A 57,671-nucleotide genomic window follows, 5' to 3' on the forward strand; every position below is an offset into this window, starting at 1 on the left:
TGGTCGCTAATGCTAAAAAACTCGGCGTTTCTGAGCCTTGGGTAAGCCAGGAGATGCCTGCGCGCCCGCCTATGCTTCCTACATATGGATTTGTAACGCCTTGGAACTTTGACAAAGAAACTGTTAAAACATTGCGTCCCGGCCCGCCGCCAACGATCGGAAGTGCTGAATACCAGGAAAATATCAATGAGCTTTTGCAAATCGCCAAAAAGCAAACCCGTGAACAGGCGCGCATTGCCAGCTTCTGGTCAGATGGTGTAGGAAGTTACACGCCTCCTGGTCACTGGCACAGAAGAGCAGCTGACCTTTGCCATAAAAATGCGTACAGCGAGGTGCGCACAGCCCGAACGCTGGCGCTTTTGGGCACTACATTGCAGGATGCGGGCATCTGCTGCTGGGACGTGAAATATTTCTATTACTACCCACGCCCAAACCAGATGAACAGCAAAATCAAAACCTCTGTGGGCTTACCTAACTTTCCGTCTTACACATCCGGACACTCCACCTTCTCGGGCGCCGCGGCTGAATTGCTGGCCTACATTTTCCCGGAAGAAAAGAAGAAAATCGACGAAATGGCACAAGAAGCCTCCGTATCCAGAATGTACGGATTGATCCATTACCGCTTCGACTGCGAAGCAGGTCTGGCATCGGGCCACAAAATCGGCGAATACGCCGTCGCCAGAGCAAAAGCGGACGGGGCGAAGTAAAAAGATAGTTTGTGTACTAAAAAACGTCCTGGCCTTCCTTGTAGCCGGGACGTTTTTTTTGGTATTAGTCCGATTAAAACAATGCGCGCCGTTTAATAGTAATTCCCATATTTATAAGTAGTATTTGAAGTATTTTATCTGTATAATTAAATGTTACTCAACTGTTTAAACAAATTCTATTATGAAACCAATTCTACTCATTTCAGCCCGATTTTGCCTTTTTATTTTTGCCCTCTCAACACAAGCGCTCGCAGGGACGTGCCGCTTTACAGAACTGCGTTTGAACTCACAATCTGCTGTCAACAATTTTGACGCATCATGCACGAGTGTGATTGGAAACATTTCTATCGCAGGCGCGGATATTACTGATCTGGCACCCTTAGCGGGCGTTGAAACGATCGATGGTACGCTTACGATCCAAAACAATACGATTTTGCCGAATTTGAAACAATTGGCAAACCTAACAAGCACCAGGAATTTGCTGATCTATAACAATGATCTTCTTACCGATTTGTCTGGTTTAGAGGGATTAACATCGAATTCAGGTTCTATTCACATTCGTTTTCACAAAAATCTAACAAGTCTGACCGGGTTAAATAACCTGGCTACCGCTAGAATCTTTTACATTACGGATAATGCGCTGTTAGAAAATCTCGATGGGCTAGCCAGTCTGACTACCATCACGGATGTCTTGATGATAAGCCTCAACAAGAGTCTTGTCAATCTGGAAGGCCTTAACAATTTAAGCAATGTGAGCCGCATACTTATTGGTGAAAATGATCTTTTGAAAGATTTAACAGGACTATCGAGTTTAACTTCCGTTTCCTACCAAATGCACGTGAGTTCTAACAAAAGTCTGACAAGTCTGGCTGGTTTACCCGCCAGCATATCTATGAGTGAGCTTTATATTAGTGATAATAATCTATTGACTGATCTGACTGGATTGCAAAGTATTGGTTACGTATATTGGCTGGTTATCAGCGACAGCAAAGGTCTTGGCAGTCTTAACGGATTAAACAATCTGAATTCTGCAACAAATTTTATTATCAGGAACAACCCATTGTTAACCGACTTGGCAGGTCTCGATAACCTTACAGATATTGGCTGGATCCAGATTACCGGCAATGCAGAGTTGAAAAGCCTTGATGGTTTGGGCGCTGGTGAACAGAGCAATGATGAAACCGGGAGAATTTCGGCTTCGCTTGCTATCGGAGGATTGGCAATCACTAACAATCCAAAATTAACGATGTGTGCTATTGAGCCGGTCTGTATTTTTATCAGGCAAAGTACTGCCAGCATTAGTGGTAATGGCATTGGTTGTGAAAGCCAGGCAGCCGTTCAAAGCTCTTGCGGGTCCCTTCCGGTAACACTTGCCCATTTTACTGCAACCGATGAAAATCAACAAGCCATCCTAAAATGGACAACAACAGACGAAAGTAATAGCTCCGCTTTTGAAATTGAACGTAGTCTCGATGCCAAAGCCTGGTTGAAAATAGGTGAACATGCTGCAAAAGGTGAAAGTACCCAGCTTGTCAATTACCAGTGGGCGGACATTCACCCGCTCGATGGCCTTAATTACTATCGCTTGAAAATGGTTGACCGCGATGGCACCTATTCATACAGCCAGAAGCATATGCTCCGATTCGAGCTGAATCAGGCTTCAACATTCGTTTACCCAAACCCTGTTTCTGACTTCCTGTTTGCAAAGAATGCCAGTAATATCACTTGGCTTAGCATTACTGATTTACGTGGAAGAATTATTTTCGAAACTAAAAAGGTGCCCAATGAAGGGTTATCAATAGAAAAAATAGCTACCGGACTATATCATGTACAAATTACCATGCAGGGAGGGGAAGTGAAGACGGAAAGCATTGCCATCTATTAAATTTTTGTCCCCAGCTATAAATAAATAAACGCCCGTAGCCGACTGAGGTTAGCTACGGGCGTTTAATGTTATTCTAATAATATCGTAATATTTATTGCTCTTTAGAAAAAGGAGCTTTCGCTTACCTACCCCAGATTCCCGATATCAAAAGGAAGCTTGCGGAGGCGTTTGCCAGTGGCGGCAAAGACTGCGTTGCCCAGGGCCGGGGCGATGGGTGGCAGGCCGGGCTCTCCTACTCCGCCTGGTGCTGCGCCGCTGTCTATAATGTGAATGTCGATGGCCGGCATCTCGTTGAGGCGCAGGATGTTGTATTGGTGGAAATTGTTTTGATCGCTGATACCATTGGTGAATGTGATGCCGTCTTTGATGGCGGCCGTAATGCCCATGACAATGTTGCCTTCGGTTTGCGCTTTCACGTTATCCGGGTTTACATAATGCCCGCAGTCGATGACAGAGACGACTTTATCAATCTTTACTCCCTGGTCTTTCTTGGAAACTGTGATGCAACATGCCGAAATGCTGCTGAACGAGCTGAATATGGCAAGCCCTTTTCCCGAACCGTCAGGCAATTTTTCTTCCCAATTTGCTTTTTCGGCCAATGTTTGAAGCACTTTCTTAAACCGGTCATCAGTAAGAATGTCCATTCTGGCTTGTAAAGGATCTTTTTTTGCCAGATGGGCGAGCTCATCCACAAAGCATTCTTGCCCCCATCCGAAGTTTGACGCATAAACCGAACGCCACCACACCACCGGGATGTCGGTTTTAACATGCGTCCAGCTTACCTTAGAAGCGCCGTCGAAACGATATTTATTATTTTCTGTAGCCAGCTCGCCGCTTAGCCAGGGATCTGCGTCGGTTTCTTTCAATCCACCAAAAACCTGACCGGAAATGGATTCACCAATGGCATGATGGTGAAAACCCGTGATTTTACCATTTTCTACAAAACCCTGCATATGACTGAGCATTCCCGGCCGGTAAGGGCCTTGCGAAATATCATCTTCCCGCGTCCAGACCACCTTAACGGGTTTCTTGACCACTTTTGAAATGTGGCAGGCTTCCAGCACAAAGTCGTGATATGCTTTCCGGCCGAATGCACCTCCCAGCAGCGTAACATTGATTTTTACCTGCTCAGGTTTTACTTTCATATAGCCGCAAACATCTCGCAATGCCCAGTCGGGCCCTTGCACGGGCGCCCAAATTTCCACTGTTCCGTCGTCCTTGACATGCGCTATTGCATTTTCAGGCTCTATGGGTGCATGTGCTAAAAACGGCGTTTCATAGTTCGCTTCGAGCCTTTCCTGGGCAGAAGCGTATTTTGCAGTAAAATCGCCTTTCTCCTCAGCGTTAATGCCCTCTTTTTTGGCCGCTTCATAGGTGGCTGCGAAATAATTGGCTGTGCTTAAAGATTTTTCCAGATCACCATTATCCCATTTTACAACCAACGCCTTTTTGCCTTTCAGAGCCGCCCAGTAATTGGTGGCCACCACAGCTACGGCTTCGGAAGTGCGGTGCGGCATGGTCCTTTCGGTTTTGATAACCTGCAAAACGCCCTTGATCTTTTTTGCTTCCGTATCATCGATGGAAGCCACTTTACCGTGGATCATGGGGGAATGTAGAATGCTTGCATACACCATTCCCGGCACATCCACGTCGATGCCATACACCGCCTTGCCATTTACGCGCTCGGGCACATCGAGTCTTTTATTGTATTTACCAATGATCTTGAAATCGCTGGCATCTTTAAGCTTGGGATTTTTAGGAATTTCCAGCTTCGAGGCTTCATCGGCCAGCTCACCATAAGTCAGGCTTTTGCCTGTTGCCTTGTGGACGATCTTGGCATCTTCGGCGTGGCATTCCGAAACAGGCACATTCCACCTTTTGGCGGCAGTGGTTGTAAGCATTTCCCTGGCTGCGGCCCCGGCTTTTCGGATCGGAAACCATAGTTCGCGCACCGAACTGCTGCCTCCCGAAGTCTGGCTGCCATACTTGCCCATTCCGTCACTTTGCACGATGAGCACTTTTTCCAGGCTTACTTCCAGCTCTTCGGCCAGAAGCGACGGCACGGCCTGCGTTGAGCCCTGGCCCATATCAGGCCTTGGGTTAACAAGGGTAATGTTGCCGTTGGTGTCAATGATAATGAAGGGATTGATTTCCAGGCGGAGCACAGCAGGCGTAATCTTTTTTAAAGATGCGTCCCTGGTAAAACCCGAAATGCCTAATGCAAGCCCGAAAGTGGTGATGCCCGAAGCTTTCAGGAAATCGCGTCGTGATGTTTGTATATTTTTCAATGTCTTTAAAGCTAATTTTGACTGAATGTTGCCTGTTAACGCTTTCCAATGCCGTTTTCCGAGACTTTCATCTCCTCGGCAGCCCGGTGAATGGCTTTCCTGATGCGATCATATGTGCCGCACCGGCATAGGTTTCCGCTCATAGCCGCATCAATGTCGGCATCAGTTGGATTGGGTTTGGATTTGAGAAGCGCCGCGGCAGACATGATCTGGCCCGACTGACAGTAACCACATTGCGGGACCTGCTCTTCGATCCAGGCTTTTTGAAGCACATTCATCTTGCCATCTCCGATGCCTTCGATGGTGGTGATCTTATCATTTTTACCCACGCCCGAAACCGGCAGCTGGCAGGAGCGCGTAGGCTCTCCGTTCAGATGCACCGTGCAGGCTCCGCACAGGGCCATTCCACAGCCGAACTTGGTGCCTTTTAACCCGGCAAAATCGCGGACAACCCATAGCAGAGGCATATCGGGCTCGACATCAACTTTTACCTTCTTTCCATTCAGTGATAGATTGTATATCGCCATAGTAAAATATTATTAACATTAATCGCAAAAATGACCATCTAAATTACGAAAAAGGAAATTTTTTCAAATTTATATTTCGCAAAACCAGCGTTTTACGTGATAAGCGGACAAATGACTTTCGTCGGGACAAAAAACAACGTTAATTTTACCCAATCTCATTCCCAGACCCTATTTATGATTACAAACGACGCAGTTGTTCTTGGTTTACTAATGCTGATTTTAGCTGCTATTTTTTATACAGCTTCCGATGGTAACGCCGCCTGGAAACGCTTTTATGCAGTAGTCCCTCCGCTGTTGCTTTGCTATTTTATTCCCGGCCTGCTGAATTCGTTTGGCATTGTCAATGGTCAGACCTCGCAGCTTTATCCGGTTATTTCCAAATATTTTCTTCCCGCTTGCCTTGTCTTTTTTACTATCGGCATGGACTGGCGCTCATTGAGCCGGTTAGGGCCAAAAGCGTTGATTGCTATGCTGGTAGGAACGCTGGGGATCATGGTGGGCGGGCCATTTGCTTTGTGGATCGTGGGGCTGATCAGTCCGCAGACTGTTGCCGGCGAAGGCGCCGATGCGGTTTGGCGCGGGCTTGCCACCATTGCCGGAAGCTGGATCGGCGGCGGGGCTAACCAGACTGCATTAAAGGAAGTTTTTCAGCCCAGCGACGCGCTGTTTTCACAAATGGTGGCCGTGGATGTGCTTGTTGCAGAGCTATGGATGGCATTTTTGATTTACGGCGCAGGAAATGCCACACGGATCGACCGCTGGCTCGGCGCTGACAGCCGGCCCATTGAGATGATAAAGCAACATCTTGATATACAAAACAAAACCAACGAGAACACGCCTGCCATGCGGGATTATATTTTCCTGGGAGCAGCAGGCTTCGGTGCCACGGGAGCAGCCCACTTTCTGGCAGACATTATCACGCCCTATCTGTCCAGAAACTATCCTTTTTTAGATAAATACAGCCTTACCTCGCCCTTTTTCTGGGTGGTAACCATTGCCACATTCATTGGCATCGCGCTGTCGCTGACGCCTGTCCGAAAACTGGAACATGTGGGCGCCTCCAAGCTCGGTTCGGTGTTCCTATATGTGCTGGTGGCCACGATCGGAATGCAGATGGATCTGGGTGCGGTGGCAGGGAATCCCGGACTTTTTGCTATTGGCCTGATCTGGATATTGACGCATGCGATAATTTTGGTGCTGGTTTGCAAATGGCTTAAAATCCCTTTCTTTTTTCTGGCGGTGGGAAGTCAGGCGAACGTGGGCGGTTCTGCTTCGGCGTCTGTGGTGGCTGCTGCCTTTCACCCCTCACTGGCAACCGTCGGGGTTTTGCTTGCAATTCTGGGCTATGCAATCGGCACTTATGGGGGTTATCTTACGGCGCTGGTTATGCAATGGATCAGTGAGGGCTGACCTACAAATCCAGCACTAGACCATCATAGGCCAGATGCACATGAGCAGGCAGCTCATTTTCAATGTCGGCATGCTTTCCCAGTTTATGGCTCATATGCACCAGATAGGCCTTTGGAACTTGCAGTTTTTCAATCAGTTCCAAAGATTGGGATAATGTAAAATGAGAAAGATGCGGCTCTTTTTGCAGCGTATCCAAAACCAGGACCTTTGATCCAATGATCTTTTGCTGCTCTTTTTCAGCAATAAAATTGGCATCGGTAATGTAAGTAAAATCGCCAACCCGGTAGCCGTAAACCGGCAACTTGTGGTGCATGGCCTCAATAGGCGTAAATTTTACACCCTGCACATCAAATGGCTCATTATCAATGTTATGAAGCTCAAAGTGCGGCACGCCCGGATATCTTTTTTCAGAAAAAGCGTAAGCGAACTCGTTTTGGATCTGCATTAAAACAGATTCTCTTCCGTAAAGCGGAATATCACGCTGACTGCGGTGGTTGAATGCACGGATATCGTCAAGTCCGGCGGTGTGGTCCTTGTGCTGATGCGTAAAAATAGCTGCGTCCAGGTCCTTTACATTGGCCCGGAGCATCTGCTGACGAAAGTCGGGACCGGTGTCAATAACGAAAGATCTGCCATCAACCTGGATCCAAACGGAAGTCCTTAAACGCTTGTCGCGCGGGTCATCAGATCGGCAAACGGCACATTCACAGGCAATAACCGGTATTCCCTGTGATGTGCCGGTCCCTAAAAATGTAATCCTCATCAGGTTTATTCTGTCAAATGCGCGACCACTTCAACCAGACGGTCAAAATTCAAAGGTTTCATCAGCGCATCGTCAAATCCTGCTTGTTTGAAGTCTTCTTCCGAATAGTTTTTGGCATTTCCGGTAATGGCAACGATGGGCGTTTTGGCCTTTTTCTCGTTAGGCAATTTGCGGATGCTTCTTGCGCACTCCATTCCATCCATCACAGGCATATTGATATCCAGCAAAATAATATCGAAATCCTCTTTTTCAAGAAGCTGCAAAACCTGCTCTCCGTTTTTGACAGAAGTGATCTCGTAATGTTGAAATTCCAGAATCTTCCTTGCCAGATTTTGAATAACTGAGCTGTCTTCGGCAATGAGTACTCGCTTGGTGTATGACATATGATGGGTCAGGTATTGTGTTTAATAATTAGCCAGGCTCAATTTAGGGATATTTCATCCAAAGTCGCAACCCGGCGCGGTGCGAAGATTCAAAATTATCATAAAAAAGTAAATAAACATCTTATACTTTTTCAAAGCACACTTTCGGGTGTAAGTTTGTGATCCGTTCAAAAATTTCGAAGTCTCATGTTTAAAAATAAGGTAATCCGGTACAGCACAATCGCGATGGTTATTGCGATCCTGGCCTATTTTGTTGTTGAAAATTTCTCTATCGGAGGCCTTGATGGAGCCAGCGAAGATCAGATCGCCAGCAACCCCGAGCAATACAAAACGACCATACTCAACGAGCGCGCGGCCAAAGACGAGCAGTTCCGCACCACCGAGGACTCTCCAATCGCAGACAAAGAAAGCTTCCACGGACTGCATTACTTTGCACCCGACCTGACCTATCGCATTAAGGCCAATATTTCTCCTTATATGAATGATGATAAGGAAGTTGTAGTGAAATACACGGACGGCACTTCGGAGAAATATGAGAAGTATGGTTATGCCAATTTCAAGATCGGCGACCAGGAGCAGAAGCTGTTATTGCTTAAAAATGAAAGTGTTATCTCAGTTCTTTTCAAAGATGCAACCAGCGGAAAGGAAACGTATGGTGGCGGCCGCTACCTGGATTATCCCGTTTCTGAAATCAAAAACAATGTAATTGTTCTGGATTTTAATAAAGCGTATAATCCTTACTGCGTTTACCAGGAAAGTTACGCCTGCCCCGTTCCGCCCCAGGAAAACACGCTTTCTGTGGCCATTTTGGCTGGCGAGCAGCTCGAATCGGCTGTTCATAATTAAGCCGCTTTACGCTTTTTGTGTTTTGTTAAAAAAACCAATGACTATTTCAAGTCTGACGGCGCTGTTCGACTTAAATCCTTAATTTTGTAATTCGGCTTAAATGTCGGTTGAAAACCTTTTTTGAAAGCATTCGCATGAAGATCTCCTATAAGTGGCTTAAAGAATTAATAGAAATAACAGAATCTCCGGAAGAAATCGGCAAAATACTGACCGCAACCGGACTGGAAGTTGAAAGCATTGAGGAGATTGAATCCATCAAAGGAGGTCTGCAAGGCGTTGTGATCGGTGAGGTGCTTACCCGCGAAAAACATCCGGAAGCTGACCGTTTGAGCCTTACGACTGTTGATGTGGGTGGTGAAAATCCATTATCCATTGTTTGCGGCGCGGCTAATGTGGCTGCCGGTCAGAAAGTTGTGGTAGCAACCGTAGGCGCAACACTATATCCAATGGGAAGCGACCAGCCATTGGTTTTGAAGAAATCAAAAATCAGAGGCGCACTGTCGGAAGGAATGATCTGCGCAGAAGATGAGTTAGGCGTCGGCTCGTCGCATGACGGCATTTTAGTGCTGGATACTGATCTTCCTAATGGCACACCGGCCAGCGAATATTTTGGTATTTCTTCTGATTATTTAATAGAAATCGGCCTTACGCCTAACCGCGCCGATGCGGCATCGCATTATGGGGTTGCGCGTGATCTGAAAGCTTATTTTAATCGTGAGATAAAACTTCCGTCCGTTGATGCGTTCGCCGTCAACAACGAAAACCTGCCATTTGAAGTCGAAGTTCGCAATTCGGAAGCGGCGCCACGATATGCCGGCCTGACCCTCACTGGTTTGAAGGTAGCCGAATCGCCCGAGTGGCTTAAACAGCGACTGGCAACAATCGGAATCCGCTCGATTAATAACATTGTTGACATTACGAATTTCATTTGCCATGAGCTTGGCCAGCCCATGCATGCTTTTGATGCAGATAAGGTTACCGGCAACAAGGTGATCGTTACCACCCTTCCGGCCGGGACAACATTCGTGACGCTGGATGGCGTAGAAAGGAAGCTTTCGGATTCCGATCTGATGATCTGCAATGCAGGCACAGGCGGCAATCCGGAGCCTATGTGCATTGCCGGGGTTTTCGGCGGGATCACTTCTGGTGTTACCAATGAAACCACTTCCATATTCCTTGAATCTGCCTATTTCTCGCCTGTATGGGTGCGTAAAACGGCACAGCGGTTTGCATTAAAAACGGATTCTTCTTTCCGCTTCGAACGCGGAACGGATCCTAATATGCCTTTGTATGCATTGAAAAGGGCAGCATTACTGATTCAGGAAATTGCAGGCGGCACCGTTTCGTCCAACATTACAGACATTTACCCAGATCCGGTTGCGGATTTTGAAGTAAAAATGACTTACCGCAACATTGACAGGTTGATTGGTAAATCATTGGATAAAACACTCATTACTAACATTCTGAATGGCCTAGACATTAAAATTCAGGACCAAACCGAAGCTGGTTTTACTGCTATCGTGCCGCCTTACCGCGTGGACGTGCAAAGGGAAGCCGATGTGATCGAGGAAATTCTGCGCATTTACGGTTTCGGCCAAGTGGAGCTTTCCGATGCGCTTAGCTCTGATTACTTGTCTGATTTCCCCGTTAACGATCCTGAAAAACTGAAACTGCGCGTTGCTGAACTGCTGGTAGCGAATGGTTTTAACGAAATGATCAACAATTCGCTGACAAAACCTGATTACCACATTTCAATTGCAGAAAGCATTCAGGGGAATCCGGTCAAAATCCTGAATTATCTGAGCGAAGATCTGTCCGTAATGCGTCAGACGCTGATTTTTTCCGGTTTGGAGGTCATAGCTTACAATAGCAACCGCCGCCAAAAGGATTTGAAGCTTTTTGAGTTTGGCAAAACATATAATGAGATCAGCGAAAAATATGTGGAGAAAGAAAGACTGGCTGTTTTCCTGACGGGCAACATCGGACAGGAAAGCTGGTTTGAAAAGTCGCGCGAAGTCGTTTTCCATGATCTGGCAGGCTTTGTAATGCAGGTTTTATCAGCGGTTAAGATCAGGGATGTGGAAAGGACTGAGGCGGATGCGGCGATTTTTAAGTTTGGAACAACATTAACATTAAACCGCAAGCCTGTTGTCACATTTGGACAACTCCAAGCGGCTATTGCTAAAAAGCTTGATATTAAGGCGCCTGTTTTTTACGCAGATTTTGATTGGGATTATATGCTCAAACAATACGATGCGTTTGTTCAGTACAAAGAAGTGGCGAAGTTTCCCGAAGTGCGCCGGGATCTTTCTGTTGTGGTTGACAAGAAAATTACTTTCGACCAGCTCCGCCAGATCGCCTATAAGACCGAAAGGCAGCTTTTGCGCGCAGTAAACGTGTTTGATGTGTATGAAGGCGCGAATCTGGAAGGTAAGAAATCGTATTCGGTGAGCTTTATTTTACAGGACGATCAGCAAACATTGACCGACAAAGTGATTGACAAAACCATGCAGCGGTTGATTTCTGCTTACGAAAGGGAATTTGAGGCCGTGATCAGGAAATAAGAGTTTTGGTTGATAGCATTATTAAGGCCAAAAAAATGGAAAGGAGCATCGAGCGCATCATTGAGCATAAGTTGACCGACCTTGAGAAAAAACTCGAGTTCCTGATCAACATTAAAGAGAAACTAAACTGGTCAATATCAGAGCTGCAACGCGAAAATGCGGAACTGCGTGCATCGAATAACCAACTCAAGGAAGAAGCAAAAGAAATAAAGAAAAAATACACTAGTTTGGAAAAAGACTTTAATAAGTCTAAAAGTTTCGCTAAAATTGTCACTAGTAAACTGACACCAACAAGCGGAATCGCCGAACTGAAAGACTCAGTTGAAAGATATATACAAGAGATCGATAAGTGCATAGAATTGCTTGAAGATACCTTATGAAAAAAAATAACATACCCAATCCGGACGTTTCTGTCTTTATAAAACTGCTGGACAGGGGTTTCAAACTGAGCGTTCCGGCGGATCAGGAGAAATTCTACAGGGATGGGTATGAGGTGTTCATGCAACGCGTGCAGCAGCATAAATTAAAGGGAAAAGTTTACGGTGACATTGAAGCAATTGCACTTACTTCTATTGAATGCCTTGTAGCATTACAACGGAACCAGGAGCAAATGGACAATTTGGTGATGGCTTTTAAAAACAGGGTAGAAAAGCTTGATGAAACCATTACCAGCGCAATAGAAAGCTAAAAGCTCAACACCACAAAACCTTTATTTTATACGGATTACTCTTTATCTTCTTTCAATACTTCCACCTTCGGCATTTTCACGCGGTTTAGTCGGTAAAACCAACTATATATAACCTTACTGAAATGTCAAATTCATTAATTTTCATCCTTGTCCTGTCCGACATTATCGCCATTGGTGTGGGGATTTTCGCAGGAAAATTCATTTTTCAGAGGTCATTTGACCAGAAAGAAAAGGAAGCGCAGGAGCGCGCAGCCGAAATTCTCCGTAATGCCGAAAGTGCTGCCGAAAACATAAAGAAAGACCGAATCCTTGAAGCCAAGGAAAAATACCTGAGACTTAAAGGCGAGTTTGAAGAGGATGCCAACAAGAAACGCGTGATCCTTCAAACCAACGAACAGAAATTAAAACAACGCGAGCAAAGCCTTAACCAGACCATTGAGGCAAACAAACGCCGTGAAAACGAGCTGGAAGCGCTGAAAACAAACTTGAACTCGCAACTTGAAACGGCCACAAAACGCCGCGAAGAAGCAGAAAAGTCACTTGCACAACAGGTTACCCAATTAGAAAAAATCGCGAACCTTACCGCTGATCAGGCGCGTGAGCAGTTGATAGACGCATTAAAAGCAGAGGCTGATACAAGGGCCGGATCGTATGTAAAAAGTGCGATGGAAGAAGCCCGCCTTACTGCCACCAAAGAAGCTAAAAAGATCGTTATCGAGACCATCCAGCGCACGGCTGCTGAACATGCGATTGAAAACTGCGTTTCTGTTTTCAACATTGAAAACGACGATATTAAAGGAAAGATCATTGGTCGTGAAGGACGTAACATTCGTGCTCTGGAAGCTGCAACTGGCGTTGAGATCATTGTAGATGATACCCCGGAAGCGATCGTGATCTCCGGATTTGATCCTGTAAGGAGAGAAATTGCCAGACTTTCGCTGCACCGCCTGGTTCAGGACGGAAGGATCCACCCGGCCAGAATTGAAGAAGTTGTTGCCAAAACACGCAAGAACATTGACGATGAAATAGTTGAGATCGGTGAAAGAACTGTGATCGACATGGGCATACACGGGCTGCATCCTGAGCTTGTTAAAATGATCGGCCGGATGCGTTTCCGGTCTTCTTACGGACAAAACCTGCTGCAACATTCACGTGAAGTAGCAAAGCTGTGCGCTACGATGGCTTCCGAGCTGGGTTTGAATACGAAACTGGCGAAAAGAGCCGGTCTGCTGCATGATATTGGCAAAGTCTGGCCGGAAGAATCCGACCTTCCACACGCAATATTAGGGATGGAGCTTGCCAAGAAATACAAAGAAAATCCTGAGGTGTGTAATGCAATCGGTGCCCACCACGACGAAATTGAAATGACAAGCATCCTTTCCCCGATCATTCAGGTGTGTGATGCGATTTCAGGATCTCGCCCGGGAGCACGCAGGGAAATGATGGAGTCTTACATTCAAAGGCTGCGTGATCTTGAAAACATGGCATTGTCGTTTGACGGTGTTGAAAAATGTTATGCGATCCAGGCCGGCCGCGAGCTGCGCGTGATCATTGATGCAGATAATGTTTCGGATGAAAAGGCAGGGATGCTTTCTTTTGATATTTCACAAAAAATTGAAAAAGAAATGCAGTATCCCGGACAAATTAAAATTACAGTAATCCGTGAGATGCGTTCAGTAGCGTATGCGCGTTAATCAGCCAAAAAATACATGAGTTACTCACTTCTTAGTAGTTCAGAGCTGTTGGATATCCAAACGCTTGGTGAACTGAAAAAAGCAGGTTATCAATCCCGTTCCATTAAACAGGAACTGCGTGATAACCTGATCGTTAAGATTAAAAGCAAAGAAAATATTTTTCCCGGCATCTGGGGTTATGAGGAAACGGTCATTCCCGACGTGGAACGTGCCATCCTTTCGATGCACAACATTAACTTCCTGGGGTTACGCGGGCAAGCCAAGACGCGTATTGCCAGAATGATGATCAGTCTTCTGGATGAATACATTCCGTATGTAAAGGATTCGGAGCTGCATGACGATCCATTGGAGCCATTATCCCGTTTGGCAAAAGACGCTATTGAAGAATATGGCGACCAGACAGAAATTGCCTGGCTGCACAGAAGTGAGCGCTATACCGAGAAGTTGGCAACGCCGGACGTCTCTGTGGCCGACCTTATCGGTGATGTAGACCCTATCAAGGCCGCAACATTGAAATTGCCTTATTCGGACGAAAGGGTGATCCACTTCGGGCTTATTCCCCGTTCACATCGCGGTATTTTCGTGATCAACGAGCTTCCCGATTTACAGGCCAGGATCCAGGTTGCACTTTTCAATATTTTGCAGGAAGGCGACATTCAGATCCGTGGGTTCAAATTGCGTTTGCCGCTGGATATCCAGTTTGTTTTCACGGCCAACCCGGAAGACTATACCAACCGCGGAAGCATTGTAACACCACTGAAAGACCGTATCGAAAGCCAGATCGTAACGCATTATCCGAAAACAATTGAAACGGGTAAAAAAATTACAGAACAGGAAGCGAATGTTAAAACGGAGCAAGTGGGCATGATCAAGGTCAATGAGCTTGCTAAGACATTGATCGAGCAGATTGCATTTGAAGCAAGAGAAAGCGAATATGTGGACAGCAAAAGTGGCGTGTCTGCACGTTTGACGATCTCGGCTTATGAAAGCCTTTTGAGCACGGCAGAGAGGCGAGCGCTGATCAACGGGGAGGAAAGTACTTACGTGCGCATTTCTGACCTATACGGCGTTGTTTCTGCCATTTGCGGAAAAGTTGAGCTTGTTTATGAAGGCGAGGTTGAAGGACCAGTCATCGTGGCCCAGAACCTGATCGGAAAAGCGATCCGTACCCAGTTTCTTAACTTTTTCCCTGATCCGGAAAAGAGTAAGAAAAGCAAGATCAATCCATACGCGAAAGTGATAGAATGGTTTGGCTCAGGCAATGAAATGGAAATGCCCGGCGATATGACCGATCGCGAGTATATGGCGCGGTTGAAAACCATTGACGGACTGGACGATTTCGTGGATATGCTAAGTGCTTATTCGGGAGCGGAAGAAAAGCTTTTTATGATGGAATTCGCATTGCACGGCATGGCGGAGTTCTCGCTGATCGGGAAAATGTCTTTGGATCAGGGAATGAAATTTCAGGACCTGGTTAGCAGCATGTTCTCCGGCCCGGGAGAAGATGATTATGATTTCGAAGACGATGATGATGATCGAAAACCATTTTGATATACAATAAAAAATGCCCGGCAAACACCGGGCATTTTCTTTATAAGCTATTACAGAATCAGAACCTACTCCTCCAACATTAAAGCGGAGCGCCTTCGTCTACAACATTAGGTTCGCTCGTGTCAATCAGCGCATCCGGCTCGTTGTTGACCTTCGCGCGAACTTTCGCTTCCAGTTCATCCATTAACTCGGGATTGTCCTTAATAAGGGCTTTCACGGCGTCACGGCCCTGTCCAAGACGGTTACCGTCGTAGCTAAACCATGAACCTGCTTTTTTAACGATATCCAGCTCAACTGCAAGGTCGATGATCTCTCCTACTTTGGAAATTCCTTCGCCATACATAATATCAAATTCCACAACTTTGAAAGGTGGCGCAACTTTGTTTTTCACCACTTTCACACGTGTACGGTTACCCAGGATCTGGTCAGCGCTTTCTTTGATCTGACCCACACGACGGATATCCAAACGCACAGAAGCATAGTATTTCAATGCATTACCACCCGTTGTAGTCTCAGGGTTACCAAACATTACGCCGATCTTCTCACGCAACTGGTTAATGAAAATACAGCAGCATCCGGTTTTGTTGATTACACCCGTAAGCTTACGTAATGCCTGAGACATCAAACGGGCCTGTAAACCCATTTTACTATCACCCATTTCACCTTCAAGCTCAGCGCGCGGCACGAGTGCTGCAACAGAGTCAATAACGATGATATCCACAGCACCGCTGCTGATCAGGTGTTCTGCGATTTCCAATGCCTGCTCACCGCTGTCTGGCTGTGAGATCAGCAAGTTGCTTGTATCAATGCCTAATTTCTCAGCATAGGACCTGTCGAATGCGTGCTCAGCATCAATGAACGCTGCAAGTCCGCCCTTTTTCTGAGCCTCGGCAATGCAGTGCATTGATAACGTTGTCTTACCGGAAGATTCCGGTCCGTAGATTTCCACGACACGGCCACGCGGAACGCCTCCTACTCCAAGTGCCAGGTCCAGCCCCAGCGAACCTGTTGAAATAACAGGAATATCCAAAACCTTACTGTCGCTCAGGCGCATTACTGTGCCTTTTCCGTAGGTTTTGTCCAGCTTTTCGAGCGTGGTTTGTAGTGCTTTCAGTTTGTTGTCTTTATCAGTGGTTGGTTGTGCCATAAAAACGGTTACAATAATTTAGTTTGTTCATAAAAAAGCGGCTTCTGATTCCAAAAACCGCTAGATACTTGGTCTTTTTGTTGTGTAAAAATACCAAATTCCAAGCAAAAATCCAACGGGTTTTTCTTTTAAAAATATAATTTCAGGCATGATAAATACAGATAATATCAAGCGGATTTTACAACTTAGGACATTGAATTATTCTGCGTCGCGAATCATTTACCCACCGGCTTTTTGGCAGGATAAACGGTGAATAATTAATGGCCCATTTCTATAATTTTGCAGCGCAAGGATCTGTTGTAGAGATTCATTCCGCCTTCTTACTTAATTACCGCGTTTGTGTTTAAAAAGATTTTTATTGCCATCATAGTGCTTTGCGTCCTTGCAGGGATTTATTATCGTGATCTGCTCAGCTATGGCTGGATGCAGGCTTCCGGTCAGGTAAAGATCCTTATGAATGTGGAGGAAGTAACCGACGTGCTCGCCGATCCTTCATTCCCCGATTCGCTTAAAGCAAGGATCCGGCTGATTGAGGAAATCAAAAAATTCGGCGTCGATTCACTCGGGCTGACGCCTTCAAAAAACTACACAACGTTCTATAATCAGCATGGAAAACCATTGATCTGGCTCATTACCGCATCAGAGAAATATAAGATTGAGCCATACAAATGGCATTTTCCTATCATTGGTAGTTTTCCTTACAAAGGTTTTTTTGATTCCACACGTGCGGTGATCGAGGAGCGTGAACTGATCAAGCAGGGCCTGGATACGGATATCGGAGATGTCTCGGCGTGGTCTACACTGGGTTACCTGAAAGACCCTATTTTATCGAGCATGCTGAACCGACGGGTGGGAAGTCTTGCTAATCTGATCCTGCATGAACTCACGCATGGAACACTTTTTGTGAAAAATAATCTGGAACTGAATGAGAACCTGGCCAGTTTTATCGGCGACCAGGGCGCTATCCGCTTTTTGAAGTTCAAGTATGGTCTGGATTCACCGGAATTACGTACATACGAATATTCAAAAAAGTACAATGATGCCTATTCGCGGCACATGCTCAGGGGAATAGGCCGGTTGGATAGTCTCTATAAGACGTTCGGGACAAACCCCGTCGCCAGCGCGCATTACGATTCTTTGAAGACGGCGCTCATTGCCAACATCTTTGAAGACGCAGATACACTGCTTTCGGGGAAACGGACGTTAACAAACAAAAATCGTGGGGCGCCGGGCCGCCGGGCGGGCCGCTGGCCTGACGGGAAGTTACCGAATAATGCATATTTCATCAGTTATCAGACTTATAAGTCGAAACAGGACATTTTTAAAATTGAGTTTGAACAAAAATTTGGAGGAAATATCAAGAAATACCTGACCTATTTGAAAGAAAAATATCCCTCTCTATAATTACCGTTTTAGCATGAAGAGATCGTACATCGTTATAATTGCTTTAATCACCTTTTCGCTTTTTTTCTCATTTCGGCAGTTTGAAGAGCAGGCAGCTCAGAACAGGGTTATCAATAACAAGAGCTTTGGGACGGGCGAAAGGGTCGAATACAGAGTGCATTACGGGTTTATCAATGCTGCCGAAGCCAAAGTAGAAGTAGGTAAGTCGGTTTCCATGATTAACAACCGGCCCTGCTACCGGGTCAATGTGTCGGGACGTACAGTAGGCGCGTTCGACCTCATTTCACGGGTGCGCGACACGTGGAGGTCATACATTGACACAACGGCGATCCTGCCGCATATGTTTGAGCGTCAGATCCAGGAAAACAAATATCGCAAGGACGAGCGCGTCATGTTCAACCACCACAGGGACCAGGCCGTCGCAAGTGTGAAGGACGAGACCAAAACCTACAATGTCCCCAACAACATTCATGACATTATCAGCGGCTATTTTTATCTGAGAACGATCAATTTCGAACGCATTTCCGAAGGCGAAGTCATTGAAGTTCCCACATTTTTCGACGGGGAGGTTTATAAGCTGCGCGTTCGTTATGTGGGAAAAGATGTGATCAAAACCAAATATGGCAAAACCAAAGTGCTCAGGATCAACCCCCTGATTCCTGACAATAAGTTTTTCAAAGGAGAAGGCGCTATGAAATTGTGGGTTTCTGATGATTCTAATAAGATTCCATTGAAAGTTGAAGTGGAACTGAAAATCGGATCTTTGGAGATGGATTTGAAATCATATAAAGGGCTCAAAAAAGACCTTGTCTGGTTCTGAAAAAGCGCTTCCGCCATTCCTGGAAGTGCTTTAAGGGAAACCAAAGCTCATTCCGGCTAATGGCATAAAATGAAACCGGAAAACTTCCGAAGCTAACGTAAAATTGGGCAATGGAACCAACCTCCGGACTTTCGAAGTCGAAGATCAGCGTTTCATCTTGGATGAAACGAAGATAGCGATCCAGCATGAGCGTCCGCGCATTGCCTTTCCTTCCTTTCTGATCCGCTGCATTAAAAAGATAAATTGCTCTTCCTCCAAACCTTACAATGAGTATTCCTGCATGGATATGTCCCGCATGAATATGGTCATTGGATACGCCATAATATAACTCCGCCTGTTGCCTGGCCTTTAAGACGTTAAAAAGTGCCTCCAAACGATTAAATGCATCCGGGTCAATTCCGCCGGGAATGCACGCTGTTTGATTTTCCTTAAATAATTTGATCAATGGCTGAATGTCCGTACTTCTCTGCACCTGCCAGTTATAACCCTTACTACGCACTAAATTCCGCTTTCTGTCTTTGGAATAGCCCGCATCCAGTTGTTGGAGATCACCTTTCAAGTGAAGCCAGTACGTATGCTTTTGTGAAAAATTAAAATCCGGAAAAGTATGAGCTAATGCAGATAACCTGATTGAATTCTCTGGATTGAATTGATAAGATGCTATGTAGGAGAATTCTTTTGAAACAACCCGAAGGAATGATTCCAACTGCAATCCAGAAAGTGGCTTTAAGGAGAATAAACCCAGATATTGGCAAAAAATAGGCTGATAAACTACTTGGAAACCCCATTTCCTGCGAATGGGAACCGGCATGACAATGTCCGGATGCTGAATATTGGGCCAAACAAGCGCCTTCCAGCTTTCGCAGACCGTGTCGAGATAGTAAGTTTGAGCGTAAATGACACATTGAAGGGATTCGCGAATGTGTTCATTCCATTTTGCGTCACAGATCTGCGCGCGTTCGATCAGTAAGGGCGTCATCTTGTTTTTCAGGTTTAAAATAAGTTTTCAAACCCTTTAGACGCCATTTGTTATTTAAAGTAACTGCGTAATTTTTGCAGCGTTTCTTCCACGTCTGGGGTTTCGCCCATCAGCAGGTTAATGCTTTGAATAGAGTGAATTACCGTGCTGTGGTCACGGCCACCGAAATGATAACCAATTGATTTCAAAGGCAGATCCGTATATTCTTTGGCCAGGAACATGGCTAATTGACGTGGGTAAACGACTTCTTTTTTCCGGCTTTTGCTTTTCAGGTCCGCAATCGTAACCTGGAAAAAGTCGGCAATCACCTCTTGAATTGTATCAATGGTCACCTCTTTATCCTCGTTCATTACAATGTTCCGCAATGTATTTTTGGCCAGCTCCACGTCTATTTCCCGGCGTGTCAGCGAAGCCTGGGCCATCAGGGAAACGATCACACCTTCCAGTTCACGCACATTGGAATTCACGCTGTGCGCAATGTATTCGATCACATCATAATCGATCGAAATTCCTTCGGATTGGATCTTCTTTTGAATAATGGCGATACGCGTCTCGAAGTCAGGCGTTTGCAAATCGGCTGTCAATCCCCATTTAAAACGGGACAATAACCTGTCCTGCAAGCCTTGCAGCTCGCGCGGCGGCCGGTCACTGGTCATAATGATCTGCTTGCCTAGCTGGTGCAGATGATTAAATATATGGAAGAATGTATCCTGCGTTTTTTCCTTTCCCGACAAAAACTGAACGTCATCAATCGCCAGCACATCCACCTTCATGTAAAAATCGGTAAAGTCCTGTAACGTGTTGTTTTTAATGGAATTAATAAACTGATTGGTAAACTTTTCGGAAGACACATATAACACCAGCTTGTTGTCAAAGTGGTTCATAATGTAATTTCCGATGGCTTGCACAAGGTGCGTTTTGCCCAGCCCTACCCCGCCGTACATCATCAGCGGATTAAATGACGTGAGTCCCGGCCGCTGCGCCACGGCAAATCCCGCAGACCGCGCCAGACGGTTGCAATCGCCTTCAATGAAATTATCAAACGAGTAATTCGGATTCAGGTAAGTGTCCAGGTTCATGGAATCGTGGTCCTTATCCCGGTGATTGGAACCCAGCCTTGGGTCCGTTACAAAATTATCCGGCTTGGAAGAATTCGGAGACTTGGGCGTAGAAACGTTCATCGTAAGTGGCTGATGCTTATCATTGCCTTTGTCTACGATAATGGAATACTCCAACAAACCATCCCTCCCGATCGCGTAATCCAGTGCTTTCCTTAAAAGATTGACATAATTATCTTCCAGCCATTCATAGAAAAACTGGCTTGGAACCTGAATCGTAAGCACTTTACCGTAAAGTTTTAAAGGCCGTATCGGTTCAAACCACGTCTTAAAACTTTGATCCGGAATATGCTGCTGAATCACTCTCAGGCAGGCATCCCAGATCTGGTCTACTTCTCTATGTGTGCTAACTCTTTCCAATGTATAAGTTGAGGAATTCAGAATGTCGAAATTTAAAAGGACGGCAAAGATATAAAAATACCTGATCTCTGCAGATTAAAACCAAGGTTCAATTTAATACCCGGGCGGGCTATCTGCAAACCCACAAAATAAAATCGCATGACTTTATGTTCCTGATCCGCCGAAGGGACGGTTTGCCCCGACAACTGAAAAAGTAACTTCAAATTTGTAGCTTTGTTAGCAAGCGAAAATCGCTCACTTCCACCTTATCCGTCAAGAAATGGCTGTCCTTAACTTCTCAGAATTCAGCCCTTCCGATAAAAACGCCTGGGAACAACGGGCTGACAAAGAATTGAAAGGAAGGCTTAAAACATTATCTGATTGGACAATCGGGGCTGATCTGCATATGCAACCTTATGTGACGCGATCGGAAATTGCTCCTGAAAAAATGGCGTCTATGCAGGCTTGTCAGAAAAAAACACCAGGCTGGCAAAACTTGCCTATGGTGAAATTCTCAGAACCGCGCGCAACCAATGCAGCCATGAAGCATGCCCTGGAAAACGGCGCAGATGCGATTATGCTGGACCTCAGAAATGCCAGCATAGCACATTGTGAATTCCCGAAATTGCTTCACGGAATCCGGCTAAGCGACACCGCTATTTATTTTCAAACACAGGAAAATGCTGCGGACGTTTTCAAGGAAATATCCAAAAACGCCGGTTATTATTTCAAAGGCGGCATCGCATTCGACCCGGTCGCCCACCAGATGCGCACGGGAAAATCAATTGGTAACAGCATTGACGCTATTGTTTCTGTTCTAAACCAAAGCCGGAATATGCGGGAATTTCGGGCATATATGGTTGAGGGTCATTTCTTTCACAATAATGGCGCGACACCAGTGCAGGAACTGGCCATGCTGATTTCGGCCACTGTCAATTACCTGGATCTGCTTACAGACAAAGGGATTTCACCATTAACAGCCTTCAACCGCGCCCTTTTCACCATTTCCATCGGCACCAACTTCCTTTCGGAGATCGCCAAATTGAGAGCATTCCGGTCTTTATTACGAAAAATTTCAAACGCCTATCAACTGCCTGCTGAGCTTTGCACGCCATTTATACAAGCGCAAACCTCAACATTTAATGATGCCGCATCCGAGCCTTACACCAATATGATCCGCTCTGCCTCCGAGGCCATGAGCGCAGTAATGGGTGGATGCAATGCGCTGACAGTGAGGCCATACGATGAATCAACCAACAAGCAAAGTGACTTTTCAGCACGGATTGCGCGCAATGTATCCTCCATTCTTGCCCACGAAAGTGCATTGGCGTATGTTGCGGATCCGGCGGCGGGCTCATACATGCTCGAAAAAATGTCCCTGGATATGGCCGCCAGGGCCTGGGAGCTGTTTTTGGAAATGGAAGAATCGGGAGGTTCTCGAACATCCGTGTTAACCGCATCAAAGCCATGAAACCGGATTTCAGGAACATTCAGACGACCCATCATAACGAATCCGCTCAACCAGAGGAACGGGCTGGCAAACCTGTGTTTACCTCAGAAGGAATCAGATTGAAAAGCATTTATAGCCAAAATGATCTCGAAGACGCCGAACATTTAGCATTCGAAGCCGGAATTCCACCGTTCGTACGTGGGCCTTATGCGAGCATGTATCTGGAACGACCGTGGACAATCCGTCAATATGCCGGCTTTTCGACTGCTTCGGATTCCAATGCATTTTATAAGCGCAACCTGGCCGCTGGCCAGAAAGGCCTTTCTGTTGCATTCGATCTGGCCACGCATCGAGGATATGATTCGGATCATCCGCGTGTCACCGGCGATGTGGGCAAAGCAGGTGTTGCGATTGATACGGTGGAGGATATGAAAATGCTTTTTGACCAAATTCCGCTGGATCAAATGTCGGTTTCCATGACCATGAATGGGGCTGTTATTCCGGTTATGGCCTTTTTTATTGTGGCTGGGGAAGAACAGGGCATTAAGCCTGAGTTGTTGTCAGGAACCATTCAGAACGACATTTTGAAGGAATTCATGGTCCGGAACACCTACATTTATCCCCCAGCGCCTTCCATGCGGATTGTGGGCGATATTTTTGCCTATACTTCGCGTTTTATGCCAAAGTTTAATTCCATCAGCATCAGCGGCTATCACATGCATGAAGCTGGCGCACCGGCGCACATTGAGCTTGCCTATACGCTCGCAGACGGATTGGAATACATCAGGACCGGGCTGAACGCTGGCATCGCGATTGATGATTTTGCACCCAGGCTGTCATTTTTCTGGGGCATAGGGATGAATCATTTCATGGAAATTGCCAAGATGCGTGCGGGACGGCTGCTTTGGTCAAAAATTGTAAATCAGTTTAATCCCAAAAATGAAAAATCGCTGGCACTAAGGACACATTGCCAAACGAGTGGTTACAGCCTTACCGAACAGGATCCGTATAACAATGTTACCCGGACAACGATTGAAGCCATGGCCGCCGTCATGGGGCACACGCAATCGCTGCATACCAACTCGCTCGACGAAGCCATGGCGCTTCCCACCGACTTCTCTGCCCGCATTGCGCGCAATACACAGCTTTTTATTCAGCACGAAACGGATCTTTGCAAGGCCGTGGATCCGTGGGGCGGCTCCTATTATGTCGAAGATCTGACAAAAGAGCTCGCAGAAAAAGCATGGCAGCTGATTGAGGAAGTGGAAAAACTCGGCGGCATGACCAAAGCCATAGAAACCGGACTGCCAAAGATGCGGATCGAAGAAGCAGCGGCAAAAAAGCAGGCCCGCATTGATTCGGGCAAGGACATTATTGTCGGGGTTAATAAATTCAAAACAGAAAGCAAGGAGACATTTGACATTTTACAGATTGATAACCAGGCAGTTCGGCTGTCGCAGATCGCTTCTTTGATTAAAATAAAAGAGGAACGCGATTCGCAGGCAGTTGCATTGGCGCTGAATGCTATCACGGAAGCCTGCAAGCAAAAGGGCGGCAAGGACATGTCTGTAAATTTGTTGGCGCTGGCCGTCGAGGCGGCGCGCAAAAGGGCTACATTGGGTGAAATTTCTGATGCGATGGAAAAGGAATTCGGACGTTATAAATCAACCATCCGGTCTGTTTCGGGTGTTTATCAGGCAGAAGCTTCGGATGATGAAAATTTCCGCGCAGCGCTGCAATTGTCTGATCAGTTTGCGGAAATGGATGGCCGGCGTGCACGGATATTGGTTGCAAAGATGGGCCAGGACGGCCATGACCGCGGGGCCAAAGTGATTGCAACGAGCTTCGCCGACCTCGGCTTTGACGTGGACATTGGCCCGCTCTTCCAGACGCCCCAAGAAGTCGCCAAACAAGCAGCAGAAAATGATGTCCATGTAATCGGCGCATCGAGTCTGGCAGCAGGTCACAAAACACTTATCCCGGAACTCATCGCCGAGCTTAAAAACATTGGCCGGGAAGACATTATGGTGATTGCCGGTGGCGTTATTCCGGCGCAGGATTATCAGTTTCTTTATGATGCGGGTGTTAAAGGCATTTTCGGCCCCGGAACCATTATCTCAATTGCCGCACAAAAGATCCTGAAAGAGCTCATGCAATCCTAGGACGCTTAATTTACGCTTCCAAAAACCAGGGAAGTGCAATTCCCTCCGAAGCCAAACGAGTTGGAAAGCGCATAGGCCACTTTTTTATCCTGAATCAATGCAGCCACCGGTTGCGCCTTGTGTGAGCTCATGGCTGTTTCCACATGTAAACTCGGGAAAATCTCATCGTGGACGATGCTTAATATGCTGAAAATCGCCTCCACTGCACCAGCCGCTCCCAATGTATGCCCCGTGTAAGATTTGGTAGAGTTAAAAGGCGGAATTTCTTCGAATAACCGCGACATTCCGGTTAACTCAACTTCATCATTGTTGGGCGTCCCCGTTCCGTGGGCATTAATGTAGTCGATGCGATTGAAGCCAATCCCTGCGGATTCGATGGCTTCACGCATGGAGAGCATGGCGCCTATGGCATCGTCGGACATGGCCGACGGGTGATGCGCATCATTTGCATTGCCATATCCGGCGACTTCCGCATAAACGCGTTTATCACCAACGACGTCCTCCGCTTCCAGCACAAGATAAGCCGCCGCTTCTCCCAGATTTAGCCCATCCCGGTTTTCATCGAATGGCTTACACGCGGAAGCAGATAAGATTTTAAGCGAATTGAAACCATTAACCGTGTATTTGGCAAGACTATCCACGCCGCCGACAATAACCCTTTTTGCCCGTCCGGACCGGATCAGTCGCGCGCCCATTAAAATGGCATTGGCAGATGACGAACAGGCTGTGTTAATGGTGTCGGAAAAGCCTCTGATGTTATACTTTTCGAGTAAGGTAATGGTGTGCGCTGCGCAATTGTATGATTCCAGATATTCCGATCCGCTCGTTTTCAGATTGGCATCTTCATAGAGCTGATCAGTGAGGCACATTCCGCCGACTGTCGTTGCGGAGATGAATGCTGTATCAAAAGATGAAAGCTGGTCTGCGGAAAGACTAGCGTCTTTAATTGCTTCGTCGAATGCCTTGGTAGCAAGCAAATCGGTGCGCGTGTAACCTACGCTATCCTGCAAACCGAGCAGTTCCTTCAGTCGTTCGTTGCTGCATGCAATTTCGCCAAAAGGAAGCAATGCGGCATAGCGGGAATCAAAATGTGCTGCGGCGGTTATGCCCGTTTTTCCCTGACGCAAACTGGCGTGGTTCTCCGAAAGGTTTTCACCAATGGCTGATATAATGCCCATTCCGGTCACCAACACCTTTTTCATATTCAGGCCGTTTTTGTATTTGCTAAAATGTATTCAGCCATGTGGTTTACATCCACAAGGATTTTTCTTCCCTCGGCAGGGTTAGTGATTTTGATCCCGTACTCTCTTTCAAGAAGCACGACCAGTTCCAGCGAGTCAATTGAATCCAGGCCCAGGTCGCCTCCGAAAAGGGGTTCGTCATCCTTAATGTCCTGCGGATTAATGTCAAGTAAATTCAAATATTGTACAATCTGACCTTTAATGACGGGTTTTAAACTTTCTATGTCCATAATTTCTTTTCTGAATTCAAACTTAAATAATTCTTTCCATCCTAAGCTTAAAATAAGTGGCAAGTTGACAAAGCAGGATAAATATCCCTAAAAAGGCGAAGACATTTTTGAGCTCCTGCCAGCTTCCGCCTTTGAGGAAAAGAATGTAGAAACCTTCCAGGCACCAGTGCAGAGGTGAAAAGTTGCTGGCAAACTGCATAAAACCAGGCATAACGAATGTAGGCACCAGTATTCCGCCTATTGCCCCGAAAATAATAATGGAAATCGCTCCGAAACCATTTGCCTGCTGCTCGGTCCGTGCATAGGCGCCGATCATTAATGCATAACTCACGGCGGCCATGCTGCTGATCAGGATCACACAGGCGAATGCAAAAATGTTAGTAGGAATGGTTAGTTTGGGAAGCCCGAGCTCGGGAAGGATCCATATTCCCATGGAAAATGTCAATGCTACCTGCACCACTGCTACCAGCACGTAAATGGCCATTTTACTAAACATCACCAACATGAATGTCGTAGGCATGGTTTTCAGTCGCAGAAAACTGCCGTTAATGCGCTCTTTTACAATGTTACTGCCCAGCGAGACGACCATAAAAAACATCGCAAAAATCGTCCAGGCAGGCACATTATGCTGTGTAGAATTGGGAATAGCCGTCGAGTTATTGTTGCTGGCCACGATCTGATTGATCTTAACCCGGTTGGAGATCATTTTCTTTTTCAACTCTTCCGACTGTCCACCCAGGTCCATCGTTGAGTACATCCGGTCGATCATCAGCGAATTTTCAATAACACTCATGTAGGATTGAATAATGCCCATGACCGAAAAGCTGTAATTCTCCTGCAAAACCGGGTCATTATAGAAGGAAAGCGTCGGCATCGACACCTTCTCCGTGTTAATTGAATCACGTTCCAGCCCCAGATCGTCCATCAGAATGTTACTTACATCGGCTGCATTGCTTTCAAGCCCCGAGGAAAATGTTTTAGGAATGTATAACCCGATCAATTTTCCTCTTGATAGCAATTCGGATTTCAACGACTTTTCAGGAACTGCATCCTGCGAATCGATCTCGAAAAGGCCGGATTTTTTGAGAAGGTCAACAAGCTTATCACCTTCCTTACCCGCGTCGTGATTGACCACGAGCAGCGGGATCTGGTTCTCATTCACCATTTTATACGCACTGTCCTGGATAATGGTAATGATAAATACCAGCAGCAGCGGCATCAAAAACATCAGCGCCAGGCCAACCTTGTCGTTGATCAGCAGCAGATATTCTTTGCGTAATGATGAAAAAACCTTGAACATATTAATCCCTGTACTCCTCCCCTGTCAGTTTGATAAATAATGATTGCAGATTAGGAGCGTCATGCGTTTTCCTCAGATCTGTAAGGTCGCCTTTAGCAATAACCCTACCATGGTCAATGAGCGCAATGTGCTTGCAGAACTCCTCTGCTTCCGACATGTGGTGGGAAGTGTAGATGATGGTCGTACCGGCCTTATTTATTTCCTGCAAATAGCGGATGATCGCATTGCGGCTTTGCACATCGACTCCCACTGTTGGCTCGTCCAGGAAAAGGATATCGGGTTTGTGAATAATGCCGATCGCGAGGTTAACCCGGCGTTTCATCCCGCCTGAAAACGACCCGACTTTTTTATCCGCAAAGCGAGCCAATCCCAAAATTTCCAGCAGATCTTCGCGACGCGCTTCAAGCTCTTCCTTGCCCAGGTTATACATGGCACCGAAGTAATCCAGGTTTTGCCGCGGAGTAAGTTCTTGGTAGAAAGCATATTCCTGAGGAACAAATCCTATGTGGCTTTTTCGTTCCTGTTCGGAAATAAATTGGTTTTGGTAGTAAAAGTTAATTGTTCCGGATGATGGCGGGATTATGCCGCAAAGGATCGAGATCAATGTTGTCTTGCCGGCCCCATTAGGTCCCAGCAAGCCAAAAATATCAGACGTACCAATGTTCAGGGAGACGTCGGTGAGGCTGTTTTCCTGCGCAGTTTTATATTTTTTAGAAACGTTTTGTATTTCAATGCTAACCGGTTCGGTCATATCGTAATGCTCATTTACCAAGACTCATGCGCGATAGTTTCTGAAACGCTTCTTTCTCTACCAATCTGATATCAACCAGCATATCGGCTATTTCATCAAAATCTTTTTGTTCCGTCAACCGGCCTTTGTAAACGCCCGCCATTTTGATCGCACTCGCGCGCCACATGTCGCCTGCTTTGGTAAAGTCCTCAGAAACAGCGGACAAGCGATCATCCTGCATGTAAGCGGACGCTTCTTCCAGAAATGCACCGTATAGGAACCGAAAACCGCCTCCGCCTGTGCCAATCTCTTCCTGCATCCGAACAATTTGTCCCAGATAAAGGCTGGCTTTTTTCAGCCCAAGCTTATCGCGCCACTTGCGGATATGCCCCGCTGTGTGCCTGATGCCATCCACGCCGGCAAAGCTGCCCGGAATTTTGAGCATATCACGCACATTCCGACGGATTCCTTTTACAATCCCTTTACGGATCATGTCATCGGTCACCGGTTTCACCCGTTCAGGATAGTAAATGTGTCCTTTCGGAGCCAACGGGCCTTGCGCAAAACGAACGCGGCTGAGATCCGACTTGGATAATGTGGTCACATCCTCCATGACCGGATCGCTGATCAGATAATTATTGTCTTCCTGCCCGAAAACGATCAGGTTATGGGCATTGAAATGGAACCGGTATTCTTTTGGAAAATAAGTAAGGTGGAAAACGCCGACCTGGCAGGCCACCGGAACCCCTTCCTGCACTTTTTTGTCCAGGAACGCTTCCGCTGAGGCTACATTTGAGAATTTTTTCCGCGTCACATCCACGTTAAGTGAATTGCAAGTACGCTTGAAAATAGCGCCCGGCATGGTCCTGAAAGAAATCGCAGGGCCGTTATTAACAGTAAGGAAAGGAATCTGAATGTAAAAAAGCCCCGAACCCATTCCAAAGGCCAGCGGCTCGGTCATGAAATCCAGACCGTGATAACGCAACAATGCCGTGGTAACCCCATTCTCACAATGTGCGGTCTGAACGTGGCGGAACTCATCCGTATGGCTATCAATATTCACTGGATCAACCTTTAAAATTTTTCAATTCCTGCAATGTAACATCGAATGCGCTGGCATATTTTTCCAGCTTCCGGTCGCTTAATCCTTTAAAAACAGATGGTTTTAAATGTCTTTTGATAAAAAAAGGAAAAAAACCTGTGTAACCCGACAGAACCGACAGATCCATCAACCGGAGTTCCATATAGTAGTAGATCGGACTTTTCTCACCGTTTGCTACGGCTTTTCTAGCGTCCGCTATCCGTTCATTCACATCGTCCCATGCGCTGTCCAGCGCCTGTTTTTTAACCTCCCAACCTCTGCTCAACGCGGTTTCGTATTTCCCGTCCTGATTTTTGACGTAACATACTTCCCTGGTAAATTTATCCAGCGCGCCCGGGTCTTGTGGAAGGTCTTCCTTTTTCATGGATCAGCAATTAGATCAGCAAACGGTCAACATACAGAACATATAAGAGAAGCGGGAGCTTTCGGGAACTGCTAAAAGTATCTTCTCACCCTTTTTCAGTGCCCCGCTGTAAAAAACTTCTTCAAGCATCATATAAATCGATGCCGAACCTACATTGCCCTTGGTAACCAGGTTGGTATACCACTTTTCCTTTGAAATCGGCATGCCGTTCTCATTACAGAAGTCTTCGATTTTGTTTTCAAAAAAGTAGCTGGACAAGTGCGGCAGGAAATAGCTCACTTCATCCATGCTGATCGACCGTTTGTCGAGGATATCCTTTAATTTGGCAAAACCCAATTTAACAATTTTTTCTCCTAAAAGCTTCACATCCTGCTTGATACTGAACACAGACTGTTCCAGGACCTGCTCACTTTTAAAATCTTTATAGCTTTTAAGCGTACCGTCCTCCTGCTTGTCAGCGCCCATATACATGCATGCCTCCTCCTCGTTGGCATAGGAGCAGCCTTCTATCCAATCAATTTTCAATGATATACCGGACCTGTTGGGCGCGGATTCAACAAGGAAAGCGCCGGCACCATCCGACAGCATCCATCGTAGAAAGTCTTTTTCGAATGCCAGATAAGGATTTTTTTCAAGCCTTAAAAGCTGCTGCACTTCGTCCTCAAACTGATCCGCGCGCAAAACAGGAGAAAGCCTTTCGGAAGCACAGGCCACCGCTTTTTGCTTTTCACCCAGTTTTACAGACATGTAGGCATATTTGAAAGCGTGCATCCCCGCGCAGCAAACGCCCGAAGGCGACACAACCTCAACAGGGCCGGTGTCTTTCAAATAACCATGCACCATTGAACCGTGCGAAGGCATCAGCTGGTCCGGGCTCGACGTAGCGCAACTGATCAGATCCACGTCCTTTATTTCCGATGTATTTTTTTCAAAAAGTTTTGTTACCGCCAGCGCCGCCATTTCTGCATTGGTATGCGTCGTTGTGCCATCTTTCAGCAGCGCATAATATCTGTTTTTTATGCCGTTATTACGTAAAACAAGTGCTTTTGATTTGGAAGGCTTTCCATTTATATATCCTAAATATGCTTCCATTTCATCATTGGAAACGGGCTCATTCGGCAAAAACTTGGCAATTCTGGTAATATATGCGTCTGACATTATTATTTGGTTTCTACACCACAAAAGTATTGTTTTTTCTTCTTAATCGCATTTCCGGTAAAAGGCACGATCAGCAAATTATATACGAAAAGGATCACGGGAGCGACCATAAACAAGGCGATCAGCAGATAATATTTGAAAAAACCAACCAGTCTTTTCCGCTTAGCAGGAGTCGTTCCTTTTGTTTTGATCAGCTTTGCCCAGATCCTGAAAAGTTTTTTGGCACGTTGTTCAATAAACAGAATGTCTGTCGGGATCGCGATCAAGCCTGTTGCCAGAATCTCGTTCTGGAGATTGCCGTAATCTGATTTTGCTGCTGCGTTGTTCACAATAGCGCCAAATTGCGATGCGCTTCGGATATCCTGGTCACTAACGCCGGGAAGTGGGAAAATATTCCATTTCCGGTCTTTTCTGCCGGTTAGCATCCAATGTAAAATGGTAAATGCGCTGATCAGATTTGACGTCCGGTCCATCAGCGGAATGTTGCCTACCAGCCGGCCGCCTGCATTCTTAATTAACTTTTTAACGCTTTCCTGAGAGTTGAGCCACATATTTCTTCCTCCTATGACGGTCACAACGGGCGTGCCGCGCAGTATAGACTGGAAGGTCGGGTCTTTAAGCAGGGATATAATGGGTGGCGAAGGCGACAAAAACCAGGGCTGATAACCCAATACGATCAAGTCGTAATGCTCAGCTGTGTAGGTAATTGATTTTAGTGGAATGGTGTCTTCCTCAACACATTCCGGCATCTTATCGAAGAATTCTTCCGTAGTCCAGGGAAAAACGTAAGGTGTGACCGGGAAAATCTGGTGCCTCTCTATGCTGTTTGGATCGAATGGAGCTAAAAACTGATCGATGATTTCATTCAACTGTCCGGTTTGCGAGTAGTTTACGACTAGTATTTTTGCCATTGATCAACAATTCCTGTTTACCTGAATTCTCACTTTAAATCATTCTCTTTCAACACCTTGGAATCCTTGGCATAATTGGAAACAATCGTTTTCAAATCATTGTCCAGCTTGCCAAAACCCGCTATCACTGCCTGCTTGTCTTCGTCAAGCTGCTTATTGTATTTCAAAACCTTAGGTGCATGTTCCTGAACGGTTAGTCTCAGAAACCGGTATTCTGTATTAGCCGGATTGCTTTTAATCTCATCTTCAAGCATATAAGCACCTTTTTTGAAAGTTTTGACTTTCACTTTTACACTTTTCTGAAACCCGGCCTTCTTCATTGTCAATACGCCTTTGTAGGCGTTGATCCGGGAAGATGGTTTTTCCTTTTCCAGATTTGCAAGTGCCTGATCGATAGCGGATTCTTCCCCGCTCGACAATGCTTTATAAAAATCTTTTTTTTCCGACTGAACAAACCCAAACGTAGTCAGGGATGCCAGGCAAACGAGTATGATAACAAGGGATCTTTTCATGTAACTAATCGTAGACTATTGCTGAAACAAATGATCAGAACCAGATGTTCCTAATCCCGTTTTTTGCATTCCAAAATAGTATGATAGCTATCGCCGATCAACGGATAGGTTTCCACGATTTCGAACCCGGCCTGACGAGCCAGATCCTTCATTACTTCCACACGATACATTTTGCTATTTCCATTTGCCATAATTGTGAAATAGAGCGATGTAGCCACGAGGCTATGATGAGCAGCCGGGAAATTCTGGTTGTCGAAAAATGGTTCCAGGATGTAGAGCGTCGTGTTTTCGGAAGCTGCATTGCACGCATTTTCGAGGATCTGAATGATCTGCTCTTTTGAAAAGCAATCCAGAAACTGACTCATCCAGATCACATCAGCGCCCTTGGGGATTTCCTGCGAACGATCCAGGAGGTCAATCGGGTGAAAACTAATGCGATCCAGTAAATTTCGCTCCGTTGCATTGGCCTGTGCCACTTTCAGCTGAACCGGAAGGTCAAGTATTTTTAACCTGACATTCGGATCGTGCTTGCAGCATGCAAATGACCATTTACCTGTGTTTCCGCCTACGTCAAAAATCAATTTTGGATTGTTCCTGAACACAATTTTTAATGCTTCGGGAAATGCATTGTCCGAATAATAGTGGTCAAATTCGAACCAGGAAGTTTTGGCTGGCTCCGGCAATACAGAAAGTCCCTCGTAAATGGTCGGCCAGCCGCCCAGCACTTTCAGGCCCTCAGGTTTGCCGTTTTTGAAGCTTTCGGTCATATTTTTTGCACCGAGATAGCAAACATCATTCATGAAGTTGATATTGACCCGCGTCATTTCGTCTTTCAGGAGGAAAAAACCGATCTTGGAAATTTTAATAATGTTGTCTTCCACTTCCACAACCCCAAGAACCTCAGCGGCTTCCAGCAACAAAGTAACACTATACTCCGACACACCGGTTTTTTCAATAATCGTCTCAATGCTGACACCTTTCCGATTGTTGCTGATAAACTGCAAAATGCCCAATTCCCGAAGCGCAACGACCGCTTGAAAATACATGGGACCAAATGCTATTTTTTGTGCTTCATACTTGGCGTCAATTGCCGACAATTCTTTTTTCATTATACGCTTTTAAGGTTCATTTTTGGCCGAAGAGGCGGGTATCATTCTATCTTTAAACTTCCTTCTGTGCTTTTTCTTTTTGAGGTCTTCCTCATGCCAGACAATGTATCTGCCCATGGTGCCCCTGAAACGCTGGAAAAAATTTTCCCTTTCCGACAGCTTCACAAATCCTTCCCGCACGGCCAGCGTGTTGTCTACTTTGGGCTCGTAAAGGTTCATCCCCTTTAACGTATCGATGACAGTCGGCAGAAGCCCGATCGGCAGGTCGAAACGCTTAATGAATTTGCGCATGTAGCTCGTCTGGATCGGGTCGGTAGCGAGTGCAAGTTTCGTAAAACCCAGGTCTTTTCCAAGGCGATAAGAATAGTATACGTTTTCCGTGCTGTGCTCGGCTTTTTCTTCGGTAAAAATATTTTCGCGGGGTACGCCTAATGCGTGTGCGTAATTGGCCATCACCTTACTTTCTACATAAGGCGTAGCAACGGCAGAGCCTGAAAAGATAATGTTTTTGGTGTATCCCTTTGAATAAAGGTAATGTGCCCAGTGGATGCGCATTTGCAGGATCATATCCCATTTCTCGCCATTGTGCGGAAATCCGGGAACGATGACGGCATCATAGGGCGACTCTTTGATTCCTTTATTGAATGCTTTTGCAGCCGACCGGTATAGCATTTTTCCGCATCCTGACAATGATAATGTAATGAGCGCCAGGAAAATGAGAGGTAAAATCCGCACGTTTATGGGTTATCAGTTAAACAGTAAGCTGTGAAGCGCTCGTCCAGTCTGGCGAACAAATCACAGCTTACAAAATATGCTATGGTATCGGTAATGGACTTTAAAAATAGGCAATTCTGTTTACTTTTTAAACCTTATAGGTTTTTGTAAAGCCAGTATGGATGAGAACGAATGCAAGAAGTCACAGCTTTTTCATAACATAAGAATGTTAAAATTGTGACTATGGATTGTTATTAAAGCTTTTTATCCAAAAATGCAGCCAGAGATTTTCCTGCTTTTGCATAAGATTCCGCGATCCTGACGCCGGTGTCGAAGTCGAAGCCGCCAAACTGGCCGCCGGGAACATTGCGCATATTCAGCTGAGCAACTTTGGCAGATTTATTTGCAGATTCAACCAGATCCACTTCGTAATCCACGTAGGCATTTTTACGCATCACCCCTACATTAAAGCCGGGCTCAACGAATTTGGTGCGAACGATCAATGTGTAAGTTGCATCCGGACGGGACTGAACGGCTTGCAGCCCTTTATCGGCCATTCCCTTATTGAAAAGTTCTTCGAATTTGGGTTCGAAACGGTTTTTGCGGTCATCGACCCACGCTTTTTTCCAGGCGTCACCTTTGCCTGCTTCCTTTGCATTGTATTCAGCAGATTTCTTGTCCAGATATTCTTTTTCAGTTGCAAATTTCCCAACCCCGAATTCGGAATAATCGTATTCAACGTTTACTGTTTTCTGGCCTGATAATACGGCAATGTCTCCGCTTTTCAGCTCGACTCTCTGAGCAAATGTATCTGTTGCTCCGATCGTAACAATGGCAAAAACTGCTGCGTAAATGGTCTTTTTCATGTTCGTAATTTTATTTTTATATGGTAATAGAGGCGTCAAATATAGATCAATTTTTCAGGTTTGCGTTTTTCCTGTTTGTATATTCTGAGGTTGAGTTCGTGAGCGGTTGTGAACGCAAATGACGGGGTCACGCGAAGCCTGGATTTGAACAGGGAATGCAGTTTTTCGCGAAAAAAGGCAGTGTCCAGATGATCCGGCAACTGGATCGAAATGTCATCATTCCCATACTCATTTTTGGCAACGACAACCTGATAAAGGTCAATTTCGGGCACCATATCCAGGACATCGAAAATCGCAGGCGGAAAAATGGTCGTCCCCTTAAATTTAATCATTTGCTGCTTTCTGCCCACAACGGGACCCACGCGCGGGCTCGTACGGCCGCAAGCACATTTTTCGTAATGCACATGGCATAAATCGCCCGTCCGGTAACGCAGTAGCGGCATTCCTTCCACGCCTAATGTTGAGATGACAATCTCTCCAAGTCCTCCTTCTTTAACCACAATATCCTGCTCATCAACCACTTCCAGGATCAGCAGATCTTCATTCAAATGTCCGCCTTTACCCTCGCTGCATTCCGTAAAAGCCGCGCCCATTTCCGTTGACGCATATGTGGAGTAAAGTTTCACATCCCACTGCGAAGTGATCCGCTTACCCAGTTCATTGTAGGTAAAATCCGGATTCCGGATCGGTTCACCGATGCATATGACCGATTTGATGCTGGAAGAGGCGAAATCGATGTTATTAGCCATGGCGTAATCGATGAGCCGGGGAATGAATGAGGGGATGGCGATGATAACGGTAGGTGAAAAACGCTGGATCGATTCCCATTGCAAAAACGGTGCGCCCGGCCCTACCCGGATCATTCCGGCTCCCAGTTTCCGGGCACCCATCCAGTATGCGAGCCCGGCCATAAACCGCTTGTCAATGGTGGTCATGAGCTGGTAAATGTCATGCTCGCTCCCATCGGCGCAGCGAAACGATTCGGATTCATTTTCGGCAAGCCTTTCAATGTCGGAGTCTGTAAGATAAAATGCCACCGGATCGCTTAATGTGCCCGAAGTCGTTACATAATCCGCGATCCTGCTTTTTGGAACACACAAAAAATCATCATTGGCCGCAGCCAGATCGTCCTTCGTAGTGAAAGGCAGCTTTGCCAGATCTGCAATTGAAACAATGCTGTCCACATCCACGCCGTGTTTCCGAAAAACCTTCTGATAATAAGGAGAATGTGCCGAAACGTAAGCCAGCAAGTGTTTCAATTTTTGCTCCTGCGTTTCGCGGATCATACTAATGGTCATTGGAATCAGGTTTATAACTAAAAATCAGAAAGGAGACTTTTTGGCTTTCGGCGATTTTGTCTTTGATCACATTCCTTTCCTTGAGAGACGCTACATCGTGTTTTAAGGCTTCCCTGTAATAGCTGATCGCTTTCTTTGAATTTTTACTCTTTTTGAAATAATCACCTAAAAACAAATAGGTAAGATAACTTTCCGGGTTATTGGCCACAAAAGCAACCTCTTCTTCGCGCGAGAGCTCGAAAGGAACGCCCAGCATCACATATTTACTGATCTTTTGCTTGGTAACCTTGAACGCTTCGAACTTCTTGTAATCATTGGAAGCCAGGAAAGGGTCTGAACGGATTTTGAGTGAATCAACAGGTTGGAATGTTCCGTTCCGCAAGAAAACATCATTTAAATTGTAATAAATAAATTCCCCCAGTTGGTAAGGCGGCGTTGAAATCCACATTTCTCTTTTTTCCGGCTTGAAAAGAATCCCGTGATGCGCAATGAGCTGATTCAGTGTTTTTGAATTGCCATAACCCACGAATTTATCATTAACGCCTTTCTGATCGCGTAAAATAGCCGCAGCCTTGTCCACATCGAGCGGGTAAGACCGGTTCATCAGCTCATTCATGCGATCAAAACGAGATTTGGAATCTGTATCCTTGATGTTGTTAATGTTCACAGAATCAGTAACAAAAGATTTTCCCTGGTAATGGTTGGCGCAAACCAGATAATCCTTTCCCGATTCAAAAACATCCATTTTCTGTGGCGATTTTTCAATTATAGCCGCATTATCATCGGCCGCGGAACCGATCAGTAAGGATTCGGAAACGAATGTTTCGCTACGCTGCGCGATTTTCCTGGCTTCTTCAATGGTGCCTGCATACTGCAAAATCTCCCTGGCCAAAATAGAAATCGGCTCCTTCGCCGCAAACGGAATGTCTGATTTTGAAGCATTTAATGTAACGGTTATGCCTTTTTCATTCATTCCCGAAACCACACCGGTAAGCCCCGCCCAGGCGTAGGAAGCGAATTTGTAGCCCTTATCCGGGTTCATGAACACGATCAGCTTGTCTTCGGCGAAAGCATCGCCCATATAGAAATCGAAGTTCCTGGCAATCAGCAGTGTGGAGTCCTTCGTCAATGCATTATTGACTGCAAAAGACGTGCAGCCTACCATATTCAGATCGGTAAGCGCGTGGCCGATGTCGTGGGCCGCGTGGTAGTTGAGAATGCGGTAATATTTAGGACCAATGTAGTTGAACTGCTCAGAAAATGACTGCGAAACGCCGTAAATCTCTTGCTGGTTTTCTTCGGGAATATATTTGTAAATGTCCCGGTTAAACCAGCCGACAAATCCTTTCAGCACCTGCAAAAACACGCTGCTGGGAATCATTTCCTTGATCTGGTTTACGAAATGGACTTCCTGCTTTTCCATTAATTCCTTTGCAAGGATCCCGTAAATGAGCCCGCGCTCGTAAGGCTTCCCTTCCAGATACATTTCCCATATCCCCTGCTTATTCTTTTTAAGCCAGCAATTTCCGACCGTATAATGATCTTCGGCCACCTTTATGCGCTTGTAACTCCCGGTTGTTTTATTACTTTCAAGCTCGGGAGCCGGCACGCGGATGCGCCAGAGGAAAAGGCCAAAGAGAATACCCGCAATGAGCAGGAATATGCCAAAGGTTTTCAGGACGTTCCTCGTAATTCTATTTTTGGGCCACATAATGAGCAGAGACGGGCAAATGCAGTTATTATGCCCGGTTTGAATATCAAAATTAACAATAAATGGCCATCTGTTACATAAAAAGCATCTCGGATGATTCAACGTTGGGCCTATGGCATATGTCGGAAAGTTGGCAGGAGCTGAAAGAAATGGTTAACCTCCCCGACTTGGAATTGCTGGCGCTGGAAGATAAAAAAACCGACCGGAGAAAGCAGGAATGGCTGGCCTGCCGCATTTTATTGCAGGAAATGAGTCCAATGCAACCTATCATTGTCTATGATGAAAATCGCAAGCCACATATAAACGATAGCACAAGGCAACTCTCCATGTCGCATTCGGGTGCCTATGCCTGCGTGTACGTGCATGATAGTAAGCCGGTTGGAGTGGATTTACAGCAAATGAAACCATCTATTTCCAAAGGTGCCGATTATTTCCTGAACGATGCCGAAATGCAGTGGACGGATCTGAACGACAACGTTTTGCTGCATCTGATATGGTGTGCCAAGGAGGCGGTATTTAAATATGCAGGCGATGCGGATCTGGACTTGAAAAAACATATTATTACAAATCCTTTTCAGAGCAACCAAAATGGAACAATTGAGGTTTGTATTCAAAAGGAAAATGTAAACAGGTCTGTCAAAGTGCATTATGACGCATTTGAAGACTACTTACTGGCCTGGACCATTTGATTTTGCAAAAGTTTAAAACCTAATCCCTATATGCAGCGAGTTCTTACCATCCTCTTTTTATTAATTGCTTTCCAAATTTCCGCACAGGTTCCTTCACAGTCATCAAGTGAAATTTTTCAGAACATTAAGAAACTGAACGTCTTAGGCTCAGTGCTTTACATTGCCGCGCATCCGGATGATGAAAACACGCTGATGCTTTCCTATCTGTCCAAAGATCAACTTGTGAGGACGGGATATTTGTCATTAACGAGAGGCGACGGCGGGCAAAACCTGATCGGTGCGGAACAGGGCTATAACATTGGCGTTATCAGGACGCAGGAGCTGCTCGCTGCACGCCGCATTGATGGCGCACAGCAATTTTTTTCAAGGGCTTATGATTTTGGTTTTTCCAAAACACGCGAAGAAACATTGAATTTTTGGGATAAGGACAAAGTGCTGGGAGATGTGATCTGGATGATCCGCAAGTTCCAGCCCGACGTCATCATTACCCGCTTCCCACCCGATCCACGCGCTGGACACGGCCATCACCAAACTTCCGCATTCCTGGCCGAACAAGGTTTCATCATGGCCGCCGATCCGAAATCCTACCCCGGTCAACTGAAATTTGTAAAACCATGGCAAGCGAAAAGACTGGTTTGGAACACGTACACGCCTGGTTTTACAAACAAGCAGCCCACAGAAGAGAAAAACCCTTTCATATCCGTTGAAATAGGCGGTTACAATCCGATTTTAGGCAAATCTTACACAGAAATAGCAGCAGAAAGCCGCAGCCAGCACAGAAGCCAGGGATTTGGAAGTGCACCTCAGCGTGGCGCCAGGATCGATTATTTCCTGCATAAAGTGGGCGAACCAGCACAAAAAACCCTGTTTGACGGCATTGACGTTTCTTGGAAACGCGTGAAAGGAAGCGAAAAAGTGCAGGCTATGGTTTCAACCGCGATCAAGAACTTCTCCGTAAACAAGCCTTCCGCATCCGTTACCGAGCTCTTGAAAATCAATGCCGAACTGAACAAGCTGGATTCGGCGAACATTTATATCAAGGCCAAAAAGGAAGAAGTTAAAGAGCTAATATTACAATGTGCCGGACTTTGGTTTGAAACCAATCCGGATGATTTCTCTCAGGTTGCAGGCGATACGGCTTCTGTTAAGGTGTCTGTTGTCAAAAGATCTGATTATCCTGTGAAACTCCTTTCCCTGCAATGGACAGGAAACAAAAAAGACAGCACATTAAACATGTCCCTGGAAGATAACGAGCTGAATTCCATGGCATTGAACCCGGTTTTACCTGCCAGTCTGAAAATTACCCAACCCTACTGGCTGGAAAAGCCGATTGACAAAGGTTTGTTCCAAATTGACAATCAGCAGGACATTGGATTCCCTGAAAACCGCCCGGAAACCGTTACCAGATTTACATTTGAAATCGGCGGCCAGCAATTCAGCTTTTCGCGGCCTTGGATTTACAAGAGCACAGATCCGGCACAAGGTGAGATTTACCGTCCATTTGAAATCCGCCCGGCTGTAACTACAACCATTACAGAGCCCGTTTTCATATTCTCATCAATGGAACCCAAAACGGTTACCATCGTCGTTGAAGCACAGCAGAAAAATGTGAAAGGATCGGTTAAGCCTGAAATTCCTGCTGGCTGGAAGTCTGTTCCCGAGTCTGCAAGTTTTGATTTGAAAGGAAAATATCAGCAGCAATATTTCTCATTCATTGTTACGCCCCCGGCTGATAATCAGGAAGTAAAGTTAAAAGCAATCGCAACGGTCGACGGCCGGATGCTTGATAGATCTGTTAAAACCATCGCTTACCAGCACATTCCAAGTCAGACGATTTTCCCGACATCGGAAGCGAAACTGGCCAAAATCGATGTAAAGACAACCGTCAAGAACATTGGTTACATTGCCGGTGCCGGTGATGATGTGCCAACAGCTTTACGGCAAATGGATTGCCAGGTTACCATGTTGAATGAAGCTGGTCTGGCGAAGGATCTGGCAATTTACGATGCCATTGTTGTGGGCGTCAGGGCTTATAATACGGAGAATTATTTGGCCAATTACCAATCCAAATTGATGGATTATGTTAAGAACGGCGGCACGATGGTCGTTCAATACACCATTCCGGGTGGACAAAAAGTAAAGCAAATCGGACCTTACGACATGGAACTGGGAAGAGACCGCGTTGCCGAAGAGGACGCAGAAATGCGCTTTCTATTGCCTGAACACACATTACTTAATTATCCCAACAAGATAACAGAGAAAGATTTCAATGGCTGGATCCAGGAACGCGGGCTTTATTTCGCACAAACCTGGGACAAAAAGAATTACCAGGCATTATTTTCAGCCAATGACAAAGATGAAACTTTGAAGGAAGGAAGCGTACTTTATGCTCAATATGGCAAGGGACACTACATTTATACAGGTTTGTCCTTTTTCCGGGAGCTTCCGGCAGGCGTTACGGGAGCATACAGACTTTTTGCCAACATGATTTCTGCTGGCAAAAAGTAAGCATTACTTAACGTTTTTTCTGCGGTTACGCTGGAAGTCTTCCAGCACAAATCCGCCCAGGCCTTGCAGGTTGCTGTAATAGGCACGCCCATTATTCACTTGGGTGAAATTCTGTACAAATTGTTTCAGGTAGGGATCCGTGGCGATCATGAATGTCGTCACGGGAATGTTCAGCCTTCTGCATTGTGCTGCCAGGGTCAGGGTTTTGCTAATGATCTTGCGATCGAGGCCGAAGCTATTTTTGTAATAACGGATTCCTTCTTTCAGACAGGTTGGCTTACCATCCGTGATCATGAAAATCTGCTTGTTACGCGTTTTTTTCCGGCGAAGAATGTCCATAGCAAGCTCCAAACCCGCCACTGTGTTTGTATGGTAAGGGCCTACTTCCAGGTAAGGCAAATCTTTGATCTGGATCTGCCAGGCGTCATTACCAAAAACGATAATGTCGAGCGAATCCTTTGGGTATTTACTTCTGATGAGCTCGGCCAGTGCCAACGCTACTTTTTTTGCAGGCGTGATGCGGTCTTCTCCGTACAAGATCATGGAGTGACTGATATCAATCATTACGACGGTTGCTGTGGTCGTTTTTTGCTCGCGTTCCACCACTTCCAGGTCATTTTCCATCAGCATAAAATCCCCTATTCCGTGGTTAACCTGCGCATTTTTGATGGATTCCGTCATTGCGATCTGGTCCAGCGTGTCGCCAAACTGAAATTGTCGAATGTCGCTGCTCAGCTCATCGCCGACGCCCATATGCGGCGTGTGATGGTTTCCGCCCGTTTTCGAGCGTTTCAACTTGCCAAAAATCTCGTCCAAAGCACTTTTACGGATGCTCTTTTCAGCTTTTGGCGTCATAATGATCTTGCTCTCACCCTCCTGCTTCTCTTCCGTGATATATCCTTTCTTTTTCAGGTCATCGAAGAAATCACCGATGCCATACGAATCATTGGTCAGATTATATTGACGGTCGAGTTCACTAAGCCATGACATTGCCTCACTCACATCGCCGGAAGTCATTAACAATAACTGCTGAAAAATGTCGAACAATTGCTCAAACTTGCTGTTTGGGCCTTGTTCAGCTGGAATAAATTTTGAAAAACGATGTCCGCGCATATATAAATCGGGCTTAAAAGATCTCGAAAAAGAGACGGCTACTTTCAAATTTAATCGAAAGTAGCCGCATATTCATTCATATTTTAATAGACTACGCTTCTTCTGCGCAGAACTCTTCAAATGCCATTTGCAAATGTTGTGCAATCATCTCAGCCGAACGGCCTTCAATATGATGACGCTCAACAAAATGGATCAATTCACCATCTTTGAAAAGCGCTACTGCCGGTGAAGACGGAGGATATGGCAATGTATATTCGCGCATTTTAGCGACTGCTTCCAGATCAGCTCCTGCAAAAACGGTTGCCAAATGATCAGGCTTAATTTCGCTGCGTGACAAAGCTGCTGTTACACCCGGGCGGGCAGCACCAGCCGCACATCCGCAAACAGAATTGATCACAACCAGAGCTGTTCCTTTCGTGGTTTGCATAAAATTGTCAACTTCCTCAGCCGTTGTCAAATCCTGAAAACCAACATTAACCAGTTCAGCTTTCATCGGAGCCACTAATTGTGGTGGATACATATTTTCTAAAAATTAAAGTTTATGATAAAATTATATTCTTCTCAGCCGGAAACTACATGAACCCAAGTTCAAGTTTTGCTTCTTCCGACATCATTTCTGTTGTATAAGGAGGATCAAATGTCAGTTCAAGACTTACATCATTCACCCCTTCCACTTCACGGATCTTCTGTTCTACTTCGCCTGGCAATGTTCCTGCAGACGGGCATGAAGGCGACGTCAAAGTCATGGAAACAAATACGTTATTGACAGGGAAGATTTTCAAATCGTAAATCAGCCCCAACTCATACACATCCACCGGAATCTCCGGATCGTACACAGTCTTAATGGCCTTAACAACTTCTTCCCTTAATTCTGACTCTGACATTTTATATAAATTTACTGATCTGAATTAATTCGCTGTATTAAAAGAACTTGCCTGAAAAGCCACACCATAAGCCTTCATTTGTTTCAACATTGACGCAAGGCCGTTTGACCGGGTTTGCGCAAGATGCTGGTGTAATCCAATGCGTTCCATGAAATAAAGGTCCGCACTGGCGATTTCCTTCGGCGTATGTCCTGACAAAACTTTCACAAGCATGCTGACCAGTCCGCGAACAATAATTGCATCGCTATCCGCTTCAAATTTCAGCAAATCGCCATCCATGTAAGCATTCAGCCACACGCGGGATTGGCAGCCCTTGATAATGTTATCCTCAGTCTTATATTGCTCTTCCAATGGCGGGAACTGCTTTCCGAGATCTATAATATACTCGTACTTACTCTCCCAATCATCAAACAATTCAAAATCCGAAATTAGTTCGTCCTGTATCTCGTTTATGGTCATTTGTATTTTTAAATTATGCAGCAGCAGTTCGCGTACTAACCCAATTAATCAGCGATTCGGCTAACTCCAATCCCTCAGCCGACAACTTTGCTGAACGGTTGCCATCATAGCTCATCGCCAGATGTAATGTGTCGTAGGCATCATTGAAAGTTGTAAGTGCCTTTTTATCAACCTTACTCAACTCATTCTGATACCATTCTACACTCTTGCGGCCTTTGGTTTTTTTGCCTAATAAGCTATCCAGCGCCACCAACACACCCGTATAAGCTGCATGTCCTGCAAGCTTTACATATTTTTTATCCTGATAAAACCCATCCTCTTTCTTCGCTTTCTCTCTTAGAATCTCTTTCGCGTTATCCAGGTAACGCTTTGCTTCTTGTACTGTATTTGGCATAGGTGTATATAGGTTTGGTTTATAATTCGGAGGTTAATTTAATGATATTATCCGAGCATTCTTTTCACTTTGTGCAAGCCCTGTATCAAAAGATCGATTTCTTCTATCGTGTTGTAAACAGCAAATGAGGCGCGGGTGGTTCCGGTAATGTTGAAGCGTCGCATGAGTGGTTGGGTGCAATGATGCCCTGTGCGAACTGCTATGCCCTGCTGGTCCAGTAACACGCCCATATCCTGGTGATGGATGCCATCAATTACGAACGAAAGCACACTCACTTTTTCCTTTGCCCGACCGATAATCCTCAATCCTTGAATGTCCTTTACAGCCTCCGTTGCGTATTCCAGCAACTTATGTTCGTGCGCTGCAATGTTGGATTTGCCCAATGTATCCACATAATCCAATGCATACTTCGCGGCCACAACGTCTGCTATGTTAGGCGTCCCTGCTTCGAACTTGTACGGCAGTTCATTATATGTTGTTTTCTCAAAAGTCACTTCTTTAATCATTTCCCCACCACCGCGATAAGGAGGCATGGCATCCAGCAACTCTTTTTTGCCATACAAAATCCCCATTCCGGTCGGGCCGTAGATTTTGTGCAGGGATAATGAATAAAAGTCGCAATCCAGGTCCTGAACGTCCAAATGCAAATGCGAGCTCGCCTGCGCGCCGTCCAGGAGCACCTTCGCGCCAACAGCATGCGCCTTGGCTATGATCTCCTTGACAGGGTTAATGGTGCCCAGCGAATTGGAAACATGCACGACAGACACAAATTTCGTCCGTTCTGTCAGCAGTTTCTCATATTCATCCATCAACAATTCACCCTCATCATTGATCGGAATTACTTTTAAAATACAACCCTTTTCCTCGCAAAGCATCTGCCAAGGAACAATGTTGGAATGGTGTTCCATGGTTGAAATGATCACTTCATCACCGGCTTTCAGGAACGTGCGGCCGTAACTCGATGCCACGAGATTGATCCCGTCTGTGGTTCCGTAAGTAAATATAATTTCCTCAGGAAGCGGCGCATTCAGGAATGTCTGCAAGCGGCGGCGCGACAACTCAAATGCAGACGTTGCCTTCTCGGCTAAATGATGGATCCCCCTGTGAATGTTGGCATTATAATGCTCATAATAACCCGACAGCGCATCCAAAACCAGACGCGGTTTCTGCGTTGTTGCCGCATTATCAAAGTAAACCAGCTGCTTTCCGTTCACAATTTCATTCAGGATCGGAAAGTCACTTCTGATGGATGCTATATCAAGATTGTTGCTCATTATGACAGGTATTTAAGAAAAATACCCAACCCAATAATGACAGGTTGGGTAGCAATAAGATGAAGCCCGATTAATGTCAGACGATTATTTTGAAGCTAGTTTCTGAGCAATTACGTTTTCAAGATATTCACGGACCGAGTCAATTTTGATCTGCGAAACCACGTCAGCGCAGAAGGCAAACATTAACAACGCCATCGCTTCTGGTCTGGAAATGCCGCGTGAACGCATATAAAATAGCGCTTCCTCATCAATCTGCCCGGTTGTGGTTCCATGTGAACATTTCACGTCGTCAGCAAAAATTTCAAGCTGCGGCTTCGTGTTCATTGTCGCTTCTGTTGAAAGCACAATGTTCTTGCAGGATTGAAAAGCATTGGTCTTTTGCGCATCTTCGCGAACAAATATTTTTCCGTTGAAAACACCTTTTGATTTATCCCTCAAAATCCCCTTATACAATTCATTGCTTTCAGAATTGGGTTTGCGGTGATCTGCAACTGTATGGTTATCAACGTGCTGCGTTCCGTCCGGAAAATAAAGACCGTACATATGCGCATCGCAACGCTCCCCATCCAGGATAATGTTCAGGTTGTTACGGGTAAAACGCCCGTTAAGCGTAACCGTTCCTGCGTAAAAGTGCGAGCGGTCAAGCATCCGAACCTGCGTTGTGCCGATATGATAAGCATTATCGCTTTCGTTCTGAACTTTGTAATATTCAACGTTCGCGTCCTCTGCAACGTAAATCTCTGTAACTGCATTTGTAAAAGAGCGCTGCGTTCCCAAAGTCCGGAATGCTTCGGCAAGCTTCACTTGTGCATTGCGGCCAACAGAAATAATGTTCCTTGGCTGGCTACCCACATGCTCGGTTCTCGCGTCACTCAGGAAGCGCAGGATTACCGGGTGCTCCACTACTTTATTATCAGCAATGTGAATGAAAATGCCGTCCTGCGCAAAAGCCGTGTTCAGCGCAGTAAAAGCATCATCCTGATCTTTTACCAACTCATTAAAGTAAGAATTGACCAAAGCAGGCTTGCTTTTATAAGCTTCCGAAAGTGAGCTGATCGTGATCTGATCCTGAGATGAAATGATGCGGGACAGCTCGGCGTTATAATGTCCGTTTACAAAATAGATAATGTTCGCAACCTGTGCCGGAATCTTCAAATCTTCCAGATCAGCCAGTTCAAGCGAGCCGCCTGCATTAAAATTATAAGAAACGCTGATCAGATCCTTTACATTGGAATATTTCCACTCCTCGTTTCTGGTTGTCGGGAAACCCAACTTATCGAATTCAGCCAGTGCTGCTCGTTTTTTCTGGTGAAAAGCCGATGAAGCCTCCCCATTCATTACGGACTCGCGGGCATGAAAATCCGCGACCAGCCTGGTTTTTAAATCTATTGTTTCGGTACTCATTGATGTATCAGTTGTTACTTTAAATGTTAAGAGTGCTCAGGTGTAGTCCCTAATGTATTCTTAACCAACGGCTTCTACTTCCGCTTTGATCCAGTCGTAACCTTTTTCTTCCAATTCCAGCGCCAGCTCCTTAGGACCGGATTTCACAATCCTGCCTCTGTAAAGCACGTGTACATAATCAGGAACAATATAGTCCAGAAGACGCTGATAATGCGTAACCACGATGGTTGCACGCTCAGGAGAACGCAATGAATTAACACCTTCTGACACAATGCGCAATGCATCAATATCCAAACCAGAATCGGTTTCGTCGAGGATAGCCAGTTTAGGTTCAAGCACGGCCATCTGGAAAATTTCGTTGCGTTTTTTCTCACCGCCCGAAAATCCTTCATTCAAAGCACGTTTCAGTAACGAATCGTTCATGCTTACCAACTTCGCCTTTTCACGCACCATTTTAAGGAATTGTGCAGCGTCCAGCGGGCTTTCGCCTCTATATTTACGGATTTCATTTACAGCAGTTTTCAGGAAATTGATGGTGGTAACACCAGGAATTTCAACAGGATATTGGAATGCAAGAAAAATACCTTCCGCAGCTCTGTGCTCAGGCGCCATTTCAAGGATATCTTTTCCGTCAAAAACTACCGAGCCGCCAGTAACTTCATATTCCTCTCTTCCAGCCAGAACAGATGCCAAAGTGCTTTTACCAGACCCATTAGGTCCCATAATCGCATGCACTTCACCTGGCTTAACTTCCAGGTTGATGCCTTTTAATATTTCCTTACCTTCAATCGAGGCACGCAAGTCATTAATAGAGAGCATAACTTATTTATACTTAAAATACAGTTCGTGGTAAATTTACCGCAAAAGTAACACGCTTTGGGCGTAAAAGAAAATAGCGGTAAATGTGTGCAGTTATATCCTGCATATAATGTACAACCTTTTTAAAGGGCGCCTTGTTCCCCGGATTTGGATATTTCTAGTGTTAAAACCCTGCCTGTAAGCACATACGCCGTAGGCCGGTTTTTAATTGGAAAAGAAACATTTACTTTGCGCACAACACACGTCCAGAAATCATTTATGCATACAGAAATCACCGCCGGCACGGCCATAAACGTGGCTTCCGAAACCGGCACATTAAAACGCCTCCTGATCCACAGCCCCGACCGCGGCCTCGGTAAAGTTGTGCCCAGCAAAGCGCAGGATTGGCTTTTTGAAGATATCGTTCACCTGGACACGATGCGTCGGGGCGAATATGACTACTATGTAAAACTGCTGCTTTACTTCCTCGACCCGGAAAAAATCAAGGGAAAACTGGCCGACATTGACAATGACCCTACCCGCTCATTTTTCATCCCCGGTTCTGAAAAATACTTCGATTCCGACTGTGTAGTTGACATTCAAAAACTGCTGGGGGAAACTCTGGAAAATGGTGAGGTTCGTGTCAAACTCACAGCGGCGATTTGCGGCATTGAACGATGTTCCTACCATACGCAGGAAGAGCTCAACCAGTATGATCCGCACGAGCTGGCCAAAATCTTCATTTCCGGCTCCTATTCCGATAAACGAATGCTTTTTGCCCCACTGCCCAACCTCATCTTCATGCGGGATATCGGCATTGTGATCAATGATCATATTTTGTTGAACAAACCAGCTAAAAATGCGAGGACAAGGGAATCGATACTTGCGCAGTTTGTTTTCTTTTATCACCCGATGTTTGCCGACATTAAAAGCCGCATCATTGAAATACCCGAAAATGAACGTCACTTTTTGCTGCCGGATGATGAGAAAGCGAGCGATTACCACCGCTGCACGCTCGAAGGCGGCGATGTAATGATGGTGGCGCCTAACCATTTGGTGATCGGTTGCAGTGAACGGACTTCGCTTTATGCCGCGCAGCAGGTAATGAAATTGTTGTTCGAAAAAAATGTCGTGACCACCATTACCATCGTAAAAATCCCCAAAAAGCGGGATTACATGCATATTGACACGATTTTTACGCAAGTCAAAAAAAATGTCTGGGTGTTGCTGGGCTCGCTGGCGCGCTTAGGTGATGAAGCAAAAAAACAGGATGTGCTTCATTTTTTTGCCCCGCAGGATACAAATAAGGAATTCAGGATCTTGCAATTTGTAAAAGGCCAGGAACACAATCCGACTGAGATAGAAAACCTGGAAGATCTGCTTACATCAATCAGCGTCAATGATCTGGGTGTTACGGAACCTGTCAGATTCATTTATTCGGGCGATAACGAATTCCCTTACGGCGAGCGAGAGCAATGGACGGATTCCTGCAATCTGTTAGCATTAAAAGACGGCGTTGTTGTGGGTTACGATAGAAATGATAAAACACTGGATGCATTCCGGAAGCACGGTTATCAGGTGATAAGTGCTAAGGATTTGATACAAAAATTGGAAGACGATGAGCTGTCGGTGGAAACCTTAACAGATACTTTCATCACGCTTCCATCCGCTGAACTTTCACGTGCACGGGGCGGCTCGCATTGCATGAGTATGCCCATTTTGCGTAGCGCGGGCCGGTAAATTTTATATTGTAATCGCGGCGTTTCGGTTGTAAATTGCAGTAGACATTCATTCCCAACACTCCTATGCGCGTAATCACATCATCCGCCCAGATCCAGCCTCAATCGACCTCCCGGATCATGATGATCAGGCCGGTTCAATTTGGCTTTAATGCAGAAACTGCGGAAAGCAACGAGTTTCAGCAAAAAGCATTTGCGCAAAACACACAGGAAACCGCCGGCGACCTGGCAAAGGAAGAATTTGACCTGATGATCGATCAGCTGAAAAAAGCGGGCATCGATCTCCATATTTTTGATGATAATGAGGACATTCTGAGGCCAGACGCTGTTTTTTCCAACAACTGGGTGTCTTTTCACCAAAGCGGAAAAGTGGTTCTGTACCCAATGATGGCCGAAAACCGCCGCGCGGAACGCAGACTGGACATTATCGAGCGATTGAGGGAAGATTTTAAAATTGAAGAAATCGTAGACCTTTCTTATTTCGAAGAGCAGGGAAAATTTCTCGAAGGGACTGGCAGCATGGTGCTGGACCGCCGTTATAAAATTGCTTATGCCTGCCTGTCTCCTCGCACGCATCCGGAGGTTCTGGAAGCCTTTGCGGATGCACTGGGATACGAAATTGTTGCATTTTCGGCTTCGGATGAAAATGACAAGCCTGTGTACCACACCAATGTGATCATGTGCGTAGGTGATGTGTTTGCGGTGGTTTGCCTGGAAGCCATCAAAAATCCGGACGAGCGACAGATGGTAAGGGCGGCGCTCGAAGAAACAAAAAAATACATTATTGAAATATCATTTGATCAGGTGCGGCATTTTGCGGGGAACATGTTAATGGTACGAAATACCAAGCAAGACAAGTTTTTGATCATGTCCACGCAAGCCTACGATTCGCTTACCAGCCACCAGCGGCAGGCATTGAGCGACTATGCACGTATTTTACATACTGATCTTGGTGTTATTGAGGGCAACGGCGGAGGTTCGGCGCGCTGTATGATGACGGAAATTCATCTTCCGAGAAAATGAAGTCACTATAAAACAAAAATGCTCCTCATCGGGAGCATTTTTGTAATTTGTAACCCTCATAAAACAATTAATCCCTAATATCGGCTTTCGCTTTTGCGATTTTTTCTTTTGTTTCTGCTTTAAATGCATCCCATTTGTCAGCAGTTTCGTTCTGAGCATCTTTCCAGGAAGCTTGCAAATCCTCTTTTTCTTCGTTCAGTTCTTTCTTGCGGTCTCTCCACTTCGCTTTTTCCTTGTCAGTGGCTTTTTCCATTTTGGCGTCCGCGTCTTCTATCTTCTTGTCTAATTTCGCAACAGCCTCATCTATATCTGCTTTCAACGATTCTTTATCCTCTTTCACTTTCGCCTCGAAATCATTGCCTGCGTCTTTGATATCCGATTTTGCTTCGGCTACATTATCATCCATATCTTCTTTTGCCTCTTCAACGGTCTCGTTAGCAGAGTCTTTTGTTTTTTCGGAACAGCTGGTTAGGCTCAGCATGCCCATGGTCATCATTGCAGCAACCATTAAGGTGATCTTTTTCATAATTGGGTGTTTTAAATTATTTGAAAAAAGAATGATCGTCCATTCCAAAAATTACATATCAAAAATCTTACCAGACCACTATACGCGATTGAGCCTATGGGTTGTAGAATTTTATGCTCACAGTCCTAACCGTTTGGCCAGAACCTCGTGTTTCTTCAAAAGGATAAGGTTGGTATAACGCTTGCTAGTAATCCTTTTAATAATCAGATTTGTATTTTATTGATAGCCTTTCAACTCAACATGCGCCAATTTTATATCCCCAGCCTTTTATTTTCGATTCTTATTTTTACTAATCCGGGAAAGTCCGTTGCGCAAAGCGATTCGCTGAACGCCCGGCAGCTGGAAGAAGTAACCGTCAATGCATTTGAATCCAGAACCAACCCGTTAACGACCACCGCAACTGTGGGGATGATCACATCCCGGTCGCTGGAAAGATTCTCGACTTATACGTGGGCGAATGCTGTAAACACAGTTCCCGGCGTAAAAATGGAGGAGCGTTCACCCGGAAGTTACCGTTTTTCGGTTCGCGGGAGCCTGATCCGGTCGCCATTTGGGGTGCGTAATGTGAAATTTTATTGGAACGGAATCCCTTTCACGGATGCGAGCGGGAATACGCCGCTTAACTCGCTGGATTATGGTGCTGTACAGAATATGGAGATCATTAAAGGACCCGGAAGCAGCATTTACGGGGCCGGGACGGGCGGCGTAGTGTTGTTGCAAAGTCAGACAGACAATGATTTCACCAACCGCATTGAGCAAAGCGTAAGTTTTGGTAAATATGGTTTTCAAAGCAGAAATTCGACCATTCAGGTGGGCGACATTTCAGTACAATATGGACATAGCGAGCAAGATGGATATCGCAACCACAGCAATATGGTGCGGGATGCACTCCGTTTCACTTCTTCTTCACGATTAGGCGAACGCAGCACATTATCGATCCTCGGCATGTTTTCTGACCTGAAATATGAAACCCCGGGCGGCATTAATCTTGCACAATACCAGAGTAACCCGAAACTGGCCAGGCAATCTACCCCGACGGTGCCGGGGAGCGAGGCGCAGCAGGCTGCTATTTACACGAAGCTGGCCTTAATCGGCGGAAACTATACATTACAGCTTTCCGACAGCTGGACACAATCCAATGCATTGTATCTGACGTTCACAGACTTTGCCAATCCTTTTATTTCAAATTATGAAAAACGCGATGAGAATGGAATCGGCGGAAGGAATATCTGGCAAAACCGCTCGCAGATCGGCAATGTAAAAACGAGCTGGACCTCGGGATTTGAATGGCAATATGGGAAATCCGCACAGCGGAATTACGACAACATTGGCGGCAGACCGGACAAGCAGCAAACAGTGGAGGACATCAGGACAACCAGCCTTTCTGTTTTCAGCCAGCTGGAAGCGGTGCTCTTTACCGACCTTACATTAAGCGCCGGCGCGAGTTACAACACATTTAAATACAAATACGAAAGGTTTTTCGCCCTTCCATACAGCAAGGAGGAACGTAAGTTTGACGGCATTTTCGTCCCAAGATTTGCGGCAAACAAGGTGATAGCCAAAAACTGGGCGGTTGTAGCGTCTTACAGTGGTGGTTACTCGCCACCCACATTGCAGGAAGTGCGCCCATCGGCAGGTGGCTTCCGCCGGGATCTGGAGGCTGAGAAAGGGATGAACACTGAATTTGGGATCAGAAAAACCGGAAAAGTGATCACCGGGGAAATCAGTCTGTATCATTTCGGATTACGTGAGACCATTGTTCGCAGGACTAATGAAGCGGGCGCTGAATTCTTTATTAATGCAGGAAAAACCCGTCAGAAGGGAGTGGAATGGACTGTCGCTTATGACATCCTATCCGACCCAAAACTGCCTGTAATGCTTAAATTATGGAACACCGGCACGGCAACGAAATATACATTTGAAGATTTCCAGCAGGCTGATGTGGATCTAACAGGCAAGAGAATCCCGGGAATTCCAAAATTCTCACAAACATCCGGTCTGGATGCACTTTTCAGATATGGCTTTGCCGCATTTGTAACTTATCAACACGGAAGTTCGTTTTACCTGAACGATGCCAACACGGTTGAAAACACACCTTACAATCAATGGATTGCGCGCGTAAGCTGGAAGAAAAGCTGGGGTCAGCATTTTTACAGCGAGCTCTCAGCCTCCGCAGAGAAAGTGAATGCGGGCATTTACAGCCTCGGTTATGACCTGAATGCATTTGGCAACCGCTATTATAACAGTGCGCCAAAAGACAATTTATGGGCTGGTGTGAAGATCGGCTGGGAGTGGCAGAAAAATTCCAAATAATGCATTTATACCTTCATATTCCTTTTTGCAGACAAGCTTGCCATTACTGTGACTTCCATTTCAGCACCAACACCACTAACAAACGGGCTGTGGTGGAAGCCATAGCAAATGAAATCATTCTCAGAAAAGATTATCTGCCCAAAGCAGACATTGAAACCATTTACTTCGGCGGAGGAACGCCTTCGATGCTGGACGAGGCGGAGCTGCATTTGTTGCTCAATACAATCAATCAGCATTTTACGGTTTCTCCCCATGCTGAGATAACATTAGAAGCCAATCCGGACGATTTGCAGCGGGAGAAGTTGCAGCAATTTTACAATGCCGGAATAAACAGGCTAAGCATTGGCATACAATCTTTCCACGAGCCCCATCTTCAATTCCTGAACAGGATACATTCTGCTAGTGAAGGTGAAATATGCGTCAGAACTGCGCAGGAAATTGGCATTACGAACATTTCCATCGATCTGATCTATGCAATTCCCTCACCGGATCACAGCATTCTGATGCAGGATATGCAAAAAGCATTTGCGATGGACATTGCCCATATTTCAGCTTATTGCCTTACTATCGAGCCGCAGACTGCATTTGGAAGCTGGCTTAAAAAGAAGAAAATCAAGCCCATAGACGAAGAATATGCAGCGCAGCAGTTTGAACTTCTTGTAAAAACCCTGGCAGAAAACAGATATGAGCAGTACGAGATCTCGAATTTTGCCCGTAACGGACATTATAGCATGCATAACAGCTCCTATTGGAAGCAAAGGCCGTATTTAGGCGTTGGCCCGAGTGCGCATTCCTATAATGGTGCAAGCCGTGAGTATAATGTTTCAAATAACGCGCGCTATGTCGAGGCCATTCAAAAACGGATCATTCCCACAACGGTGGAAACGTTATCGCCGGCAGATCAGACGAATGAATATTTGCTTACAGGCCTGCGAACGAAGTGGGGCGTAAATAAGGAAAAATTGGAGTTGTTATCGGGCGGCTCTTTCGCATTGATCCATACAGCCGATTTGCAACAGATGGCCAAGAAAAACTGGATCAGGGAAGATGCAGACAACTGGTATTTGACTGATTCTGGGAAGCTTTTTGCGGACCGGATTGCCAGCGATCTTTTTATTGAGTGGAATGGGCAATGAGTTACCGGGCGCTCATTGCGTATGGCCCGATAACTCAAAAACGCGTCTTTTGCTTATGAAAGCAATTCTGCGTTCAATGTAATTTCTGCATTCAGCAACTGTGAAATGGGGCATTCTTTTTTCGCTTTATCAGCAATTTGCGCAAACTCATCTGCGGAAACGCTCGGCACTTTCGCCTTCAATTCGATTGCGCTTTTTGTAACCTGTCCTTTCGCCGGATCCAATGTTACAGTTGCAGTGGCGTTCAGCTCATCAGCTGTAAAACCTGCTGCATTAAGCTCAAAGCTAAGTTTCATGGCAAAACAGCTCGCATGAGCAGCTGCGATCAACTCCTCAGGATTCGTTCCTTTACCCTCAGCAAAACGGGTGTTGAATGAATATTGCGTGTTTTCCAATACAGTGCTTTGTGTACTTACGGTTCCGGTTCCTTCTTTTCCAGTTCCTTTCCAAACGGCTGTTGCTTTACGGTTGATCATCTTGAATGTGTTTTAAAGTTTAAATTAAAATCCCTTGTTGCAGGATCGTTTCATCGAAAAGTAACAAGCATCGGCGATTTACGCAAATTATTAAATTTATATCCTGTGCAATAAATGGGCACTTTTGCCTGTTCCAGACTATGCGCATTCCCGGCCGGAGGCTACTGTTTTAGTTAAGGAATGTTAATGGCGAATCGGGCATTAAACTTTATTATTGCGCAGCAATCTAAAAACCAAATTACAAACCATAATTCAACTTAATCTATTCAATCATGAAAAAGATAATAATGCCTCTCCTGCTAATTGTAGCTGTTCTGTTTCAAAGCTGCGAAGGTCCGGAAGGCCTACAAGGACCTCCGGGGCCAGATGTGGAAGCACTCGGAAAAACATTTGACCTTACAGATGTGAATTTTGTAGCCGCAGAAGATTATCAGTTTGGCCTCACTTTCGCAGCTGCAAAACTGGGCTTTGAGGTGCTGGAATCAGACGCAGTATTGGTGTACATCAACTGGGGAAGTGAAAATGTGAACGGCCAGCCACTCACAGCATATAGACCATTGCCACAAACCGCATTCCTGGATCAGGGCATCCTTACTTACAACTTTGACCGCACTGTGCAGGATTTTTCCATTTTCCTGGACGGAACCGCTAACCTTGCCACAGTGCCTGCCACGTATACAAGAGATCAGGAATTCCGGGTGATTATCATTCCAGCCGATTTTGTCCAACGCAGAAATGCCGCAGTGGATTTCAATGATTACAATGCTGTTGTGAAAGCATTTAACATTGATGATTCAAAAGTTCGGAAGATTTCAGCGAAATAGGCACAGTATTTTAGTTGTGTAGGCATTCTGGATATTTTTTTATAAAATCCGGTAATTTTTTACCGGATTTACTTTTACTAAGTATGAAAAGCGTTTTAAACACACTCGGGTTACTGCTGATTACAGTTTCGCTGGCAACTGCGCAGGATTTCAAGAAGGAGACTAACAAGTTCAGAAAGAAGTATAAAGACGAATTTCTGAGTTCGGCCAACTCTCCCCTCAAAGAAGCTGATCTACCGTTTTTGCAGTTTTACGAACCAGATTCGTCGTATAGGGTTATCGCAAAATTCGAAAAGAGCCGTGGGCAATCTTTCGAAATGCCTACTTACAGCGGAGTTAATAAAACGTACGTAAAATATGGAAAGGTGAAATTTCGGATTAACGGCAGAAAGCAGACATTAACAGTTTACAGAAGCCTGAGCTTGCAGCAGCTCGCGAAATACAAAGACTATCTTTTCATACCTTTTAAAGACAAAACAAATGGCGACGAATCCTATGGCGGCGGCCGCTATCTCGATCTTAAAACCACAGACATAAAAGACGGCCAACTGGTGCTGGACTTTAATAAGGCATACAATCCCTATTGCGCGTACAGTGACGGATACAACTGCCCGATCCCGCCAGCGCCTAATCATTTGCCGATTGCGATCACAGCCGGAGAAAAGAAGTTCGGAAAAGACCATCAGCAAGCGCAACTGAAATAGCATAAAAAAATCCCGATCTGTTCAGACCGGGATTTTTTTATGCTCCAATTATTATGCTTTCAAAAATTCTTTCTGCTTCATAATCCGCTCGAAAACTTTAATGTCGTGCTCAGAAGTAAAAATGCTGAAAGGAAGATATACAAACTGTCCTTTTGAAATCACCAGCACGTAGGCTTCCTTATCCTTATAAGCGTCCATGATCTGCTCCCATTTCATAACACTTCCCTCCTTCTGGTTTAACTTCATCAGTATCTGACGATTATCAATCTCGTAGGAGAATTTTTCGAACATGGGTTTGTATTGCGCAAGCTGCGTAATGCCTGTAAACTGCACCAGCCAGAAAAGCACATAAAGAAGTGCCCCCACAAACACGGTAATGTAGATCCACAAGTTAGGATACACCCCGGTAAGGTTCAAAATGGCGTTGATCAGGATAAGCGCGAGTGGTATTAATCCCCATTTCAGCTGCGTTTTGAAAAAATGACGCATGGCAAGGGCAATGTATTTCTTCGTTGGTAAAGCGTATCTTTTTGTACGGACCGCCGCAGGGTTCGTCGGCATTTGATACACGGGTTGGTGTTTATTCACCGAAACTTTGGCCATAATTCAGTTTAAATTAACAATTTCTTGGATTCCCGGCATGTCGCCATGCTGTCGGAAAATGAAGTGCAAAGTTAGAAAAAAAGGAGTCGACATATCAGAATGCCGTTGAAATAAAAAACTGTTATGAGATTTTAGTGTAATTTGCCTTTCTTAACTGCGTTGAACATGAAACACGAAAATATTCATAACTAAATGGGTTTCCTTTTTCCATCATTTTTGTGGGGTCTTCTGGCTGTTTCGGTTCCAATTGCGATTCATATTTTCAATTTCCGTCGTACAAAAAAGGTCTATTTTACCAACGTTGCATTTTTAAAGGCAGTAGATACAAAAACGCGTTCGGTAAGACAGGTGAAGCATTGGCTGGTGCTTGCGGCGCGGATTTTGGCGATCATATGCCTTGCGCTGGCATTTGCCCAGCCGTTTCTGCCTGCTCAAAACAATCTTTCGGTAGACCGCAAAGGCATTACAAGCCTCTATCTCGACAACTCGCTAAGCATGGAAAGCGAGCTTAATAACAAACGCTATCTGGACATTGCAACCGCGCGTTTGAGCGAGTTACTGGGGCTTTTCAGGAACGCGACTTCTCTCCAACTGGTTACCAACGATTTTTCAGCCCAGGAACAAGGCTTGTACGCGTCCGAAAAATTACGCGACAGGCTGACAACCATCGGGTTATCTAATACACCACGCACATTTGAGCAGGTTTATAAGCGCCAGGAAAACCTCATGTCCCGGCATCAGCAGGCGGGCAAAAATCAGCTTTTCTGGTTTTCTGATTTTCAAAAAAGCACTTCCGGAAATCTTTCAGGATTGAAAGCCGATACGACAAATCA

The 57,671-nt window shown here is 45.6% G+C and carries 54 protein-coding genes (2 of these 54 running past the window's edge); 22 read left to right on the forward strand and 32 right to left on the reverse strand.

The window, feature by feature from the left end:
• Positions 1–707, forward strand: partial view of a phosphatase PAP2 family protein gene (locus LZG74_RS12325; RefSeq protein ID WP_233796884.1) — the 3' portion only. 850 nt of this gene lie to the left of the window's left edge; the window shows 707 of its 1,557 coding nt (coding positions 851–1,557); its start codon lies beyond the left edge, outside the window; it ends in the stop codon at positions 705–707.
• A 181-nt stretch (positions 708–888) separates the two neighbouring features.
• Positions 889–2,592, forward strand: a complete 1,704-nt coding sequence (locus tag LZG74_RS12330) for a T9SS type A sorting domain-containing protein (protein ID WP_233796885.1) — start codon at positions 889–891, stop codon at positions 2,590–2,592.
• Between the two features lie 125 nt (positions 2,593–2,717).
• On the opposite strand, the gene LZG74_RS12335 is transcribed toward LZG74_RS12330, so the two are convergent.
• Positions 2,718–4,880, reverse strand: coding sequence for a molybdopterin cofactor-binding domain-containing protein (locus LZG74_RS12335; protein ID WP_233796886.1), 2,163 nt, complete (start codon positions 4,878–4,880; stop codon positions 2,718–2,720).
• 35 nt (positions 4,881–4,915) lie between these two features.
• On the reverse strand, positions 4,916–5,407 hold the full coding sequence (locus LZG74_RS12340) for a (2Fe-2S)-binding protein (protein WP_255699215.1): 492 nt from the start codon (positions 5,405–5,407) through the stop codon (positions 4,916–4,918).
• Between the two features lie 174 nt (positions 5,408–5,581).
• On the opposite strand from LZG74_RS12340, the gene LZG74_RS12345 reads away from it, so the two are divergent.
• Positions 5,582–6,817 carry a DUF819 domain-containing protein gene (locus tag LZG74_RS12345; RefSeq protein WP_233796887.1) on the forward strand — a complete coding sequence of 412 codons (1,236 nt, stop codon included), beginning with the start codon at positions 5,582–5,584 and terminating at the stop codon, positions 6,815–6,817.
• A 1-nt stretch (position 6,818) separates the two neighbouring features.
• Here LZG74_RS12345 and LZG74_RS12350 read toward each other — a convergent pair whose 3' ends face one another.
• Positions 6,819–7,580 (reverse strand): MBL fold metallo-hydrolase, encoded by a 762-nt coding sequence (locus LZG74_RS12350; RefSeq protein ID WP_233796888.1) that lies wholly within the window; start codon positions 7,578–7,580, stop codon positions 6,819–6,821.
• Positions 7,581–7,585: 5 nt separating this feature from the next.
• Positions 7,586–7,963: a response regulator gene (locus LZG74_RS12355; protein WP_082215385.1), complete on the reverse strand. Its 378-nt coding sequence runs from the start codon at positions 7,961–7,963 to the stop codon at positions 7,586–7,588.
• 186 nt (positions 7,964–8,149) lie between these two features.
• Between LZG74_RS12355 and LZG74_RS12360 the strand changes: the two genes are divergently transcribed.
• From LZG74_RS12360 to LZG74_RS12385, 6 genes are all read left to right on the forward strand, one after another.
• Entirely contained in the window at positions 8,150–8,809 is a 660-nt protein-coding gene (locus LZG74_RS12360; RefSeq protein ID WP_233796889.1) for a DUF1684 domain-containing protein, read from the forward strand.
• Between the two features lie 134 nt (positions 8,810–8,943).
• Positions 8,944–11,373 carry a phenylalanine--tRNA ligase subunit beta gene (gene pheT, locus LZG74_RS12365; RefSeq protein ID WP_233796890.1) on the forward strand — a complete coding sequence of 810 codons (2,430 nt, stop codon included), beginning with the start codon at positions 8,944–8,946 and terminating at the stop codon, positions 11,371–11,373.
• 35 nt (positions 11,374–11,408) lie between these two features.
• Positions 11,409–11,753: a hypothetical protein gene (locus LZG74_RS12370; protein ID WP_026631579.1), complete on the forward strand. Its 345-nt coding sequence runs from the start codon at positions 11,409–11,411 to the stop codon at positions 11,751–11,753.
• Positions 11,750–12,061, forward strand: coding sequence for a cell division protein ZapA (gene zapA / locus LZG74_RS12375; RefSeq protein ID WP_233796891.1), 312 nt, complete (start codon positions 11,750–11,752; stop codon positions 12,059–12,061). The genes LZG74_RS12370 and zapA overlap by 4 nt, the downstream gene beginning before the upstream one ends.
• Before the next feature lie 122 nt (positions 12,062–12,183).
• Positions 12,184–13,755, forward strand: a complete 1,572-nt coding sequence (gene rny, locus LZG74_RS12380; protein WP_026631581.1) for a ribonuclease Y — start codon at positions 12,184–12,186, stop codon at positions 13,753–13,755.
• Positions 13,756–13,770: 15 nt separating this feature from the next.
• Positions 13,771–15,306, forward strand: a complete 1,536-nt coding sequence (locus LZG74_RS12385; RefSeq protein ID WP_233796892.1) for a sigma 54-interacting transcriptional regulator — start codon at positions 13,771–13,773, stop codon at positions 15,304–15,306.
• A gap of 79 nt (positions 15,307–15,385) precedes the next feature.
• Here LZG74_RS12385 and recA read toward each other — a convergent pair whose 3' ends face one another.
• Entirely contained in the window at positions 15,386–16,453 is a 1,068-nt protein-coding gene (gene recA, locus LZG74_RS12390; RefSeq protein ID WP_026631583.1) for a recombinase RecA, read from the reverse strand.
• Positions 16,454–16,792: 339 nt separating this feature from the next.
• Between recA and LZG74_RS12395 the strand changes: the two genes are divergently transcribed.
• Positions 16,793–17,857 (forward strand): aminopeptidase, encoded by a 1,065-nt coding sequence (locus LZG74_RS12395; protein ID WP_233796893.1) that lies wholly within the window; start codon positions 16,793–16,795, stop codon positions 17,855–17,857.
• 13 nt (positions 17,858–17,870) lie between these two features.
• Complete coding sequence (locus LZG74_RS12400; RefSeq protein WP_026631585.1) at positions 17,871–18,677, forward strand: DUF3108 domain-containing protein; 807 nt, start codon at positions 17,871–17,873, stop codon at positions 18,675–18,677.
• On the opposite strand, the gene LZG74_RS12405 is transcribed toward LZG74_RS12400, so the two are convergent.
• Both LZG74_RS12405 and dnaA read right to left on the reverse strand, forming a co-directional pair.
• Positions 18,652–19,656 (reverse strand): hypothetical protein, encoded by a 1,005-nt coding sequence (locus LZG74_RS12405; RefSeq protein WP_233796894.1) that lies wholly within the window; start codon positions 19,654–19,656, stop codon positions 18,652–18,654. The genes LZG74_RS12400 and LZG74_RS12405 overlap by 26 nt on opposite strands.
• Positions 19,657–19,706: 50 nt before the next feature.
• On the reverse strand, positions 19,707–21,134 hold the full coding sequence (gene dnaA, locus LZG74_RS12410; protein ID WP_233796895.1) for a chromosomal replication initiator protein DnaA: 1,428 nt from the start codon (positions 21,132–21,134) through the stop codon (positions 19,707–19,709).
• A 259-nt stretch (positions 21,135–21,393) separates the two neighbouring features.
• Here dnaA and LZG74_RS12415 point away from each other — a divergent pair, with 259 nt between their 5' ends.
• Both LZG74_RS12415 and scpA read left to right on the forward strand, forming a co-directional pair.
• A complete protein-coding gene (locus LZG74_RS12415) occupies positions 21,394–22,584 on the forward strand; it encodes a methylmalonyl-CoA mutase family protein (RefSeq protein WP_233796896.1) in 1,191 nt (396 codons plus the stop codon).
• Positions 22,581–24,725: a methylmalonyl-CoA mutase gene (scpA, locus tag LZG74_RS12420; protein WP_233796897.1), complete on the forward strand. Its 2,145-nt coding sequence runs from the start codon at positions 22,581–22,583 to the stop codon at positions 24,723–24,725. Before LZG74_RS12415 ends, scpA begins: the two co-directional genes overlap by 4 nt.
• 5 nt (positions 24,726–24,730) lie before the next feature.
• Here the strand turns inward: scpA and LZG74_RS12425 are convergent, their stop codons facing one another.
• The 14 genes from LZG74_RS12425 to LZG74_RS12490 all read right to left on the reverse strand — a co-directional run bounded on the left by LZG74_RS12425 (position 24,731) and on the right by LZG74_RS12490 (position 37,971).
• Positions 24,731–25,927 carry a beta-ketoacyl-[acyl-carrier-protein] synthase family protein gene (locus LZG74_RS12425; RefSeq protein ID WP_233796898.1) on the reverse strand — a complete coding sequence of 399 codons (1,197 nt, stop codon included), beginning with the start codon at positions 25,925–25,927 and terminating at the stop codon, positions 24,731–24,733.
• 2 nt (positions 25,928–25,929) lie between these two features.
• Positions 25,930–26,196, reverse strand: coding sequence for a phosphopantetheine-binding protein (locus LZG74_RS12430; protein ID WP_233796899.1), 267 nt, complete (start codon positions 26,194–26,196; stop codon positions 25,930–25,932).
• A 22-nt stretch (positions 26,197–26,218) separates the two neighbouring features.
• Positions 26,219–27,496, reverse strand: a complete 1,278-nt coding sequence (locus LZG74_RS12435; protein ID WP_233796900.1) for an ABC transporter permease — start codon at positions 27,494–27,496, stop codon at positions 26,219–26,221.
• Position 27,497: 1 nt separating this feature from the next.
• On the reverse strand, positions 27,498–28,247 hold the full coding sequence (locus LZG74_RS12440) for an ABC transporter ATP-binding protein (RefSeq protein ID WP_233796901.1): 750 nt from the start codon (positions 28,245–28,247) through the stop codon (positions 27,498–27,500).
• Positions 28,248–28,257: 10 nt separating this feature from the next.
• Positions 28,258–29,289, reverse strand: coding sequence for a BtrH N-terminal domain-containing protein (locus LZG74_RS26395; RefSeq protein WP_233796902.1), 1,032 nt, complete (start codon positions 29,287–29,289; stop codon positions 28,258–28,260).
• A 4-nt stretch (positions 29,290–29,293) separates the two neighbouring features.
• Positions 29,294–29,692, reverse strand: coding sequence for a hypothetical protein (locus LZG74_RS12450; protein ID WP_233796903.1), 399 nt, complete (start codon positions 29,690–29,692; stop codon positions 29,294–29,296).
• A gap of 15 nt (positions 29,693–29,707) precedes the next feature.
• Positions 29,708–30,850, reverse strand: a complete 1,143-nt coding sequence (locus tag LZG74_RS12455) for a beta-ketoacyl-ACP synthase III (protein WP_233796904.1) — start codon at positions 30,848–30,850, stop codon at positions 29,708–29,710.
• Between the two features lie 2 nt (positions 30,851–30,852).
• A complete protein-coding gene (locus LZG74_RS12460) occupies positions 30,853–31,761 on the reverse strand; it encodes a hypothetical protein (protein ID WP_233796905.1) in 909 nt (302 codons plus the stop codon).
• A 29-nt stretch (positions 31,762–31,790) separates the two neighbouring features.
• Complete coding sequence (locus LZG74_RS12465) at positions 31,791–32,273, reverse strand: hypothetical protein (protein WP_233796906.1); 483 nt, start codon at positions 32,271–32,273, stop codon at positions 31,791–31,793.
• A gap of 50 nt (positions 32,274–32,323) precedes the next feature.
• Positions 32,324–33,382, reverse strand: coding sequence for a methyltransferase (locus tag LZG74_RS12470; RefSeq protein WP_233796907.1), 1,059 nt, complete (start codon positions 33,380–33,382; stop codon positions 32,324–32,326).
• Between the two features lie 9 nt (positions 33,383–33,391).
• On the reverse strand, positions 33,392–34,117 hold the full coding sequence (locus LZG74_RS12475) for a YdcF family protein (RefSeq protein WP_233796908.1): 726 nt from the start codon (positions 34,115–34,117) through the stop codon (positions 33,392–33,394).
• Positions 34,118–34,350: 233 nt separating this feature from the next.
• A complete protein-coding gene (locus LZG74_RS12480; RefSeq protein ID WP_233796909.1) occupies positions 34,351–34,962 on the reverse strand; it encodes a hypothetical protein in 612 nt (203 codons plus the stop codon).
• 35 nt (positions 34,963–34,997) lie between these two features.
• The gene (locus tag LZG74_RS12485) at positions 34,998–36,260 is read right to left on the reverse strand and encodes a phenylacetate--CoA ligase family protein (RefSeq protein ID WP_233796910.1); all 1,263 of its coding nucleotides are present in this window, start codon (positions 36,258–36,260) and stop codon (positions 34,998–35,000) included.
• A complete protein-coding gene (locus LZG74_RS12490; RefSeq protein ID WP_233796911.1) occupies positions 36,250–37,971 on the reverse strand; it encodes a C45 family peptidase in 1,722 nt (573 codons plus the stop codon). Before LZG74_RS12490 ends, LZG74_RS12485 begins: the two co-directional genes overlap by 11 nt.
• Positions 37,972–38,033: 62 nt before the next feature.
• On the opposite strand from LZG74_RS12490, the gene LZG74_RS12495 reads away from it, so the two are divergent.
• Together LZG74_RS12495 and LZG74_RS12500 are read left to right on the forward strand one after the other, a co-directional pair.
• Positions 38,034–38,660 (forward strand): 4'-phosphopantetheinyl transferase superfamily protein, encoded by a 627-nt coding sequence (locus tag LZG74_RS12495; protein WP_233796912.1) that lies wholly within the window; start codon positions 38,034–38,036, stop codon positions 38,658–38,660.
• A 30-nt stretch (positions 38,661–38,690) separates the two neighbouring features.
• A complete protein-coding gene (locus LZG74_RS12500; protein WP_233796913.1) occupies positions 38,691–41,168 on the forward strand; it encodes a PIG-L family deacetylase in 2,478 nt (825 codons plus the stop codon).
• A gap of 3 nt (positions 41,169–41,171) precedes the next feature.
• Here the strand turns inward: LZG74_RS12500 and LZG74_RS12505 are convergent, their stop codons facing one another.
• From LZG74_RS12505 to sufC, 8 genes are all read right to left on the reverse strand, one after another.
• Complete coding sequence (locus LZG74_RS12505; protein WP_233796914.1) at positions 41,172–42,281, reverse strand: VWA domain-containing protein; 1,110 nt, start codon at positions 42,279–42,281, stop codon at positions 41,172–41,174.
• 91 nt (positions 42,282–42,372) lie between these two features.
• The gene (locus tag LZG74_RS12510; protein ID WP_026631606.1) at positions 42,373–42,801 is read right to left on the reverse strand and encodes a BrxA/BrxB family bacilliredoxin; all 429 of its coding nucleotides are present in this window, start codon (positions 42,799–42,801) and stop codon (positions 42,373–42,375) included.
• 52 nt (positions 42,802–42,853) lie between these two features.
• Complete coding sequence (locus LZG74_RS12515; RefSeq protein WP_026631607.1) at positions 42,854–43,165, reverse strand: SUF system Fe-S cluster assembly protein; 312 nt, start codon at positions 43,163–43,165, stop codon at positions 42,854–42,856.
• A 24-nt stretch (positions 43,166–43,189) separates the two neighbouring features.
• Positions 43,190–43,624: a SufE family protein gene (locus LZG74_RS12520; RefSeq protein ID WP_233796915.1), complete on the reverse strand. Its 435-nt coding sequence runs from the start codon at positions 43,622–43,624 to the stop codon at positions 43,190–43,192.
• Between the two features lie 13 nt (positions 43,625–43,637).
• The gene (locus LZG74_RS12525; RefSeq protein WP_233796916.1) at positions 43,638–44,018 is read right to left on the reverse strand and encodes a DUF5618 family protein; all 381 of its coding nucleotides are present in this window, start codon (positions 44,016–44,018) and stop codon (positions 43,638–43,640) included.
• Between the two features lie 47 nt (positions 44,019–44,065).
• A complete protein-coding gene (locus LZG74_RS12530; RefSeq protein WP_233796917.1) occupies positions 44,066–45,292 on the reverse strand; it encodes a cysteine desulfurase in 1,227 nt (408 codons plus the stop codon).
• Positions 45,293–45,376: 84 nt separating this feature from the next.
• The gene (gene sufD, locus LZG74_RS12535; RefSeq protein ID WP_233796918.1) at positions 45,377–46,696 is read right to left on the reverse strand and encodes a Fe-S cluster assembly protein SufD; all 1,320 of its coding nucleotides are present in this window, start codon (positions 46,694–46,696) and stop codon (positions 45,377–45,379) included.
• Positions 46,697–46,756: 60 nt separating this feature from the next.
• On the reverse strand, positions 46,757–47,515 hold the full coding sequence (gene sufC, locus LZG74_RS12540) for a Fe-S cluster assembly ATPase SufC (RefSeq protein ID WP_026631612.1): 759 nt from the start codon (positions 47,513–47,515) through the stop codon (positions 46,757–46,759).
• A 258-nt stretch (positions 47,516–47,773) separates the two neighbouring features.
• On the opposite strand from sufC, the gene LZG74_RS12545 reads away from it, so the two are divergent.
• On the forward strand, positions 47,774–49,234 hold the full coding sequence (locus LZG74_RS12545) for an arginine deiminase family protein (RefSeq protein ID WP_233796919.1): 1,461 nt from the start codon (positions 47,774–47,776) through the stop codon (positions 49,232–49,234).
• Between the two features lie 65 nt (positions 49,235–49,299).
• Positions 49,300–50,256: a citrulline utilization hydrolase CtlX gene (ctlX, locus tag LZG74_RS12550; RefSeq protein ID WP_233796920.1), complete on the forward strand. Its 957-nt coding sequence runs from the start codon at positions 49,300–49,302 to the stop codon at positions 50,254–50,256.
• A gap of 67 nt (positions 50,257–50,323) precedes the next feature.
• On the opposite strand, the gene LZG74_RS12555 is transcribed toward ctlX, so the two are convergent.
• A complete protein-coding gene (locus LZG74_RS12555; protein ID WP_026631615.1) occupies positions 50,324–50,782 on the reverse strand; it encodes a hypothetical protein in 459 nt (152 codons plus the stop codon).
• A gap of 240 nt (positions 50,783–51,022) precedes the next feature.
• Here LZG74_RS12555 and LZG74_RS12560 point away from each other — a divergent pair, with 240 nt between their 5' ends.
• Together LZG74_RS12560 and hemW are read left to right on the forward strand one after the other, a co-directional pair.
• Positions 51,023–53,095 (forward strand): TonB-dependent receptor, encoded by a 2,073-nt coding sequence (locus LZG74_RS12560; RefSeq protein WP_233796921.1) that lies wholly within the window; start codon positions 51,023–51,025, stop codon positions 53,093–53,095.
• Positions 53,095–54,231 (forward strand): radical SAM family heme chaperone HemW, encoded by a 1,137-nt coding sequence (hemW, locus tag LZG74_RS12565; protein ID WP_233796922.1) that lies wholly within the window; start codon positions 53,095–53,097, stop codon positions 54,229–54,231. Before LZG74_RS12560 ends, hemW begins: the two co-directional genes overlap by 1 nt.
• Positions 54,232–54,284: 53 nt before the next feature.
• On the opposite strand, the gene LZG74_RS12570 is transcribed toward hemW, so the two are convergent.
• Entirely contained in the window at positions 54,285–54,707 is a 423-nt protein-coding gene (locus tag LZG74_RS12570; RefSeq protein ID WP_233796923.1) for an OsmC family protein, read from the reverse strand.
• Positions 54,708–54,979: 272 nt separating this feature from the next.
• Here LZG74_RS12570 and LZG74_RS12575 point away from each other — a divergent pair, with 272 nt between their 5' ends.
• Positions 54,980–55,531 carry a hypothetical protein gene (locus tag LZG74_RS12575; RefSeq protein WP_233796924.1) on the forward strand — a complete coding sequence of 184 codons (552 nt, stop codon included), beginning with the start codon at positions 54,980–54,982 and terminating at the stop codon, positions 55,529–55,531.
• A gap of 83 nt (positions 55,532–55,614) precedes the next feature.
• Positions 55,615–56,235: a DUF1684 domain-containing protein gene (locus LZG74_RS12580; protein WP_233796925.1), complete on the forward strand. Its 621-nt coding sequence runs from the start codon at positions 55,615–55,617 to the stop codon at positions 56,233–56,235.
• Positions 56,236–56,286: 51 nt separating this feature from the next.
• Here LZG74_RS12580 and LZG74_RS12585 read toward each other — a convergent pair whose 3' ends face one another.
• The gene (locus LZG74_RS12585; RefSeq protein WP_233796926.1) at positions 56,287–56,796 is read right to left on the reverse strand and encodes a YcxB family protein; all 510 of its coding nucleotides are present in this window, start codon (positions 56,794–56,796) and stop codon (positions 56,287–56,289) included.
• 234 nt (positions 56,797–57,030) lie between these two features.
• On the opposite strand from LZG74_RS12585, the gene LZG74_RS12590 reads away from it, so the two are divergent.
• Positions 57,031–57,671: the start of a BatA domain-containing protein gene (locus LZG74_RS12590; protein ID WP_233796927.1), read on the forward strand. The gene runs 1,420 nt beyond the window's last position; 641 of the gene's 2,061 nt are visible here — the first part of the coding sequence; its start codon is at positions 57,031–57,033; its stop codon lies off the right edge, out of view.

Origin of the sequence: Dyadobacter sp. CY327, assembly GCF_021390415.1 — a bacterium.
In the GTDB taxonomy this organism is placed as follows: Bacteria; Bacteroidota; Bacteroidia; order Cytophagales; family Spirosomataceae; genus Dyadobacter; species Dyadobacter chenhuakuii.

What these genes read in the sequence shown, in the direction of transcription:
- LZG74_RS12510 (WP_026631606.1), bottom strand. Translation starts at nt 42,801, where the DNA reads ATGTATCCACCACAATTAGTGGCTCCGATGAAAGCTGAACTGGTTAAT.
- LZG74_RS12490 (WP_233796911.1), bottom strand. Translation starts at nt 37,971, where the DNA reads ATGTGGCCCAAAAATAGAATTACGAGGAACGTCCTGAAAACCTTTGGC.
- LZG74_RS12460 (WP_233796905.1), bottom strand. Translation starts at nt 31,761, where the DNA reads ATGGCAAAAATACTAGTCGTAAACTACTCGCAAACCGGACAGTTGAAT.
- LZG74_RS12455 (WP_233796904.1), bottom strand. Translation starts at nt 30,850, where the DNA reads ATGTCAGACGCATATATTACCAGAATTGCCAAGTTTTTGCCGAATGAG.
- LZG74_RS12570 (WP_233796923.1), bottom strand. Translation starts at nt 54,707, where the DNA reads ATGATCAACCGTAAAGCAACAGCCGTTTGGAAAGGAACTGGAAAAGAA.
- scpA (WP_233796897.1), top strand. Translation starts at nt 22,581, where the DNA reads ATGAAACCGGATTTCAGGAACATTCAGACGACCCATCATAACGAATCC.
- LZG74_RS12470 (WP_233796907.1), bottom strand. Translation starts at nt 33,382, where the DNA reads ATGAAAAAAGAATTGTCGGCAATTGACGCCAAGTATGAAGCACAAAAA.
- LZG74_RS12495 (WP_233796912.1), top strand. Translation starts at nt 38,034, where the DNA reads ATGGCCATCTGTTACATAAAAAGCATCTCGGATGATTCAACGTTGGGC.
- LZG74_RS12440 (WP_233796901.1), bottom strand. Translation starts at nt 28,247, where the DNA reads ATGACCGAACCGGTTAGCATTGAAATACAAAACGTTTCTAAAAAATAT.
- sufD (WP_233796918.1), bottom strand. Translation starts at nt 46,696, where the DNA reads ATGAGTACCGAAACAATAGATTTAAAAACCAGGCTGGTCGCGGATTTT.
- LZG74_RS12370 (WP_026631579.1), top strand. Translation starts at nt 11,409, where the DNA reads ATGGAAAGGAGCATCGAGCGCATCATTGAGCATAAGTTGACCGACCTT.
- LZG74_RS12585 (WP_233796926.1), bottom strand. Translation starts at nt 56,796, where the DNA reads ATGCCGACGAACCCTGCGGCGGTCCGTACAAAAAGATACGCTTTACCA.
- LZG74_RS12465 (WP_233796906.1), bottom strand. Translation starts at nt 32,273, where the DNA reads ATGAAAAGATCCCTTGTTATCATACTCGTTTGCCTGGCATCCCTGACT.
- LZG74_RS12575 (WP_233796924.1), top strand. Translation starts at nt 54,980, where the DNA reads ATGAAAAAGATAATAATGCCTCTCCTGCTAATTGTAGCTGTTCTGTTT.
- LZG74_RS12480 (WP_233796909.1), bottom strand. Translation starts at nt 34,962, where the DNA reads ATGAAAAAGACCATTTACGCAGCAGTTTTTGCCATTGTTACGATCGGA.
- LZG74_RS12520 (WP_233796915.1), bottom strand. Translation starts at nt 43,624, where the DNA reads ATGACCATAAACGAGATACAGGACGAACTAATTTCGGATTTTGAATTG.
- LZG74_RS12405 (WP_233796894.1), bottom strand. Translation starts at nt 19,656, where the DNA reads ATGACGCCCTTACTGATCGAACGCGCGCAGATCTGTGACGCAAAATGG.
- LZG74_RS12435 (WP_233796900.1), bottom strand. Translation starts at nt 27,496, where the DNA reads ATGTTCAAGGTTTTTTCATCATTACGCAAAGAATATCTGCTGCTGATC.
- LZG74_RS12450 (WP_233796903.1), bottom strand. Translation starts at nt 29,692, where the DNA reads ATGAAAAAGGAAGACCTTCCACAAGACCCGGGCGCGCTGGATAAATTT.
- LZG74_RS12555 (WP_026631615.1), bottom strand. Translation starts at nt 50,782, where the DNA reads ATGAAAAAGATCACCTTAATGGTTGCTGCAATGATGACCATGGGCATG.
- LZG74_RS12340 (WP_255699215.1), bottom strand. Translation starts at nt 5,407, where the DNA reads ATGGCGATATACAATCTATCACTGAATGGAAAGAAGGTAAAAGTTGAT.
- LZG74_RS12545 (WP_233796919.1), top strand. Translation starts at nt 47,774, where the DNA reads ATGCATACAGAAATCACCGCCGGCACGGCCATAAACGTGGCTTCCGAA.
- recA (WP_026631583.1), bottom strand. Translation starts at nt 16,453, where the DNA reads ATGGCACAACCAACCACTGATAAAGACAACAAACTGAAAGCACTACAA.
- hemW (WP_233796922.1), top strand. Translation starts at nt 53,095, where the DNA reads ATGCATTTATACCTTCATATTCCTTTTTGCAGACAAGCTTGCCATTAC.
- LZG74_RS12505 (WP_233796914.1), bottom strand. Translation starts at nt 42,281, where the DNA reads ATGCGCGGACATCGTTTTTCAAAATTTATTCCAGCTGAACAAGGCCCA.
- pheT (WP_233796890.1), top strand. Translation starts at nt 8,944, where the DNA reads ATGAAGATCTCCTATAAGTGGCTTAAAGAATTAATAGAAATAACAGAA.
- LZG74_RS12530 (WP_233796917.1), bottom strand. Translation starts at nt 45,292, where the DNA reads ATGAGCAACAATCTTGATATAGCATCCATCAGAAGTGACTTTCCGATC.
- LZG74_RS12515 (WP_026631607.1), bottom strand. Translation starts at nt 43,165, where the DNA reads ATGTCAGAGTCAGAATTAAGGGAAGAAGTTGTTAAGGCCATTAAGACT.
- sufC (WP_026631612.1), bottom strand. Translation starts at nt 47,515, where the DNA reads ATGCTCTCTATTAATGACTTGCGTGCCTCGATTGAAGGTAAGGAAATA.
- LZG74_RS12360 (WP_233796889.1), top strand. Translation starts at nt 8,150, where the DNA reads ATGTTTAAAAATAAGGTAATCCGGTACAGCACAATCGCGATGGTTATT.
- LZG74_RS12425 (WP_233796898.1), bottom strand. Translation starts at nt 25,927, where the DNA reads ATGAAAAAGGTGTTGGTGACCGGAATGGGCATTATATCAGCCATTGGT.
- LZG74_RS12385 (WP_233796892.1), top strand. Translation starts at nt 13,771, where the DNA reads ATGAGTTACTCACTTCTTAGTAGTTCAGAGCTGTTGGATATCCAAACG.
- ctlX (WP_233796920.1), top strand. Translation starts at nt 49,300, where the DNA reads ATGCGCGTAATCACATCATCCGCCCAGATCCAGCCTCAATCGACCTCC.
- LZG74_RS12430 (WP_233796899.1), bottom strand. Translation starts at nt 26,196, where the DNA reads ATGGACATAGAAAGTTTAAAACCCGTCATTAAAGGTCAGATTGTACAA.
- LZG74_RS12350 (WP_233796888.1), bottom strand. Translation starts at nt 7,580, where the DNA reads ATGAGGATTACATTTTTAGGGACCGGCACATCACAGGGAATACCGGTT.
- LZG74_RS12345 (WP_233796887.1), top strand. Translation starts at nt 5,582, where the DNA reads ATGATTACAAACGACGCAGTTGTTCTTGGTTTACTAATGCTGATTTTA.
- LZG74_RS12330 (WP_233796885.1), top strand. Translation starts at nt 889, where the DNA reads ATGAAACCAATTCTACTCATTTCAGCCCGATTTTGCCTTTTTATTTTT.
- LZG74_RS12500 (WP_233796913.1), top strand. Translation starts at nt 38,691, where the DNA reads ATGCAGCGAGTTCTTACCATCCTCTTTTTATTAATTGCTTTCCAAATT.
- LZG74_RS12560 (WP_233796921.1), top strand. Translation starts at nt 51,023, where the DNA reads ATGCGCCAATTTTATATCCCCAGCCTTTTATTTTCGATTCTTATTTTT.
- LZG74_RS12415 (WP_233796896.1), top strand. Translation starts at nt 21,394, where the DNA reads ATGGCTGTCCTTAACTTCTCAGAATTCAGCCCTTCCGATAAAAACGCC.
- LZG74_RS12525 (WP_233796916.1), bottom strand. Translation starts at nt 44,018, where the DNA reads ATGCCAAATACAGTACAAGAAGCAAAGCGTTACCTGGATAACGCGAAA.
- zapA (WP_233796891.1), top strand. Translation starts at nt 11,750, where the DNA reads ATGAAAAAAAATAACATACCCAATCCGGACGTTTCTGTCTTTATAAAA.
- rny (WP_026631581.1), top strand. Translation starts at nt 12,184, where the DNA reads ATGTCAAATTCATTAATTTTCATCCTTGTCCTGTCCGACATTATCGCC.
- LZG74_RS12485 (WP_233796910.1), bottom strand. Translation starts at nt 36,260, where the DNA reads ATGACCATTAGTATGATCCGCGAAACGCAGGAGCAAAAATTGAAACAC.
- LZG74_RS12580 (WP_233796925.1), top strand. Translation starts at nt 55,615, where the DNA reads ATGAAAAGCGTTTTAAACACACTCGGGTTACTGCTGATTACAGTTTCG.
- LZG74_RS12400 (WP_026631585.1), top strand. Translation starts at nt 17,871, where the DNA reads ATGAAGAGATCGTACATCGTTATAATTGCTTTAATCACCTTTTCGCTT.
- LZG74_RS12355 (WP_082215385.1), bottom strand. Translation starts at nt 7,963, where the DNA reads ATGTCATACACCAAGCGAGTACTCATTGCCGAAGACAGCTCAGTTATT.